This window comes from Streptomyces avicenniae, from assembly GCF_000719135.1.
Lineage (GTDB): Bacteria > Actinomycetota > Actinomycetes > Streptomycetales > Streptomycetaceae > Streptomyces > Streptomyces avicenniae.
In genome coordinates, this window is the sequence record NZ_JOEK01000012.1 from 344,554 (window position 1) to 401,280 (window position 56,727).

Below are 56,727 nucleotides of genomic sequence, written 5' to 3' on the forward strand. Positions count from 1 at the left end.
TCCGCCTCCCTGTACGGGCGTGACGCCCTGGTGCGATCCGGCTCGGTCCCGGTTCGCGGATGGGTGATGTGGTGACCGGGGCGCGCGGGGGTGCCCCGGCCGGGCTGTGATGGGTGATGAGGGTCTCCCCCGGGCCGGCCACCGGTGCGGGCGGCGGGACGGGACGGGCGGGGGCCCGGGCTCAGCCGGTCGCGGCGGGACGGCCGACGGGGGCGGGCGTGTCGCCCGGCCCCGCGGGTGGTCGCTCGCGCTCGCGCAGCTCGGCGATGGCCGTCTCGAAGTCCTCCAGCGTGTCGAACGCGCGGTAGACCGACGCGAACCGCAGGTAGGCGACGACATCGAGCTCACGGAGCGGGCCGAGTATCGCGAGGCCCACGTCATGGGTGGACAGCTCGGCGCTGCCGGTGGCGCGCACGGCCTCCTCGACGCGCTGCCCGAGCTTGGCCAAGGCGTCCTCGGTGACGGGCCGCCCCTGGCACGCCTTTCGCACACCGGCGATGACCTTGTCCCGGCTGAAGGGCTCGGTCACGCCGCTGCGCTTGATCACCATGAGCGACGCCGTCTCGACCGTGGTGAAGCGCCGCGAGCAGGTCGGGCACTGGCGGCGACGGCGGATCGTCGTGCCGTCGTCGGCGGTCCTGCTGTCCACGACACGGCTGTCGGGGTGGCGGCAGAAGGGGCAGTGCACGGCTTCCGTCCCTTCTCTCGCATGACGCGGCGTCGGTTACTCAGCGTGACCCCGCCATGGGCGGGCGGGGTGCTCCACTCACTCCGGCCGGGCGTGTCGCACACCCGCCGGGGTGTCCCCCAGCATAGGCGATCCACGGCGCGGATGACGCGGGGGGACCACAACTTGTGGGGAGTCGCGAGACATCAAACCACTAGATCTAGGGTTAGGCTGCGATCGGCCAGTCGCGCGTGTCGGGAACCGCCGACGCGCCCCGACGAGCCCACCCGGGGGCGGACGGAGCGGGCACCGGACGGGAGGCTACCGTACGCGCGGTTACCGTTAGCACCCGGACCCCGTTACTGTGTGATCGCAATACACCTAGATTCTTGATCAAGTGGACTGATCAGCGATTTTTCACTCGAACGTGTGTTTGGCGCAACCTTTCGATACCAACTACCGTTGTGTGACTAGGGAGTACCAGCCTGAGAAGGGGCCGACATTGACCACCGCAGCAGACGACGCCGTCACCGCCGCTGAGCGCCGCCAGGATCGGCTGGCCGCCCCCGTGGGCAGCTCCGTCGCCGCGCCTCCACGCGCGATGCCCGGCCGCCCCCCCGGCATCAGGGCGGACAGCTCCGGCCTCACGGACCGGCAGCGTCGGGTGATCGAGGTCATCCGCGACTCCGTGCAGCGCCGCGGCTACCCCCCGTCCATGCGGGAGATCGGTCAGGCCGTCGGCCTCTCCAGCACCTCGTCGGTCGCGCACCAGCTGATGGCCCTGGAGCGCAAGGGCTTCCTGCGCCGCGACCCCCACCGCCCCCGCGCGTACGAGGTGCGCGGCGCCGAGACGCCCGTGCCGCAGGCGGCCGACACGGCGGGCAAGCCCGCGGCCTCCTACGTCCCGCTCGTCGGCCGCATCGCCGCCGGGGGGCCGATCCTCGCCGAGGAGTCCGTCGAGGACGTCTTCCCGCTCCCCCGCCAGCTCGTGGGCGACGGCGAGCTGTTCGTCCTGAAGGTCGTCGGCGACTCGATGATCGAGGCCGCGATCTGCGACGGCGACTGGGTCACGGTGCGCCGCCAGCCCGTCGCGGAGAACGGCGACATCGTCGCGGCCATGTTGGACGGCGAGGCGACCGTCAAGCGCTTCAAGCGCGAGGACGGCCAGATCTGGCTGCTGCCGCACAACGGCGCCTACCAGCCGATCCCCGGCGACGAGGCCACCATCCTCGGCAAGGTCGTCGCCGTGATGCGCCGCGTCTGACGGCCGTCGCGCGCCCTCCCTCACGACGCGGTGGCGCTGCGGGCCGCCGCGTCGATCGCGGCCAGCGAGCGGCGGACCTGGTTGCGGTCCGTCGTGTACCAGAAGTCGGGCATCGAGGTCCGCAGGAAACCGCCGTACCTCGCCTTGGCCAGCCGCGGGTCCAGGACGGCGACCACACCACGGTCGTCCGTCGCCCGCACCAGACGCCCGGCCCCCTGCGCCATCAACAGCGCCGCATGCGTCGCCGCGACCGCCATGAAGCCATTGCCGCCCGCCTCCTCCACGGCCTTCTGCCGGGCGGTCATCAGCGGGTCGTCCGGGCGGGGGAACGGAATCCGGTCCATCACCACGAGCTGACAGCTCGCGCCTGGCACGTCCACGCCCTGCCACAGCGACAACGTTCCGAACAGGCAGGTCCGCGCGTCCTCGGCGAACGCCTTGATCAGCTCGCCCAGCGTCTCCTCCCCCTGGAGCAGCACGGGCACGTCCAGCCGTCCGCGGATCTCCTCGGCCGCCGTCTGCGCACCGCGCATCGACGAGAACAGGCCGAGCGTCCGCCCGCCCGCCGCCTCGACCAGCTCCGCCAGTTCGTCGATCATGTCCGGCCGCCCCGGGTCACGTCCCGGCGGGGAGAGATGCTGGGCGACGTAGAGGATGCCCTGCCTGCGGTAGTCGAACGGCGACCCGACGTCGAGCCCCTTCCACTCAGGCGACTCCTCCCCGTGCCGCCCCTCGGGCGCCAGGCCGAGCGAGGCGCCCACCCCGTTGAAATCGCCGCCGAGCTTGAGCGTGGCGGAGGTGAGGACGACCGAACGCTCGGTGAAGAGCTTGTCCCGCAGCAGCCCCGACACGGACAGCGGCGCGACGCGCAGGGACGCCCCGTACCGGTCGTGCCGCTCGCACCACACCACGTCGTACTCGGACTGCTGGACGATCCGCTCCGCGACCGCCTGCACCGTCTCGATCGACGCCAGCGCCTGCTTGCGCACCGCGTCCTCGTCCGAGAGGGAGGCGTCCCGCGTGTTCCCGAGCGCGGTGATGACCGCGCGCGCGGCGTCCCGCAGGGCGGCCAGCGCGTACCCCAGATCCTCCGGCAGCTTCTCCAGGCGGCCGGGCAGCGCCAGTTCCATCAGCCGCTCGAACGTCTCGGAGGCGGTCTGGAGCTGGTCCGCGACCTTCTCGTCCACGATCTTCGCGGCGCGGCGCACCGCCCGGCCGACCGAGCCGGGCGTCAGCTCGCCCGTCGCCACCCCGGTGACCCGGGAGACCAGCTCGTGCGCCTCGTCCACGACCAGCACGTCGTGGCCCGGCAGGACGGGGGCGCCCTCGATGGCGTCGATGGCGAGCAGCGCGTGGTTCGTGACGATGACCTCGGCAAGCTTGGCCTGCTCCCGCGCGGCCTCCGCGAAGCACTCGGCGCCGTAGGCGCACCGGCTCGCGCCCAGGCACTCGCGGGAGGAGACCGACACCTGGGCCCACGCCCGGTCGGAGACGCCGGGGCTCAGCTCGTCACGGTCGCCGCTCTCGGTCTCGTCCGCCCAGTCACGCAGCCGCAGCAGGTCCTTGCCGAGCCGGCTGCTGGGCGGCCCGGCCGCCGCGACCGCCTCGAACTGGTCGAAGAGCCCGTCCTGTTCGTCCTGCGGCACCCCCTCGTGCAGGCGGTGCAGGCACAGGTAGTTCGAGCGGCCCTTGAGCGTGGCGAACTCGGGCCGCCTGCGCAGCAGCGGGTGCAGGGCCTCGACGGTGCGCGGCAGGTCGCGTTCGACGAGCTGCCGCTGGAGCGCCAGGGTGGCCGTGGCGATGACGACGCGGTCGCCCTGCGCGAGGGCGGGGACCAGGTAGCCGAGGGACTTGCCGGTGCCGGTCCCGGCCTGGACGAGCAGATGGGTGTTGCCCTCGATCGCCTCGGCGACGGCCTCGGCCATGGCCACCTGACCTGGCCTTTCCGTACCGCCGACGGCGGCGACCGAGGCGTGCAGGAGATCGTGGAGGCCGGGCTTCCCTGATGTCGCGCTCATAGGGCAGTCACCTTACGCGGCGGCACTGACAGCCGCCGACGCCCGAGCAGTTCCGGCCAACCGGCCGACCCGGGCGCGGCGGCCGGGGTCAGGACGTGTGGAGCGGATTGGCGACGGTGCCGTGCACGGCCGCGTGGGGACGTTCGGCGCGGTCACGGTAGCCGTCGAGGTGGAGCCGGTTGCGGTTGAGGCACAGCCGGGCGATCCGGGGCGTGAGGAGGTCGAACGTCTCGAATCGGTTCTTCAGCTCGGGGAAGCGCGCCTGGTACGCCAGGATTTCCGCCCGGACGAGTGACCAGAACTGGCTTTCCGGCACGCCGAGCTGCTCCTCGCACAGCGGCGCCAGGTAGCGGAACACCCCGACGAACAGCCCGGAGTGCAGGAACTGCGTGAGGGCCGAGGGGGCTTCCCTCAGCAGCACCTCGCGCACGGGCTCCGGCACGTAGTCCAGCTCGGGCAGCGGCACGTCGCCGAGGTTGACGTCGTCCACGAAGTCCTTCACCGCGAGGCGCACCGGCACGTCCCGCTCGTCGAAGACCACGAGGACGTTCTCCCCGTGCGGCGAGAAGACCGTGCCGTACCGGTAGAGGAAGTGCAGCAGCGGCGGCAGCAGCGCGTGGAAGAGCCGGCGCAGCCAGGCGCCGCCCGACAGCCCCGAGCGGGCGACGAGTTCCGCCGTGAGCGCCCGCCCGGCCGCGTCGGTCCACAGGAGCGCGGCCAGTGTACGCGGGCGCTCGCCCGGGGCGAGGAAGGGGCCGATCGGCTCGCGCCAGATGCAGCCGAGCAGTTCGCGGTACTGGTAGGGGACGGTCGGCAGCCGGTCGTACAGCGGGTGTTCGACGGCGACGGAGGCGGTCTCGCCCAGCAGGATCGGCCGCATCTCCTCGGCGAGGTACGGGTCGGCGTCGCGGATGCCGTGCACCCAGGCCGTGACGGCGGGCGCGGCGGCGGTCCGGCGGGTCGGCAGGCCGCGGTAGACGAGCGTGTTGAGGATCGACAGGGGCAGCTTGACCGTACGGGCGTGGGGGCGGCTGACGTTGAGGAACGTGCGGATCGACTGCTGGGGCAGCCGCAGGTCGCCGTCCGTGGGCAGGGGTATCAGCGCGCCGGAGGCGAGCTGCGGCGCGTACAGCGGGGCGATGGTCTCGTCCCACTGCCAGGGGTGCACGGGGAGCCACAGGTAGCTGCCGGGGTCGCGGCCCTCGTCAGCCACGGCCTGGGCGAACGCGGCGCGCGTGGCGCCGGTCAGCTCGTCGGCGTACAGGCGACCTGGCTCGGCGAGGCCGGGCACGCCCTGGTAGCGCGCCAGGTCACGGTGGACGGCGAGCCACGGCAGCGGGCCGGGAACGCGCGCCTCGGGTGCCCAGCGCGCCACGTCGGTGGCCGAGAAGCCGACGCGGCCCTTGCTGGCGACCAGCCAGGGGTGGCCGGTCTGATGGCCTTCGAGGCGTACGTGGTCGAGGCCCGCCAGGGCGGCGGCGGTCGGCGCGTCCGCGGCCAGCCGCACGTCCGCGGCGAGGGTGGCGGTCAGCTCGCGCAGGAAGTGGCCCGTGGTGTCGCCCGTCATGCCGAGGAGGGTGTCGTGGGCGCGTGCGACGAACTCCAGCGGATCGGCGCCTGGTCCGAGGGAGTCGGGATCGATACGCCAGTGCCCGTACGCCCCGCGCCGTGCGCGGAAGCGGTAGGTGAGGTCGTCCGAGACGGGCAGGCGGTACGTTTCTGCGCCCGTCCCGTCGGCCAGCGGCTCGATGATCCCCTCGTACGCGAACTCCGCCAGCGTCTTCGCGAGCAGTGCGCGCGCGGCACGGCGCCACGGGTCCGCCGCGTCGGGCCGGTCGCCCCGCGCTCCGCTCGGCTCGGGTGGACGGGGGGTCGGGTGCGGTGCCATACCGGTTCTCCTCCTCGGTCGGGGACGGGTGAACGGTCAGGGGCGTACGCCGGCGGGCGGCCGGCGTTCCCGGAGCATGAGGGCGGCCCGTTTGCCGGGCAGGGCGATCTCCCCCGCCGCGCGGAACCCGGCGGCGCGGAAGGCGGCGACGGACGGGGCGTTGCGCACGTCGGGCTCGGCGACGACGCGGGGGCAGCGCGGCCGGTGCCGCAGGACGAGTCCGGCCGTGGCGCGCAGCAGCAGCGTCCCGAGTCCTCGGCCGCGATGGTTCGCGGGGCCGATGAGCAGGTGCAGCCCGGTGTCGTGCGGGAGGGCGGGGTAGTGGGCGGCGAGGGGGTCGAGGTCGGCCCGGTAGATCTCCCAGTAGCTCATGGGGACGCCGTCCAGCACGCCGAGGCACGGGACACTGCCGCCGTCGCCGTCGAGCTGGGCCGCAAGGTGCGCGGCGGTCCGTGCGGCCGGGCCCGCCAGCTCCCAGAACGCGTCCACCACCGGGTCGTTCATCCACGCCGTGAGCAGCGGCAGGTCGGCCTCGCGGCGGACGGGCACGAGCCGGAACACCCCGGCCGGGGTGACGGCCGGGGCCCAGTGGGCGATGTCGTGCGGCGGCCGGGGGGCGCCGTCGCCTTCACCTATGGCGGGGAGGGACACGACGGCTCCTTCAGCGGGCGGCGAGGGGGTTGTCCACCGTGACGTAGCGGGACTGCCCGTCCACGGGACCCTCCAGTTCGTCCAGGCCGTGCAGCCGGGTCAGCAGGTTCGCCTTGCAGCGCAGCGTGCGGGAGCCGAGCAGGTGGGTGACCAGCGGTGAGACGGTCCCGGCGCGCGCCTCGTCGGTGAGGAAGCGCCGCAGGGCGGCCAGGAGCAGCGACTCGTCCGCCAGCCGCTCGGCGCCCAGGGCCCCGACGAGCCCGAGGACGTTGTTGATGCCGAGGTAGTACGCGAACCGCTCGTCGGTGACCGCGTCCGTGACGAACGTGTCGGAGCGCTCGCCGAGCCCGGGCAGCCGCCGCTGGAGGGCGTCGCGGTGCGAGGCGCGGAAGTAGTAGCCCTGGTTGTCGCGGAACCGGCCGCCGACGGGCCAGCCGTCGGCGTCGAGGACGACGAGGGTGTTCTGCTGGTGCGCCTCCAGCGCGATCCCGGCGTGCGCGTCGAGCCACAGCAGCGGGCTGACGACGGCGCGCAGGTAGCGCAGCAGCCACTCCGTGGCCACGGCCCGGCGCCCGCGCCCCGTCCGCTCGGCGAGCCCGGCGACGAGGAGCGCGAGCCGGGAGCGCAGCTGCGTCTCGGGGCGGCCGGGCCAGGGCCGGACGGCGGTCAGCGCGGCCAGGCACGCCACGTCGTCCCTCGCGCCGAACGGGTTGTGCCGCACGAGCGTGTCGAGCCCCTGGACGGGCCGCCCGTCCGTGTCGTCCACGGCGAGCCACGCCGGGTCACGCACGATGTCGAAGCCCGCCCCCTCGGGGAAGGCGGCGCGCCACTCCTGGCCGAGACCCGAGCGCAGCAGCCGGTGGACCTCGACGCCCCGGTGCATCTCCTTCCGCAGGTTCTCGCGGCGGGAGTTGGTGATGCGCAGGGCGAGGGACAGCTTGAGCATCGCCGGGCCGCCCGGCCGGTGGACGGTCCGCACGGAGGAGGTGGGGTACCAGTGCGGGCCGCCCTCGCCGAGGTCGTGGAGCAGCCCGGCGGACAGCAACGCGGCGACGGCGGGGCGGTGCACGACCTCGCGCGCCTGCCACGGGTGGAGCGGCAGCGGGACGGCGTCGCCCGGCAGCTCGCCGGTGAAGGCGTCGGCGGCCATCCGCCCTGCCAGGACGTCGGCGGCGACCGGCGCGCCCCGTTCCGTCCAGGCCGAGTCGCTGGCGAGGACGGACCGGTGCGCCGCGAACCAGTGCAGCCGGAACGAGCCGCGCAGCTCGGGCGAGCAGCGGCGCGCGTCGTCCCCGGCCAGGCCCTCGCGGCTCTTGGGCGTCGGGTGGAGCGCGTGGCCGAGGAGCATCGACTGCTCGGCCTCAAGGAAAGGGTCGCCGTGCGCCGCGGGCGCGGGCGCGGCGCGGCGGTCGGCGAGGAAGACGGCGGTGCGGCGTGCCGAGTCGGCGACGCGTCCGACCAGGTCGGTGGCCTCCGCGGTCCGCTCGTCGGGGGCGGAGCGCGCCGCCCCTTCGCGGCCGAGGAGTGCCGCCACGGTCACGGCGTCGGCGGGGGCGGCGCCGGGGGGTGCCGCGTCGAGGGTGGCGGGCCCGAACCGGTGCAGCCCGGTCGCCGACCAGTAGCGGACCGGCACCCGCAGCGCCGTGCCCGAGGCGGCGAGCGGGAGCCGCAGCACGTCGTCGGCCGGGCGGGCGACGCCCGTCTCGCGGATCCAGCAGCGCAGCAGGTTCTCGACGGCCGCCGCGTCGGCGGCGAGGGCCGGGTCGGGATGTTCGAGGGGGTCGGCGCCGGTCGGCCAGGGCCGCGGCGCGGCGACCCCGGCCGCCTGGACGCCGCCCGGCCCCGACTGACGGGGCACCGCGGCCTCCCTGGGCCGGGGCGCCCGGGGATGGACCGGCCCGCGCTCGCGGCCCGGGGCGCCGTCGGGACGGGAGCGAGCGTTCATCCTTGTCACCTTGTCTGTCATGCCGGTCATCTCCGCGGGGTTCCCCCGTCCGTACCAACGAGCGTGCGGCCCGCCGAACACGGTCGGCGCGAAGATCGTTCACGGCACCACGCGGCAACTGGCGTCCCTGCGCCGGGGAACCGGGGACCCGGCTGCGGCCGTCCACATGGGCGACGGCATAGTGGGGGGCGGTCCTGGCCCACGGAGGCCACCGCGCCGGACGCCGGACGGGCACCACGTCGAAATTGCAACTCAGGGGGAGACGACCCATGTCATCCATACGCAGACGGCCGCGCCGCCGCGCGGCCCTCGTGGCCACCTCCCTGGCCGCGTGTCTCGCGCTCACCGCCACGGCCTGCGGCGGTGGGAGCGGCGACGGCGGGCTGCCGCAGCCGTCGGACGGCACGTCGGCGGATGACGGGGAACCGGGCGCCGGCGGGGGGTCGGACGACCCGGTCCAGGACCTGATCGACAACCTGCCCTTCGACTTCGACATCCAGGCGTGGCTCGACGGCGGCTGGGAGGACTGGGACAGCGACAACTGGCTCAGGGACATCGGCGAGTTCGTCAACCCGATCATCGAGGACCTGTGGGACCCCGAGCGCATGGGCGAGGCGCAGGACCCCGACCAGTCCATCGACGAGGGGCAGATCGAGGAGGACCCGACCCCCGAGACCCCCGCGGAGAACGATCCGATGGGTGACCGCGGCATCACCGACCCGGAGCCCCTGCCGGTCGAGGCCGAGGCCGTGCCGACGCCGTACACGGAGAACGGCGCGCCGATCGGCAAGGTGTTCTTCGACGGTCCCGAGGGCCCGCTGGTCTGCTCGGGCACGGTGATCCAGGACCCGGCGCGCCCCGGTCAGTCCAACCTGGTCGCCACCGCGGGCCACTGCGTGCACGCGGGCGCCGGGGGCGGCTGGTACCGCAACATCTCGTTCGTCCCGGCGTACAACGACGGCGGGCACACCGCCGAGGACGCCTACTCGGGCACCGCGCCCTACGAGGAGATCGCCCCGTACGGCGCCTACTGGGCCGAGTACGTCTCCACGACGCAGTACTGGATCGACAACGGCACCGACAGCGGGGGCAACGGCGCGCACGGCGACTTCGCCGTCATGTCCGTCGCGCCGCTTGAGGAGACCGGCCTGTCCCTTGAGGAGACGGTCGGCGCCGCCGTGCCGGTGAACTTCGACGCCCCCGCCGTCTCGGGCCTCGGCGCCGCCACGCTGTACGGCTTCCCCGCCGCCCCGCCCTACGACGGCGCGGCGATGTACCGCTGCACCGGCGAGCCCGGGCGCCTGTCGCTCGACGCGACGATGCCCGTCATGTACTGGGTCGGCTGCACGATGACCGGTGGCGCGTCGGGCGGCCCCTGGCTGCGCACCGGTGACGACGGCCAGCCCGAGCTGATCTCGGTCAACTCCATCGGCCCGCTGGAGAGCACCTGGCTCGCCGGACCACGGCTCGACGCCGAGGCCCAGGGCGTCCTGGAGCACGTGAGCGCCCAGGCGGAGTGACCTTCCGCCGCAACGCCTCGGAGGCCCGGTACCCGCGAGGGGTACCGGGCCTCCGGCGTGTGGACGGGGGGCGGCTCAGGCGCGCGGCACGGCGTACGGGCTGCGCGCGGTCCCGCCGCCCGGCGCGGGCTCGGACGGGTCGTCCCCGAGCCGGACGACGCGGTTCGCCGCGTCCACGTGCACGACCGTGGGCCGCAGGCGCCGTGCCTCGGCGTCCTCGACCTGCGCGTAGCTGATCAGGATGACGAGGTCGCCCGGCGAGACGAGGTGGGCGGCGGCGCCGTTGATGCCGATGACGCCGGAGCCCCGCGCGCCCTCGATGACGTAGGTCTCGAGACGGCTCCCGTTGTCGATGTCCACGATGTGGACCAGCTCGCCCGGCAGCAGGTCGGCGGCGTCCATCAGATCGGCGTCCACCGTCACCGACCCGACGTAGTGCAGGTCCGACTCGGTCACCGTGGCCCGGTGGATCTTGGACTTGAACATGGTGCGCATCACGAGGCACGTCTCCCGGATCTTCGGTGGGGTCGCGCTCGCCTGGGCGATGCGCGCCTGTCCCTCCATGCTAACCAGCCGCTCACGCGTTCCGGCGGGGGGCGGCGTCCGGGGCACGCGAAGGCCCCGCCGCCACGGGCAAGCCGTGGGGGCGGGGCCTTCGAGGCGCCGTGTCGCTCCTGGTCAGCCGCGCGCGGCCGGGGCGTACGGTTCGAGGAGCGCCGCCAGTTCCTCGTGCACCTGGGCCGTGAGCAGGGTGCCCTCGTCCGTGTGCTCCTCGGACAGGATCTCGCCCTCGGCGTGCACCCGGGAGACCAGCGCCCCCTGGGTGTACGGGACGAGCGCCCGCAGTTCGACGGCCGGGCGCGGGAGCCGCTCGTCGATGAGGGCGAGCAGGTCGGCGATGCCGAGGCCGGTGTGCGCGGAGACGGCGATCGCCTCCTTCTCGGCCCGCATCAGCCGCTGGAGCACCAACTCGTCCGCGACGTCCGCCTTGTTGACGACGACGACCTCGGGGATGTCGTGCGCCCCGACCTCGCCGATGACCGAGCGGACGGCGGCGAGCTGCTCCTCGGGGACCGGGTGCGAGCCGTCCACGACGTGCAGGATCAGGTCGGCGTCACCGACCTCCTCCATCGTGGAGCGGAACGCCTCGACCAGGTCGTGCGGCAGGTGCCGGACGAAACCGACGGTGTCGGTCAGGGTGTACGCGCGCCCGCCGGGCGTCTCGGCCCTACGGACGGTCGGGTCCAGCGTGGCGAACAGGGCGTTCTCCACGAGCACCCCGGCGCCCGTCAGCTGGTTGAGCAGCGAGGACTTGCCCGCGTTGGTGTAGCCCGCGATGGCGACGGACGGCACCTTGTTCCGCTTGCGTTCCTGCCGCTTGACGTCACGGCCGGTGCGCATGTCCGCGATCTCCCGGCGCATCTTCGCCATCTTCTCGCGGATACGGCGCCGGTCGGTCTCGATCTTGGTCTCACCGGGGCCGCGGGTCGCCATGCCGCCGCCACCGCTGGACCCGCCGCCGCCCATCTGCCGGGACAGCGACTGACCCCAGCCGCGCAGCCGGGGCAGCATGTACTGCATCTGCGCCAGGGAGACCTGCGCCTTGCCCTCACGGGACTTGGCGTGCTGGGCGAAGATGTCGAGGATCAGGGCGGTGCGATCGACCACCTTGACCTTGACGACGTCCTCCAGGTGGATCAGCTGCCCGGGGCTCAGCTCACCGTCGCACACGACGGTGTCGGCGCCGCTCTCCAGGACGAGGTCCCGCAGTTCGAGCGCCTTGCCCGAGCCGATGTAGGTGGCCGGGTCGGGCTTGTCCCGGCGCTGGATCACGCCGTCGAGCACGAGCGCGCCCGCCGTCTCGGCGAGGGCGGCCAGCTCGGCCAGCGAGTTCTCCGCGTCGCGCGCGGTGCCCGACGTCCAGACGCCGACGAGTACCACGCGCTCCAGGCGCAGCTGCCGGTACTCGACCTCGGTGACGTCCTGCAGTTCGGTGGAGAGACCGGCGACGCGGCGGAGCGCCGCGCGCTCGTCACGGTCGAGCTGGTCGCCGTCCCGCGCCTCGTTCTCACTCCAGGCGACGTCCTCATCCATCAGGGCGTCGGCCCGGCGCTCACTGGTGCGGCGCTGGTGGTCCTGTGGAAGGGAAGAGAAGGTCAATGCGATCCTTAGAGTCGAGGTCCGCCGGTGGGGCTGGCCGCCGCCGCCGGCTTTCTGCGGGGAGAACGCCGGAAGAGCCCGGAAGATTCCCTTCCGTGCGGGCGTCCCGCCCGGCGGGTTCCCGTGGCGAGGCCCCGGAAAACCGGTGTCCATGGTCGCACGGGGCCCCCGCGGCGTCACCCCGATAAGCATGCCGCGTCCCGGTGAGGCGGGCGGGGCGTCAGCGCGCGTGGGCGGCGCGCGACACGTCGTACACGCCGGGTACACGGCGCATCGCGCGCATCAGCCCCGGCAGCCCTGAGGCGTCGGGGAGGCGCAGCGTGTACGTGTGCCGGACGCGCTGCTGGCGCGGCGGCTCGACCTCGGCCTGGAGCACGGCGGCGCCGTGGGACGCCAGGGCCTCCGTGAGGTCGGCGAACAGCTCGGGGCGGCCCAGGGCCTCGGCGCGCAGGGTGACGCGGCAGCCGATCGAGGCGGACGGCCAGGTGACGGGAAGCGGGGGCCGTCCGTCGCGGATCATCCGGGCGGCACCGGGACAGTCGTCCCGGTGGACGGTGACGGCGCCCCCGCGGACCTGGAAGCCGATGGCGCGGTCGGGCGGCACGGGCGTACAGCAGCGGGCGAGGCGGACCGGGGCGCCCGGGGCGCCGGGGACCTCGGCGGCGGGCTCCTCGGCCGTCTCGACGGGCTCGGGCCTGGCGCGCGCGGGCTGGTGGCCCGGCGTCGTGGCGGGCGGGGGCGGGACGGGGTCGCCGTCCGGCCGCCCGGCCAGCCAGCGCTGGATGGCGATGCGGGCGGCCGGGGTGATGGCGTGGTCGAGCCAGTCGGCGGACGGGCCGGACGAGCCGTCGGGGGCCAGCAGCAGCCGTACGGTGTCGCCGTCGGCGAGGACGGTGCGCAGCCGGGCCAGGCGGCCGTTGACGCGGGCGCCGATGCAGGCGTGGGCGTCCTGGCCGTGCCGGGCGTAGGCGGCGTCGAGGCAGGTGGCCCCCGCGGGCAGCTGGAGCGGCCCTTGGTCGGCCGCCTCGGCGAAGACCGTGATCTCGCGGTCGCGGGCCAGTTCGTCGCGCAGCGCGGTCCAGAAGGTGTCGGAGTCCGGTGCCTGCCGCTGCCACTCCAGCAGCCGTGAGAGCCAGCCCGGCCTGGTGGGGTCGGCGCGCTCGCCGTCCTCGGTGACCGGCTCGCCGTCGGCGGTGCGGTGCGGGTCGCCCAGGGCCACGACGCCCGCCTCGGCGACGCGGTGCATGCGGGAGGTGCGCACCAGGACCTCGGCGACGTGTCCCGAGGCGTCGGCAACCGCCGTGTGCAGCGACTGGTACAGGTTGAACTTCGGGGCGGCGATGAAGTCCTTGAACTCCGTGACGAACGGCGTGAAGCAGGTGTGCAGCTCGCCGAGGACGGCGTAGCAGTCGGCGTCCTCCGCGACCAGGATCAGCAGGCGCGCGAAGTCGCTCGGCCCCGGCTCGCCGCCGCGCTTGAGGCGCGCGCGGTGCAGCGAGAAGAGGTGACGCGGCCGGATCTGCACCTCGGCGGCGATGCCCGCCTCCCGCAGCACCAGGCGTACGGCCTCGGCGACGCCGACGAGCGGGTCGGGCCGCGCGGCGTGCGCGCGCAGCGACTCGCGGGCGAGGGCGTGCTCCTCGGGGTGGAGGACGGCGAAGACGAGGTCCTCCAGCTCGGTCTTGAGGGTCTGGACGCCGAGCCGTTCGGCCAGGGGGATGAGGACGTCCCGGGTGACGCGGGCGATCCTGGCCTGCTTCTCCGGCCGCATGACGCCGAGGGTGCGCATGTTGTGCAGCCGGTCGGCGAGTTTGATGGACATCACGCGCACGTCGCTGCCGGTGGCGACGAGCATCTTGCGGAACGTCTCCGACTCGGCCGCCGCGCCGTACTCGACCTTCTCCAGCTTGGTGACGCCGTCCACGAGGTGGCGGACCTCGTCGCCGAACGCGTCGCGGACCTGTTCCAGCGTCACGTCCGTGTCCTCGACGGTGTCGTGGAGCAGGGAGGCCGTCAGGGTCGTGGTCTCGGCGCCCAGCTCGGCCAGGATGAGCGTGACGGCGAGGGGGTGGGTGATGTACGGGTCGCCGCTCTTGCGGTACTGGCCCCGGTGCGCGGCCTCGGCGAGCAGGTAGGCGCGACACAGGATGTCCATGTCGGCGCCCGGATGGTGGCGGCGGTGGGCCTGGGCGACGTGCTCGATGGCGTCGGGCAGGCGGTGCGGGCGGTCCGCCGGGCCGAACACGGCGGCGCGGCCGAGGCGGCGGAGCCCGAGGACGTTCCGGCGGTGGCCCCGGTCACGGGCCATGCCGCCGGGAGTGGTGGCCTCTGCGCTCATCGGATGGGCACCTCCGCGGTCTGTTGACCGGACCGCGACCCGTTCCCCGTGATCCCCGTGACCCGTGATTCCGCAGCGGCGCCGGTGCTTGATGCTACCGAGCCCATCATGTGACACGGTCCCCCACCGCCCTGGATCACCCGTCCGAGTGACTTATGTCCGGGGAAAAGTGGCCGGAAGCAAGGGGTTTGCGGCTGATATCGATGAGGTTCGGTCAGTTCTGTGCGACGCGCCGTCAGGTGGGGGCAGCTCAGGCGAGCAGCGCGGGGTCGAGCACGCCCTCGGCGACGACGACGGCGGGACCGGTGAGCGTCACGGTGCCGTCCGGGTCCTCCGTGACGCGCAGCGTGCCGCCCGGCACCTCGACCACGTAGGTGACGGGCTGTCCGGTCACCGCGGGGTCCATGCCGTCGCGGCGCGCGGCGGCGACCATCACGGCGCAGGCCCCCGTGCCGCAGGAACGGGTCTCGCCCGAGCCGCGCTCGTGCACCCGCAGCGCGACCCGGCCAGGGGCGCGAGCGACGACGAACTCGACGTTCGTGCCGCGCGGGTACGCGGCGGCGGGCGCCACGCCGGGCGCGTCCGTCAGCGGTCCGGCGTCGTCGAGCCGGTCCACGAACGCCACGGCGTGCGGATTGCCCATGTCCACGTGGCGCGCGGGCCACGTCCGCCCGCCCACCGTGACCGTGACGGACGGCCCGGGGCCCGACGGCAGCGCGGCCGGGCCCATGTCCACGGCGATCTCGCCGTCCGGGGCGTCGTCGGCGAACCGGACCTGCTTGACGCCGCCGCGCGTCGCCACGGCCAGTTCGCCGGTCTTGACAAGCCCTGCACGCCGTAGGTAGCGGGCGAAGACGCGGACACCGTTGCCGCACATCTCGGCGACGCTTCCGTCCGCGTTGCGGTAGTCCATGAACCACTCGGCGCGGTCGGCCATCGCCCGCGCGTCGGGATCGGCGGCGGAGCGCACGACCCGCAGCAGCCCGTCCCCGCCGACACCGGCACGGCGGTCGCACAGCCGCGCGACGGCGGCCGGGGTGAGCGTCAGGAGCCCGTCCGGGTCCGGGATGATCACGAAGTCGTTCTCGGTGCCGTGGCCCTTGAGGAACGGGACGCCGTGGGGCGCCTGGTGCGGTGCGGTGCTCACGGGTCGATCGTAACGGGGGGCCGCCGCGTCAGCGCAGCCCGGCCACCCGCCAGACGGCCAGAAACGCGAAGACGCCGAGGCCCACCCCGTACAGCGCGAGGAGCCGCCAGTCCGGGCGGCGGCCAGAGCCGCGCGGGGGCAGCCCCGGCCAGGTGTACCCGGCGCGGCGGGCCGCCATCATGCCCCAGCCCGCGGCGCTGCACCCGATGAGCAGGCCGAGCATCGCGACCACGGCCCCCGCGTCGTCGAAGGCGAAGGCCAGGGGGAACGCGAACATGAGCGAGCCGAGGAGGCTCAGCAGCACGATGGGCGCGAAGAGCGCGAGGCGCAGCCGCCGGGGCGGGCGCAGGTCGGCGTAGGAGACGTCGGTCCCCTCGGGGCCCTCGCCCGGCGGTTCGCCGTCGGCCGGGGCGTCGTCGTAGCTGTCGGCGAGGTCGGGCTCGGGGTCCGGGTCGTCGGGCAGCAGGGGCGGCATCGACGGCAGCTCCGGCAGGGGCGGGGTTCCGCCGACCGGTGCCGGTGCCGTCCCGTCCGTGTGCTCGCGAGGGCCGGCCTCCATCGCCACGTGCCCTCCCTGCTCCGACGGTTCACGCTCTCTCAGCCTTGGTCGATGATGGCACGCGGGGTGGCCGCGACCGGGCGTCCGGAGCGTCCCGATGCCATCACGTGATCAGGATGTGACCGCCCGTTCGAGCAGCTCCCACGCCCGGTCCACGAGCGTCCCCCGGCTCTCGCGCGCCCCGCTCAGCCAGCGCACGCGCGGGTCGCGCCGGAACCAGCTCTCCTGCCTGCGGGCGAAGCGGCGCGTGGCCCGTACGGTCTCCTGGCGCGCGTCGTCCTCGCCGCACTCGCCGGCCAGCGCGGCGAGCACCTGCTGGTAGCCGAGGGCGCGGGAGGCCGTGCGGCCCTCGCGCAGCCCGGCGCGTTCCAGCTCCATGACCTCGGCGACCAGGCCCGCGTCCCACATGCGGTCCACGCGGGTGGTGATCCTGGCGTCGAGCTCGGGGCGTTCGACGGCGAGCCCGATCTGGAGCGTGCGGTAGACGCCGGGGTCGCCGCCGGGGCCGGGGAGCTGGGCGGTGAAGGGCCGTCCGGTGATCTCGATGACTTCGAGGGCGCGCACGACGCGGCGGCCGTTGCTGGCGAGGATCGCGTGGGCGGCGGCCGGGTCGGCGGCGGCGAGCCGCTGGTGGAGCGCGCCGGGGCCGAGGCGGGTCAGCTCGTCCTCCAGCCGGGCGCGGACGCCGGGGTCGGTGCCGGGGAAGTGGAACGCGTCGAGGGCCCCGCGCACGTACAGGCCGGAGCCGCCGACGAGCACGGGCGTGCGGCCCGCCGCGAGCAGGCGGTCGATCTCGGCGCGGGCGAGGCGCTGGTACTCGGCCACGCTCGCGGTGACCGTCACGTCCCACACGTCGAGGAGGTGGTGGGGCACGCCCCGGCGCTCGGCCGGGGTGAGCTTGGCGGTGCCGATGTCCATGCCGCGGTAGAGCTGCATGGAGTCGGCGTTGACCACCTCGCCGCCGAGCCGCAGGGCGAGGTCGGTCCCGAGGTCCGACTTCCCGGCGGCCGTGGGGCCGACGACGGCGATGACCTGCGGGGCGCGGGCTGCGGTGTTCACGCGGGAAGTCTCGCAGACCGGGCACGCGCTGCTCGAACGAGCGACGTTACGCGGCCGGGTGCGGGTCGTTTGCGGTGCGGGGCCATGCCCGGCCCCGGGGGTCGCACCGCGCGGACGGCGCGCGTGGGACGTACGAGACGAATTCGGGCCGGAGGCGGGTCGAATTCACGACGAAGGAGTGGTCCATGAGCATTTTCGGCTGGTTCCGCCGACGGAACGCGGACGGCGCGCAGGTCGAGGGGGCCGGGGAGGCCGCGGGCGGCGCAGGTGACACGGTGCCGGAGCGCGGCGCGGACGAGGCCGTCGGCATCCCGCGGCAGACCGCGGCGGCGGAGGCCGCGGACAGTCAGGACCAGGAGGCGACGAAGTAACCGACGCCGTAGGGCGCCTCGTCGTGGAGGAGCCGCCCGGCGAGGCCGGTGCCCGCGGCGGCACCGGCCAGCAGCTGCCAGCCGCTGCGGCCGGAGGCGCGCAGCTCCTCGGCCACGGCCTGGTCGATGGCGGCGAGCGCGACCGTGTCCGCGGCCCCGAGGGCGCGCGCGGCGTCGGCGTCGAAACCGGCGGCGCGCTCGTCGTACGCCCCCGGCGCCTTGGCGGAGCGGCAGGCGCTCCCGTCTCCCATCACGAGCAGCGCGACGCGCTCGGGGCCCGCCGCCAGGTCGCGGCCCGCGTCGGCGCAGCGGTCCTGGGCGAGCGCCTCGTCGAGGCCGAGGGCCGTGACGGGGGCGGCGTGCCAGCCGGTGCGGGCGAGCAGCCAGGCGGCGAGGGTGAGGGAGGCGGGCAGGGACTGTTCCCCGTCGGCCCCCGGGGCGTCGCCGAGGGTGACCTCGACGTCCACGCCGAAGCCGCGCAGGGAGCCGCGCGTCCCGGCCGGGAACGCGCCCTGCTGCCCGGGGCCCGCGGGTCCTACCACGGCCAGCCGGTCGGGCCTGGCGGCGGCGAGGACGCCGATGGCGTCGGCGCAGGCCGCGCGGGCGGCGTCCATCTCGGGCGCCGCGCCGCCCGCGACCTCGGGCACGAGCAGCGGCGGGCAGGGGCAGACGGCGGCGGCGACAAGCATGCGTCGCAGCCTACTCAGCGGACGGCGCAGCCGCCCGTCTCCGCGGCGGGCTCGGGCGCCGGGGCGCCGACGCGCGGCAGGCCGAGCATGACGCCTTGGCCCGCGGGCGCGGCCGGGGCGGCGGTGCGCAGCTCCCACGCGTCACCGGCGCGCGTGCGCCGCACGGCCTTGACCCGGCCCTCGGCGAGCAGGTGGTGGGGCGCCGCGTAGGTGATCTCCACGGTCGCGGTGTCGCCGGGCCTGACGGGCTCGTCGGGGCGCGTGAAGTGGACGAGCCGGTTGTCGGGGGCGCGGCCGGACAGGCGGCGCGTGGCGTCGTCCTTGCGGCCCTCGCCCTCCGCGACCAGGACCTCGACGGTGCGGCCGAGCTGCTTCTTGTTCTCCGACCAGGAGATGTCCTCCTGGAGCGCGACGAGCCGCTCGTAGCGCTCCTGGACGACCGCCTTCGGCACCTGCCCGTCCATCTCGGCGGCCGGGGTGCCGGGGCGCTTGGAGTACTGGAAGGTGAACGCCTGCGCGAACCGCGCCCCGCGCACGACGTGCAGCGTCTCCTGGAAGTCCTCCTCGGTCTCGCCGGGGAAGCCCACGATGATGTCGGTGGTGATCGCGGCGTCGGGGATGGCGGCGCGGACGCTGTCGATGATCCCGAGGTAGCGCTCCTGCCGGTACGAGCGGCGCATCGCCCGCAGGACCCGGGACGAGCCGGACTGGAGGGGCATGTGCAGCTGCGGCATGACGTTCGGCGTCGCGGCCATGGCCTCGATGACGTCGTCGGTGAAGTCGCGCGGGTGCGGCGACGTGAAGCGGACGCGCTCAAGACCCTCGACGCCGCCGCAGGCGCGCAGCAGCTTGGCGAACGCGCCGCGGTCGCCGATGTCGGAGCCGTACGCGTTGACGTTCTGCCCGAGCAGCGTGATCTCGCTGACGCCCTCGGCGACCAGGGCCTCGATCTCGGCGAGGATGTCGCCCGGCCTGCGGTCCTTCTCCTTGCCGCGCAGCGCGGGGACGATGCAGAAGGTGCAGGTGTTGTTGCAGCCGACGGAGATGGCGACCCAGGCCGCGTACGCGCTCTCGCGGCGGGTGGGCAGCGTGGAGGGGAACGCTTCGAGGGACTCCGCGATCTCCACCTGGGCCTCGCGCTGGACGCGGGCGCGCTCCAGCAGCACGGGGAGGCGGCCGACGTTGTGCGTGCCGAAGACGACATCGACCCACGGCGCGCGGCGGACGATGGTGTCGCGGTCCTTCTGCGCCAGGCAGCCGCCGACGGCGATCTGCATGCCGGGGCTGGTCGCCTTGCGCGGGGCGAGCTGGCCGAGGTTGCCGTACAGGCGGTTGTCGGCGTTCTCGCGGACGGCGCAGGTGTTGAAGACGACGACGTCGGCGGCGTCGGCGCCCGGGGCGGCCGGGACGTATCCGGCGTCCTCCAGCAGACCGGCCATCCGCTCCGAGTCGTGGACGTTCATCTGGCAGCCGAAGGTCCTGACTTCGTACGTGCGCCTGACTTCCGGCATGCGAGAACCCGATCCCTGTCGCTGCGGTGACCAAAAAACTGCCAGTCCCCAAGTCTACGTTCCGCTGGTAGCTTGCTCGGGTGGCTCCCAGCACCTTCGCACGCCGCCCGTCCCTCCCCGCCTTCCTGCGCCGTAGGCCGGTCGCCGTCCTGCTCGGGGTGGTGGTGACGCTGGCGGTGGCGGCCGGGCTGCTGTGGCGCCCGGTGTTCGCGGGCGAGGACTCGCCGCGGGGCCACGTGCGCGTCAGCACGGGCGTCGCCAGCGGCGTCTACGCCCGGTACGGGCAGTTGCTGAGCAGCCAGCTGGAGCGTGACGCCCCCGGTCTCGACCTGGTGCTGCACCCGAGCCAGGGCTCGGTGGAGAACATCGCGCGCCTCGTCTCGGGCGAGGCCGACTTCGCGATCGCCACGGCGGACACCCTCGCCGCGTACATCGCCGGGGACGGCGAGGGCGCGGACCGGCTGCGGGCCTGCGCGCGGCTGTACGACGACTACATCCAGCTCGTCGTGCCCGCCGCGTCCGAGGTGGAGTCGGTGCAGGACCTGCGCGGCCTGCGGGTCGGCGTCGGGCAGGACGAGTCGGGGGTGCAGCCCGCCGCGCGTGAGCTGCTGGCCGCGGGCGGTCTCGACATGGAGACGGACATCGAGGCGGTCCGCGAGGGCATCAACTCGATGCCGCGGATGCTGGAGGCCGGGCGGCTGGACGCGTTCTTCTGGTCGGGCGGCCTGCCCACGTCGGCGATCGAGCGCCTCGCCGACTACGCCGCCATACGGATCGTGCCGCTGGGCGACCTGATGCCCGCGCTGACCGCCGACAACGCGCAGAACGCGTACTACCGCTCCGCCGTCCTACCGCCGGACGCGTACCCGCAGGTGTCGAACGACACGGTCGTGGACACCGTCGCGGTGGCCAACCTCCTCGTCACGACCGACGCCGTGGACGACGCGGTGGTCGAGCAGATGACCCGCTCGGTGATCAACGGCCGCGACCGCATAGGCCAGGAGGTCCACGCCGCGCAGCGCGTTGACCTGCGCACCGCGATCTACACCCAGCCGCTGACCCTCGCCGAGGGAGCGCGCGCCTACTACCGGTCGGCCAAGTCCTGACTCCCCCGCGTCCGCCACGAGGCACGGTCCGCCAACGGGCCGTGCCGCATCGGCATGCGCCGGGGTCCCCCACATCCCACCAGGTCCATCGAGGAGTCCAGCCATGCACGACGACCGCCGTCTCGTCGAGAACCGCCTCCGCCGTGTCCTGGAGGAGCGCGTCAGGCCCGCCGTCCACGGCAGCCCGATACCGCTGGACGTCGAGCGCTGGGACGCGCCGGGCGAGCCCGTGCCGGTCGCCGAGGGCCTGGCCGCCGCCTACCGACCGGCCGCCGTCGGGGAGCCGTGGGGCCCGGCCTGGGGCACGACGTGGTTCCGGCTGACGGGACGGGTGCCGCGGGAGTGGGCGGGGCAGCCCGTCGAGGCGCTGCTCGACCTGGGCTTCGACCGCGTGCAGGCGGGTTTCCAGTGCGAGGGGCTCGTCTACCTGCCGGACGGGCGGGCCGTGAAGGGGCTGCACCCGAAGAACGACTGGGTGCGCGTCGCCGACAGTGCCGCGGGCGGCGAGGACGTCCTGCTGCACGTGGAGGCCGCCGCCAACCCCGTGCTGAACGCGGGCGCGGCCACCGGCCTCGGCGACCGGCTGACGGCGGGCGACGCGCCGCTTTACCGGACCGCCCGCCTCGACCTGGCCGTCTTCCGGCCCGAGGTCTTCGAGCTGGTGCACGACTTCGAGGTGCTCGGCGGGCTCATGACCCAGCTCCCGGAGGACGACGCGCGCCGCTGGACGCTGCTGCGCGCCCTCGACCGCGCGCTCGACGCGATCGACCTGGACGACGTGCCCGGCAGCGCCCCGGCGGCGCGCGCCGAGCTGGCCGGGGTGCTGGCCAGGCCCGCCCACGCCTCCGCGCACCGGCTGAGCGCCGTCGGGCACGCCCACATCGACTCGGCCTGGCTGTGGCCGCTGCGGGAGACCGTGCGGAAGGTCGCCAGGACGTCGGCGAACGTCGTGGCGCTCATGGACGACCACCCCGACTTCGTCTTCGCCATGTCGCAGGCCCAGCAGCTCGCCTGGCTGAAGGAGCACCGGCCCGAGATCTTCGCGCGGGTCAGGGAGAAGGTCGCGGACGGGACGTTCGTGCCCGTGGGCGGCATGTGGGTCGAGTCGGACACCAACATGGTGGGCGGCGAGGCGATGGCGCGGCAGTTCGTCCACGGCAAGCGGTTCTTCCTGGACGAGTTCGGCATCGAGACGCGCGAGGTGTGGCTGCCCGACTCGTTCGGCTACACCGGCGCGCTGCCGCAGCTGGTGAAGCTGTCGGGCTCGCAGTGGTTCCTCACGCAGAAGATCTCATGGAGCCAGGTCAACGCCTTCCCGCACCACACGTTCTGGTGGGAGGGCATCGACGGCACGCGGATCTTCACGCACTTCCCGCCGATCGACACGTACAACGCGGAGCTGACAGGCGACGAACTGGCGCATGCGCAGCGGAACTTCCGCGAGAAGGGCCGCGCCACGCGGTCGCTGGTGCCCTTCGGCTTCGGTGACGGCGGCGGCGGCCCCACCCGCGAGATGCTCGCGCGGGCCCGGCGCGTGCGGGACCTGGAGGGGTCGCCGCGGCTGGAGATCGAGCCGCCGGAGGCGTTCTTCAGGGCGGCGCACGAGGAGTACGGCGCCGAGGCCCCCGTGTGGGTCGGCGAGCTGTACCTGGAGCTGCACCGGGGCACGTACACGTCCCAGGCCAAGACCAAGCAGGGCAACCGGCACAGCGAGTCGCTGCTGCGCGAGGCCGAGCTGTGGGCGGCGACGGCGGCCGTGCGGGTGCCGGGCTACGCGTACCCGTACGAGGATCTCGACCGGATCTGGAAGACGGTGCTGCTGCACCAGTTCCACGACATCCTGCCCGGCTCCTCGATCGCCTGGGTCCACCGCGAGGCGCGCGAGACGTACGCCCGGGTACGGGACGAGCTGCTGGCGCTCGTGGACACGGCCCAGCGCGCGCTGGCGGGCGAGGGCACGGACACCGTCGTCTTCAACGCGGCGCCGCACGCGCGGGGCGGCGTCGAGGGCGGCGGCGCGGCCGTCCGCGAGGGGACGGGGGACGCGCCGACGGTCGCCGCGCCGCGCGAGGGCGGCGGCTTCACGCTGGACAACGGGCTGCTGCGCGTCACCGTGGACGGGCGCGGCCTCGTCGTCTCGGCGGTGGACCTGGCGGCCGGGCGTGACGCGATCGCCCCGGGCACGGCGGGCAACCTGCTCCAGCTCCACCCCGACCTGCCGAACCTGTGGGACGCCTGGGACGTGGACGAGTTCTACCGGCACCGGGTCACGGACCTGGTGGACGTCGCGTCGCTCACCCTGGCCGCGCCGGACACGGTCGAGGTGACGCGCGCGTTCGGCTCCTCCCGTGTGGTGCAGCGGCTGACGCTGCGCCCCGGTGCGCGGGCGCTGGAGATCGAGGCGGACATCGACTGGCGGGAGCGCGAGAAGATCCTCAAGGCGGCGTTCCCGCTGGACGTGAAGGCCGACGTGTCGGCGGCCGAGACGCAGTTCGGGCACGTGGAGCGGGCCACCCACACGAACACGACGTGGGAGGCCGCCAAGTTCGAGATCTGCGCGCACCGCTGGCTGCGCGTGGGCGAGCCGGGCTGGGGCGCGGCGCTGGTCAACGACTCGACGTACGGCCACGACGTGACGCGCGACGTGCGTGCGGACGGCGGGCAGACGACGACGGTGCGGCTCTCGCTCCTGCGCGCCCCGCGCTACCCGGACCCGGAGACCGACCAGGGCACGCACCGCCTGCGGTACGCGCTGGTGCCGGGCGCGACCGTCGCGGACGCCGTGCGGGAGGGCCACTGGATCAACCTGCCGGAGCGCGCCGTCACGGGCGCCCGCGCCGTCGCGCCGCTGGCGGGGGTGGAGAGCGCCTCGGGGGACATCGTGCTGGAGACGGTGAAGCTGGCGGACGACGGCAGCGGCGACGTCGTGCTGCGGCTCTACGAGGCGTCGGGCGGCCGGGCCGCCGGGACGCTGCGCGCGGGCCTGCCGCTGGCGTCGGTGACGGCCACCGACCTGCTGGAGCGCCCGCTCGGCGGCGACGCGGACGCCCCGGCGTACGAGGCGGGCCCCGGCGGGGACGTGGCGCTGGCGCTGCGGCCGTTCGAGATCCTCACCCTGCGCCTGTCGCCTGCCGGGGACCGCTGACGACGGCGGCGGGGCCTGAGCGCTCGGGCCGGTTCCTCGGCACGTCCACGGTGACCTTGAGGCCGCGCGGCTCCGCGTGCGCGTAGCTGATGCGGGCGCTCCCCGCGGCCAGCAGGGCGCCGACGATGGACAGGCCGAGGCCGGAGCCGCCGACGTTCTGGTGCCGCCCGCTGCGCCAGAAGCGGCGGCCGATCCGCTCCAGCTCCCCGTCGTCGAGGCCGGGGCCCGTGTCGGTGGTCTCTATGCGCACGTGGTCGGCGGACGAGGACACCATGACGGTGACCTCGCCGCCCGGCGGCGTGAACTTGAGGGCGTTGTCCACCACGGCGTCGAGGGCGCTGGACAGGCCGACGGGGTCGGCCCAGCCGGTGACCGCGACCGGCCCGCCGAGCATCAGGTCCACGTCCTTCTGGTCGGCGACCGGGCGCCAGGAGGCGACGCGCTCGGCGACCAGCGCGGCCACGTCGGTCAGCCGCAGGTCGGCGGCGCTGTGCTCGGCGAGCGCGAGGTCGAGCAGCCCGTCGAGGACCTTGGCGAGCCGCTTGCCCTCGGTCTTGACCGAGGCGATCTCCTCGTTGCCCTCGGGCAGTTCGAGCCCGAGCAGGTCGATCCGCAGGAGCAGGGCGGCCAGGGGGTTGCGCAGCTGGTGGGAGGCGTCGGCGACGAAGGCGCGCTGCTGTTCCATGACCTCCTCGACGTTGTCGGCCATCTCGTTGAACGAGTGGGCGAGCCGACGCAGCTCCGGCGGCCCCCCGGCGGCGGCGACCCGGGCCGTGAGGCGCCCGGTGGCGATCTGGTGGGTGGCCCTGTCCAGCACGCGCACGGGCCGCAGCACCCAGCTGGTCAGCCGGACGGCGGCGAGCACGGCGAGGAGCATCGCGGCGGCCTCGCCGACGGCGATGGGCAGCCAGCTCGCCAGGATGCGCGAGCGCAGCGGCCCGGTCGGCGACTCCGTGACGACGACGGCGATCACGTCGCCGTCGCGTATCACCGGCGAGGCGACGACGAGCGTGCGGTCGGTGTCCCAGGGCCACACCTGGCTCGGGCCCTGGCTGCGGCGCCCGGCGAGGGCCTCGGTGAACTCCTCGCCCAGCGTCCCGCCGGGCGGCTCCCAGTCCCCCGGGGCGACGGCCAGCGGCTGCCCGTCGCGCTGGAAGACACCGGCCTTGATGCCGTACACGTCGTGGTAGATGGCCAGGTCCTCCTCCAGCGCGGTCTGCGGCGGACGGCCCGCGGGGGGCACGTCCGTGGCGCTCTGGGCGAGGGAGGCGAAGCGGGCGGTGTCGTCGATCCGATCGACGACGACGCGCTGCTGCTCGTCCCTGGCCTGGCTCGCGGCCAGCGGGATGCCGAGGGCGAGCATGACACCGGCCATCAGGACGATGAGCAGGGGGAGAAGGCGTGAGCGCATGAAGTGGGGGCCCGGGGTCAGGCGGCGGGAACGGCCAGGCGGTAGCCGACGCCGCGTACGGTCTCGACGAGCTCGGGCCGCCGCAGCTTCGACCGCAGCGAGGCGATGTGCACCTCAAGGGTACGGCCGGTGCCCTTCCAGTTCGTCTGCCAGACGTCGCTGATGATCTGCTCACGGCGGAAGACGACCCCGGGGCGCTGGGCGAGCAGGGCGAGCAGGTCGAACTCCTTGCGGGTGAGCGCGATCTGCTGCCCGTCCACGGACACCTGGCGGGTGGCCAGCTCGACGGTGATGGGTCCGAGTGAGAGTACGCCCTCCCGCCCGTCGGGCGCGGCGGTCTCCTCCTCGGGGCCGGTGCGGCGGGCGACGGCGTGGATGCGGGCGAGCAGCTCCCCGGTGTCGTAGGGCTTCACGACGTAGTCGTCGGCGCCGAGGTTAAGACCGTGGATGCGGGAGCGGATGTCGGCACGCGCGGTGACCATGATGATGGGGACGGCGGTGATGCGGCGGATGCGTCCGCACACCTCGAAACCGTCCACGTCGGGCAGGCCGAGGTCGAGCAGGACGACGCCGAAGGTGCGGGTGCGGAGGTGGGCGATGGCCTCCTCGCCGCCGCGGGCGCGCGTCACGTCGAAACCGTGCCGCGTCAGTACGGCGACCAGGGCGGCGGCGACATGCTCGTCGTCCTCGACCAGCAGCAGTCTCATGCCCCGTGCCCTCCTCTTCGCTGGTACACGGCTCCCTGTAAGACGCATCCACGCGGATGTTCACCACCCGCGTCAAGGGGGGTAGGAGGAGGGGAACGCTTCCGTTACGCGACGCTCACCTGCGGTCCGGCGATGATCACTTTCCGCTACGAGACCGCGATCACATCGTGATGCTCAAGTTCCGCTCAGATCTGCTGACGCTGTGTCGGCGCGCTGGCTAGTGTCCCGTCCCAACCGACGAGGACGGAGCAACGCACGATGAGCGACGCGGCGCTGATCAAGAAACCGCAGGATGTCGCACCCCTGGCGGAAGACCTGGTCGTCCTGAGCGATGTGAACAAGCACTACGGTGCACTGCACGTGCTCCAGGACATCAACCTGACCATCAAGCGCGGCGAGGTCGTCGTCGTGATCGGTCCTTCCGGTTCCGGCAAATCGACTCTCTGCAGGACCATCAACCGGCTGGAGACGATCGACTCCGGCACGATCACCATCGACGAGAAGCCGCTGCCGGAGGAGGGCCGTCAGCTGGCCCGCCTGCGCGCGGAGGTCGGGATGGTGTTCCAGTCCTTCAACCTGTTCGCACACAAGACGGTTCTCGAGAACGTCATGCTGGGCCCGATCAAGGTCCGGCGGGAGAACAAGACCGAGGTCGAGGCGCGGGCGCGTGACCTGCTCACGCGGGTCGGCGTCGGCAACCAGTGCGACAAGTACCCCGCACAGCTCTCCGGCGGCCAGCAGCAGCGTGTGGCGATCGCCCGCGCGCTGGCGATGAAGCCGAAGGTGATGCTCTTCGACGAGCCCACCTCCGCGCTGGACCCGGAGATGATCAACGAGGTCCTCGAAGTCATGCGGACGCTGGCCGAAGAGGGCATGACCATGGTTGTCGTCACCCATGAGATGGGCTTCGCCCGGTCCGCGGCCAACCGCGTGGTCTTCATGGCTGACGGGCGGATCGTCGAAGAGGCCGACCCCCACCAGTTCTTCGACAACCCGCAGAGTGACCGGGCCCGGGACTTCCTCTCGAAGATCCTCGCCCACTAGGGCCGGGACCCCGGCACCTTTCTTTCGCACGATCATTCAGACACAGAAGGACACAGAGCACTCATGAACTTCCGTAAGGCAAGCGCGCTGGCCGCTTCGATCCTCGCCCTCTCCCTGACCGCGACCGCCTGCGGTGGCGGCGGTGACGACGAGGACGGCGACGGTGGGGGCAGCGGCGGTGGCGGCGGCGAGAGCATCACCATCGGCATCAAGTTCGACCAGCCGGGCCTCGGCCTGAAGACCCCGGACGGGGACTTCGCGGGCTTCGACGTGGACGTGGCCACGTACGTCGCCGGTGTGCTGGGCTACGAGCCCGAGAACATCGAGTTCGTCGAGGCGCCCAGCGCCGAGCGCGAGAACCTGCTCAGCCGCGGCGACGTGGACTTCATCGTCGCCAGCTACTCGATCACGCCCGAGCGCGAGGAGAGCGTCTCCTTCGCCGGTCCGTACTTCCTGGCCCACCAGGACCTGCTGATGCGTTCCGGCGAGGCCGTCTCCTCCGTGGAGGAGATCAACGACCTCACCCTGTGTTCGGTCACCGGCTCCACCTCGGCGCAGAACGTGCAGAACGACTTCGCGCCGGACGCCGACCTCTTCGAGCGGGGCACCTACTCGGAGTGCCTGACCGGTCTGGAGAACGGCCAGGTGGACGCCCTGACCACGGACGACTCGATCCTCGCCGGTTACGCGGCGCAGGAGCAGAACGTGGGCAAGTTCGAGCTGGCCGGTCTTGAGCTGAGCGACGAGAACTACGGCATCGGCATCCCGAAGGACGACACCGAGCTGCAGACGCAGATCAACGACGCGATCCAGCAGATGGTGGACGACGGTTCCTGGCAGCAGGCGATCGACGAGAACTTCGGCCCCGCGAACTACGAGACCGAGCCGGCCCCGGCCATCGCCGCGACCAGCTGATCCCCTCCAGGTCACCCGGTGGCGCGCCGCCCGCGCGGCGGCGCGCCACACCCCCCGTACCTTCTAGTCGAGACTGAGAGATTCCGTGTTCGACTTCCTCGATCTTGAGCGGTATGACCTCTTCGGGGTGTTCTGGACGACGATCCAGCTGACCGTCTACTCGGCGATCGGTTCGCTCATCTGGGGCACGATCCTGGCCGGCATGCGCGTCAGCCCCGTGCCGATCATGCGGGGCTTCGCCACCGTGTACGTGAACCTGCTCCGTAACACCCCCCTGACCCTGATCATCGTCTTCTGCTCGCTGGGCCTGAACCAGACGCTGGGTGTGACGATGTTCACCGACGGCGACCCGGAGCCGACCAACTTCCGGCTCGCGGTCCTCGGCTTCATCGTCTACACCGCCACCTTCGTCTGCGAGGCCATCCGCTCCGGCATCAACACGGTGCCGGTCGGGCAGGCCGAGGCGGCCCGTGCCATCGGCCTCCCCTTCACCCAGGTGCTCGGCACGATCGTGCTGCCGCAGGCGTTCCGCGCCGTGATCGCGCCCCTGGCCAACGTCCTCATCGCCCTCACCAAGAACACGACGGTCGCCGCGGCCATCGGCGTGGCCGAGGCGTCGCTCCTCATGAAGGAGATGATCGAGAACGAGGCCCAGACCATCCCGATCGCCCTGGTGTTCGCCTTCGGGTTCATCATCCTCACCCTGCCGATGGGGCTGTTCCTCGGCTGGGTGGCCAATCGCATGGCGGTGAAGCGATGACCAACCTGTCCGTCCTCTACGACGCCCCGGGCCCTCGCGCGAAGCGCCGTAACGCGGCGCTGGCCGTCCTGTTCATCGTCGTGCTCGGCCTGCTGCTGTGGGTGACGATCAACGCCCTCAACGACAAGAACCAGCTCGACGCCGAGAAGTGGGACCCCTTCGTCACCGACTCGCGCGTCTGGTCCACGTACCTGTGGCCCGGCCTCCAGGAGACCCTGAAGGCGGCCTTCCTCTCGCTCGTGATCGCGCTCCCCCTCGGCGCGATCCTGGGCATCGGCCGGCTGTCGGACCACTGGTGGATCAGGCGCCCGTGCGACGTGGTCGTCGAGTTCTTCCGCGCCCTCCCGGTGCTGCTGCTCATGCTGTTCGCCAACGAGGCGTACTTCCAGTGGTCGGACGTGGACCGCGAGGTCAGGCCGCTGTACGCCGTCGTCACCGCCCTGGTGCTCTACAACGCCTCGGTGCTGGCGGAGATCGTCCGCGCGGGTGTCAAGTCGCTCCCCAGCGGCCAGCAGGACGCCTCCCGTGCGATCGGCATGCGCAAGGGCCAGACAATGGTGACCATCCTGCTGCCGCAGGCCGTCACCGTGATGCTCCCGGCGATCGTGAGCCAGCTCGTCGTCATCGTGAAGGACACGACGCTCGGCGGTGTCATGCTGGGCTTCGGCGAGCTGCTGAGCAACGCCCGCCTGGTCTCGACGAACTACTCGAACACCATCGCGGCGTACGCCGTCGCGGCGGCGATCTTCATCGTGCTGAACTTCCTGCTCACCTCCTTCGCCTCCTGGCTGGAGAAGAAGATCAGGCGGGGCAAGCGCAACCCGGGCGCCTCGGTGACGGGCGAGCCCAGCGGCCTGGAGCCCACGGCGCCGTCCTCCATGACGGTGACGGCCTCCGCGGGATCGGCCGCCTGACACGCGGGACAGGACGGCTCCACGTTGTCTCCTGATCGACTTGACGCGTGATCACCGACTGGGTTGCACTACGTCCGTGCAGCCCGTGATCATCGCCGGCGCGGGCCCCACCGGGCTCGCGCTGGCGCATGCCCTGGCCGGGTACGGCGTCCCGTCCGTCGTCCTCGACGGGACGGGGACGCCGCCGGCCAAGCGCCTCGCCCGCACCTGTGTCCTGGGCGAGGACACCCTCGGCTGGACGGCACTCCCCGGTGTCGGGCGGGAGGCCGCCCCGTGGACCGCCTGGCGGACCACCTCTCGCGGACGTCCGCTGGCCGAGGAGGAGTTCACCCCGGACGGCGCCCCGCGCCATCTGCCCCAGCACGTGCTGGAGGGCGCGCTGCGCGCGGCCGTCGCCGACCGGGACCTGGTCAGGATCGTCCCCGACCACCGGCTGACCGGCTACGAGCAGCGCGGGAACGGCGTCGTCGCGCACACCGTGCGCCGCGCGCCGGAGGGGATGCGCGCGCAGGCGGGCTCGTTCCACGGCAGCCATCTCGTCGGCTGCGACGGGGCACGCTCCACCGTCCGCAAGCTGATGAACGTGCCCTTCCCCGGCCGGACCGGGGTGGAGCGGTACGCGGTGGCCGCGCTCAGGGCCGAGCTGCCCAGGCCGGGCGAGGCCGGGCTGCACCGGGGCCTGCCCGCGGGCGAGGTGACGGTACGCCCGCTCTCCGACGGGCGCTGGCGGCTCGACTGGCCGCTCCCCGACGACGGCGCACTCGTCACCCCCGAGACGATCCTCGACCGGCTCCACAGCACGCTGGCGGCCTGGCACGACGGTGACGTCCCGCCGTACGACCTGCTCGACACGGGCGTCCACCTCTGCCACCAGCGGCTGGCCCGCCGCTGGCGGGACGGCCGGGTCCTCCTCGCAGGTGACGCCGCCCATCTGCTCGGCGCCCTCGGCACCCAGCAGGTCGCCGAAGGGCTGCGGGACGCCGCCAATCTCGCCTGGAAGCTGGCCGTCGCGGCGCACGAGGGGTACGCCGAGTCGCTGCTGGACAGCTACGAGACCGAGCGCCGCACGACCGTCGCGGCGCGGCTGCGGGCCGTGGACCAGGCGCTTCCCCTCGTGCGCGGCGGCGGGCTCTCGGCGCGCCTCACCGGCCGGGGCCGTAACCGGCTGACGCTGCTCGCCGACGCCCACCTCGGCCAGGGCGCCCTGGGCGGTCCGCCGGTCCACAGCGGGTCCCCGCTCACCTGCTCGCCGCTGCGGACCATGGAGACGGCCACCCGTCCCGGCGCGTACGCCGCCGACGTCCCGGTGATAGCGCTCGACGGGACCCGCGCGCGGCTCCGGCAGCGGCTGGGCGGGCCGCTCCTGCTGCTCCTGACGGCCCCGGGCGCGGGCGTATGGGAGGCCAAGCACTGGCTGCGGGCCGGTCTCATGCCGGAACTAGCCACGGCGGCGCGGGCACTTCCGCTCCCGGCCGAGCTGCTCGTGACCGAGAACTACCCGGGGACGGGCCCGCACACGCTCCTGCTGATCCGTCCCGACGGCCACCTCGCCGCCGCCGTACCGGCCGGGGACCACGAGTCCCTGGAGGCGTGCGCACGCACCCTGCGCGGCACCACCGCGCCCGACGTCTCCGGCGCGCCCGGAGGATCGGGCAGCCGGCCCCCGCGCCACGTCTGAGGCCCGTCCCGAGGTCCGCCCCCGGGGCGTGACGGCCCGCGCGGACCGGGAAGGACGGGCACCGGCGCCCCGCTCCCCCGCACGGCCCCCGAGCGGCTCACACCTCGTCCGCGAAGTATCCCTCGGCCAGGTCGGCGTCCTCGCCCTCCTCCTCCAGCGCGCGCCGCACCACGCGGAGGGCGAGGCCCTGGGAGTAGCCCTTGCGGGCCAGCATCCCGACCAGGCGGCGCATCCGCTTGTCGCGGTCGAGCCCGCGCGTGGCCCGCAGCTTCCGCTCGACCAGCCCCCGGGCCGTCTCCTCCTCCCGCTCACTGTCGAGTTGTCCCACGGCCTCCTCGATGACGGCCGGTGCCACGCCCTTGGTCCGCAGTTCCTGGGCGAGCGCCCTGCGGGCGAGGCCCCGCCCGTGGTGGCGGGACTCGACCCAGGCGTCCGCGAACGCCGCGTCGTCGATGAGCCCGACCTCCTCGAAACGGTCGAGCACCACCGCGACGACGTCCTCCGGGACGTCCTTCGCCCGTAGCGCGTCGGCGAGCTGCCGCCGGGTGCGCGGTGAGCCCGTCAGCAGCCGCAGGCAGAGGGCGCGCGCCCGTTCCACCGGGTCACGCGGCGCCGGAGGCTCCCCCGTCCCGTCCCGGTCCGTCCCCCGGGGCCCGGCCTGAGCCGTTCCCCGGGACGGAGCCCCGGACGGCGCGGCGGCCGGGCGGGAACCGGCACCGTGCGCCGCGTGCTCCGGCCATTCGCTGCGCCGGGTCACGGATCAGCTCTTGGCCGCCGCCACGGGCTTGGCCGCCCGGGGCGTCTTGGCGGCCGTGGCGGGCGCGGGCACCTCGACCGGTGCCGTGGCGGCGGCGGTGCCGTCCGCCGCGTCCTTGCCCGGCTCCTCCTGGGGCGTCTCGGCCTTCGGCCCGATGCCGAGCTTGTCCTTGATCTTCCTCTCGATCTCGTCGGCGAGGTCGGGGTTGTCCCGCAGGAAGTTGCGGGCGTTCTCCTTGCCCTGGCCGAGCTGGTCGCCCTCGTAGGTGTACCAGGCGCCCGACTTGCGGATGAAGCCGTGCTCCACGCCCATGTCGATCAGGCCGCCCTCACGGCTGATGCCGATGCCGTAGAGGATGTCGAACTCGGCCTGCTTGAAGGGCGGGGCCACCTTGTTCTTCACGACCTTGACGCGGGTGCGGTTGCCGACCGCGTCGGTGCCGTCCTTCAGCGTCTCGATGCGCCGGATGTCCAGCCGCACCGAGGCGTAGAACTTGAGCGCCCGGCCGCCCGTCGTCGTCTCGGGCGAGCCGAACATGACGCCGACCTTCTCCCGGAGCTGGTTGATGAAGACCGCGGTGGTCTTCGACTGGTTGAGCGCGCCGGTGATCTTCCGCAGGGCCTGGCTCATCAGCCGCGCCTGGAGGCCGACATGGGAGTCACCCATCTCGCCCTCGATCTCCGCGCGCGGCACGAGGGCGGCGACGGAGTCGATGACGATGAGGTCGAGGGCGCCGGAGCGGATGAGCATGTCGGTGATCTCCAGCGCCTGCTCGCCGTTGTCCGGCTGGGAGAGGATCAGCTGGTCCACGTCCACGCCGAGGCGCTTGGCGTACTCGGGGTCGAGCGCGTGCTCGGCGTCCACGAAGGCGACCGTGCCCCCGGCGCGCTGGGCGTTCGCCACCGCGTGCAGGGTGAGGGTCGTCTTGCCGGAGGACTCAGGGCCGAAAACCTCGACCACCCGGCCGCGCGGCAGCCCGCCGACCCCCAGGGCGACGTCGAGGGCCGTGGAGCCGGTCGGGATGATCTCGATCGGCTCGTTCGGCCGCTCGCCCAGGCGCATCACGGCGCCCTTGCCGAATTGTCGTTCAATCTGTGCGAGAGCGGCGTCGAGCGCCTTCTCGCGGTCCGTACCTGCCATCGGTGCCACCCGGTCCGTCTGATTCGATCGCTTCACATCCACGGACGCTAGCGCCTGGCACTGACAACCGCGGTACGCACACCGCCAGGCACGGGCCCGCACCCCCATGAGAATGGCTGTTCGATTTTCGTGTCAAGCGGACCCCTTTTCCTGTGGATAACCGGAAAAGCCCAGGTCAGAGACGTCATCGCAGGCGAGGAGGCACATCCATCGCCGCGCAGACGACCCGCCAGACGTCTTTCGCGTCCCAGCCCGCGTCGAGTGCCTCACACACGGTCCGGCCGCCGAGCCCGGACATCACGTGGTCCCGGGCGAAGGAGTCCGCGTACGCCTCCCCGAAGTGTTCCGTCATCCGCTGCCAGAAGTCCGTCAACCGCATGCCCCCAGTATCCCGCCCCGCTATCCGCCCACCGCCCGCACACCCGCCGTGACGGCCACCGCCACGGCCACCACCAGCAGGAACGGCGCCCGCAGCAGCAACGCCCCACCGGCCGCCGCGACCCCGGCGGCCCGCGCGTCCACGGTCAGGCCGCCCGTGCCGTCGTCCACAGTCTGGAGAACCGTCAGCGCCGCGAGCAGCGCCACCGGGATCAGCGGGGCGAGCCGCCGGACGGCCGGACGCTCCAGCGCCCCGGCGGGTACCGAGAGGCCGAGCAGCTTCACCAGGTAACAGCCGACCGCCGTCGCGATGATCGCGCTCCACACCGCCATCACACGGCCTCCGGTCCCGGCACCGTGCCCGCGCCGTCCCCGTCGCGGCGCCCGGCGACCAGCAGCGCCAGCGGGGCCGCGAGCCCGGCCACCAGCACGGGCAGACCGGCCGGTAGCAGCGGAAGCCCGGCGAGCGCCAGGAGCACGGCACCGGCCGCCGCGGTCCGCTCCACCGTGCCGCGCAGCATGGGCGCGAGAAGCGCGAGGAAGACGGCGGGCCCGGCGGCGTCGAGCCCCCAGGCCGCCGGGTCGCCGAGGGCTCCGGCGCCGAGCGCGCCCCCCAGGGTCGTCAGGTTCCAGAAGAGGTACAGCGTCACGCCGGTGACCGCGAAGCCCCGCCTGGCGGACGCGCGGTTCCGCTGCGCGAGGGCGACGACGGTGGTCTCGTCGATCACCCAGTGGGCGGCGAGCGGGTGGAGCCACCGGGGCAGCCGCAGCAGCGTGGACAGCCGCAGGCCGTAGAGGCAGTTGCGCAGGCCGAGGACGAGCGCCCCGGCCGCCGCCGTGGCCGGTGCGCTGCCCGACGCAAGCGCGCTGACCAGGGCGAACTGCGAGGCGCCGGTGAAGACGAACAGGCTGAGCGCGCACGCCTGCGGCACGCTCAGCCCGCTGGAGACGGCCATCACCCCGAAGGCGAATCCGGACAGCCCCACGGCGATGCCGACACCGGACGCGTCACGCGTCACCTGTTTCCCCGGATCAGCCGGGAGCGCCCGGTCCTGTCCGCTGTCCACCGGATACTCGATCATGGGCGAACGATAAAGGTCTCTTCAGCGACACATCTTGCACGTTTTTGCCTCGCTCACCGGCACGCCGACGGCGCGCGGGCCGTGATCTCCCGCCGCTGGCCCACGGGAGGTACGGGCGGTGGTGCCGGTGGCGATGTCAGTGGCCGGGTGCACGATGGGCTCATGCACGCATCGGCGACACCGGACCCGGAATCGGCGCTCGCGGGGTTCACCGCCCCGACCAGGGCCTGGTTCACGCGCGCCTTCCACGCGCCCACGGCCGCCCAGGAGGGCGCCTGGCGGGCCATCGCCGAGGACTCCGACGCCCTGGTCGTCGCCCCCACCGGATCGGGCAAGACCCTGGCCGCCTTCCTCGCCTCCCTCGACCGGCTCGCCGCCACCCCGCCGCCCGCCGACCCGCACAAGCGCTGCCGCGTGCTGTACATCTCCCCCCTCAAGGCGCTGGCCGTCGATGTGGAGCGCAACCTGCGCAGCCCCCTGACCGGCATCCGGCAGGAGTCGGTCAGGCTCGGGCTGCCCGAGCCCGACGTCCGCGTCGGCACCAGGACGGGCGACACCCCGGCCGCGGACCGCCGGGCACTCGTCAGGAGACCGCCCGACATCCTGATCACCACGCCCGAGTCCCTGTTCCTGATGCTGACCTCGGCCGCCAGGGAGGCGCTGACCGGGATCGAGACGGTGGTGCTGGACGAGGTGCACGCCGTCGCGGGGACCAAGCGCGGCGCGCACCTCGCTCTCTCCCTCGAACGGCTCGACCTCCTGCTCCCCCGCCCCGCCCGGCGCATCGGGCTGTCCGCCACCGTGCGCCCGGTGGACGAGGTGGCCCGGTTCCTGTCACCACGGCGCAAGGCCAGGATCGTCCAGCCGCCGTCGGGGAAGATCTTCGACCTGTCCGTGGTCGTGCCGGTGCCCGACATGGGCGAGCTGGGCGGCTCACCGGTACCCGACACACCGGGCAGCGGCGAGCAGCCGTCGATCTGGCCCTCCGTCGAGGAACGCGTCGTGGACCTGGTGCAGGCCCACCGCTCGACGATCGTCTTCGCCAACTCACGGCGGCTCGCGGAACGCCTGTGCAACAGGATGAACGAGATCGCCGTCCAGCGCGCCTCGGGCGAACCCCTCCCCGAGACGCACGCGCCCGCCGCGCTGATGGGCGGCTCAGGCGCGGCCAAGGGAGCGCCCGCCGTCCTGGCACGGGCGCACCACGGCTCCGTCTCGAAGGAGCAGCGCTCCCTCATCGAGGAGGACCTGAAGGCAGGGCGGCTCCCCGCCGTCGTCGCCACCTCCAGCCTGGAGCTGGGCATCGACATGGGCGCAGTCGATCTCGTCGTGCAGGTCGAGTCGCCGCCCTCGGTGGCCTCCGGCCTCCAGCGCGTGGGCCGCGCCGGGCACCAGGTCGGGGCCGTCTCGTCCGGCGTGGTCTTCCCCAAGTACCGGGGCGACCTCGTGCAGTCGGCGGTGGTCACCGAGCGGATGCGCGGCGGGCAGATCGAGCAGCTGCGCGTCCCCGCCAATCCGCTGGACGTCCTCGCGCAGCAGCTCGTCGCCATGACGGCCATGGACAGCTGGGACGTGGACGAGCTGCTGACCGTCGTGCGAGGCGCGGCGCCGTTCGCCGCCCTGCCCGAGTCGGCCTTCCACGCCGTGCTCGACATGCTCGCCGGGCGCTACCCGTCCGACGCCTTCGCCGAGCTGCGCCCCCGCCTCGTGTGGGACAGGGTGGCCCACACGGTCACGGGCAGACCGGGCGCGCAGCGGCTGGCCGTCACCTCGGGCGGCACGATCCCGGACCGCGGCCTGTTCGGCGTCTTCCTCGCCGGGGCCGACCCGCGCCGGGGCGGCGGCCGGGTCGGCGAGCTGGACGAGGAGATGGTCTACGAGTCCCGCGTCGGGGACGTCTTCACCCTCGGCACGACGTCCTGGCGCATCGAGGACATCACCCGCGACCGCGTGCTCGTCTCGCCCGCCCCCGGCGTCCCGGGCAGGCTGCCCTTCTGGAAGGGCGACCAACTGGGCCGCCCCTTGGAGTTGGGCCGGGCCCTCGGCGCGTTCGTGCGCGAGGTCGGCGCCCTCCCGGCGGAGGCCGCGCGGGAGCGGCTGGGCATGGCCGGTCTGGACACCTGGGCCGTGGACAACGTCCTCGCCTACCTGGACGAGCAGCGCGAGGCGTGCGGGCACCTGCCCGACGACCGCACCGTCGTCGTCGAGCGCTTCCGTGACGAGCTGGGCGACTGGCGCGTCGTCATCCACTCGCCGTTCGGCGCGCAGGTGCACGCCCCCTGGGCCCTCGCCCTGGGGGCGCGGCTCATGGAACGGTTCGGCCTCGACGCCCAGGTGGCGCACGCCGACGACGGCATCGTCCTGCGCCTCCCCGACACGGACGCGTTCGCCGCCGACCCCGATCCCACCGACGGCGGCACGGGCGTAGGCAACGCGGCGTACGACGACGGCCACGCCCCGGTCGGCACGGCCGACGTCCTGTTCGACCGGGGCGACGTCGAACGGATCGTCACCGAACAGGTCGGCGGCTCGGCCCTGTTCGCCGCCCGCTTCCGGGAGTGCGCGGCGCGCGCCCTGCTGCTCCCCCGCCGCAGCCCCGGCAAGCGCAGCCCGCTGTGGCAGCAGCGGCAGCGCGCCGCGCAGCTCTTGTCGGTGGCCAGCGAGTTCGGCTCGTTCCCGATCGTGCTGGAGACCGTCCGCGAATGCCTCCAGGACGTCTTCGACGTCCCGGGGCTCGTCCAGCTGATGGGGGACATCGAGGCCCGCCGGGTGCGGCTGGTCGAGGTGACCACGCCCGAGCCCTCGCCGTTCGCCCGCTCCCTGCTCTTCGGCTACGTGGCGCAGTACCTGTACGAGGGCGACTCGCCGCTCGCGGAGCGCCGCGCCGCCGCCCTCTCCCTCGACTCCCGCCTGCTGGCCGAGCTGCTGGGCCAGGCGGAGCTGCGCGAACTGCTCGACCCGCAGGTGCTCGCCGAGCTGGAACGGGAGCTGGCCTGGCTGACGGACGAGCGGCGCGTCAGGGACGCCGAGGGCGTCGCCGACCTGCTGCGCGTCCTCGGACCGCTCACCGACGCCGAGCTGACCGAACGCGGCGCCGACACCGTCTGGGCCGCCGAGCTGGCCGCGGCGCGGCGCGTGATCCGCGTCAGGATCGCCGGGGCGGAGCACTGGGCGGCCGTCGAGGACGCGGGACGCCTCAGGGACGCCCTCGGTACGGCCCTGCCCGTCGGGGTGCCCGAGGCGTTCACGGAGCCGGTGCGGGACCCGCTCGGCGACCTGCTCGCCCGCTACGCCCGCACGCACGGCCCGTTCACCTCGGCGCGCGCCGCCGAACGGTTCGGCCTCGGCACGGCGGTGGTGGACGGCGCCCTGGGCAGTCTCGGGTCTGAAGGCCGCCTGGTGCGGGGCGAGTTCCGGCCGGACGGCGCGGGTCACGAGTGGTGCGACGCCACCGTGCTGCGGCGTCTGAAACGCCGTTCGCTGGCCGCGCTGCGGCAGGAGGTCGAGCCCGTGCCACCGGCCGCGCTCGCCGCGTTCCTGCCCCGGTGGCAGCACGTCACCGGCCCCGGCGGACGCGGCGGGCTGCGCGGCATCGACGGACTCCTGCGCGCCGTCGAGCAGTTGCAGGGCGCCCCCGTGCCCGCGTCCGCGCTGGAGCGGCTGGTGCTGCCCTCGCGCGTGACCGGCTACGCACCGGCGATGCTCGACGAGCTGACGGCGTCGGGCGAGGTCGTGTGGGCGGGCGCGGGCGCGCTGCCGGGCAAGGACGGATGGGTCTCGCTGCACCCGGCGGACAGCGCGCCCCTGTTGCTGCCACCGCCGCACCCGCTGGAGCTGACTCCCGTGCACACGAGGATCCTTGACGCCCTGTCCGGTGGATACGGGCTGTTCTTCCGCCAGATCGCCGACCGCGCCACCGCCCCCGGCGAGCCGGTGTCCGACGCCGCGCTCGCCGAGGCCCTCTGGGACCTCGCCTGGTCGGGGCGGCTGACGAACGACACCCTCGGCCCCCTGCGCGCCCTCCTCGGCTCAGGACGGACCGCCGGGTCCACGGCGCACCGCGCCCGCCGCGCCACCCCGCGCGGGCGGTACGGCACCTTCGCCGTCGGCACCGGCGGCGCCCGCCGCCCCGCCACCGGACGCAGCGGCCCGCCCACCGTCGGCGGACGCTGGTCGCTGCTGCCCGAGCGCGAGCCGGAGACCACCCTGCGCGCCCACGCGCTCGCCCGCACGCTGCTGGACCGGCACGGGGTCGTCACCCGGGGCGCCGTGGCCGCCGAGGGCGTCCAGGGCGGCTTCTCGGCCGCCTACCGGGTGCTCGCCGCCTTCGAGGAGAACGGCCAGGCACGGCGCGGCTACGTGGTGGAAGGTCTGGGCGCCGCCCAGTTCGCGATGGAAGGGGCGGTGGACCGGCTGCGCGCCACGGCCACGGCCGCCGACCACTCCCGTCCCGACGCGTCCGCGCGGTCCGTGCTGCTGGCCGCCGCCGACCCTGCGAACGCCTACGGCGCCGCCCTCCCCTGGCCGGAGGCGCCCGAGGGCGCCGGGCACAAGCCGGGACGCAAGGCGGGGGCGCTGGTGGTGCTGGTCGCGGGCGAGCTCGTCCTCTACGTGGAGCGCGGCGGCAGGACGCTGCTCGCCTGGCCCCAGGGGGACGGCACGGAGGCGCGGGAGGAGAGTCTGCGCACGGCGGCGGAGGAGCTGGTGCGGGCAGCCGGGGCGGGCGCCCTGGGCACGCTCACGGTGGAGCGGGTGAACGGCGCTCCGGTACTCGGCGACCCGTTCTGGGTCCGGCTGCTGGAGGCCGCGGGCTTTCACGCCACGCCTCGGGGGCTCCGGCTCCGGGCCTGAGAGGGGCCTGGGCGGCCGGGCCGCGTGCGGGCGCCGCGCGCGTCGGGGCGGGTGCGGGAATCAGGCGGCGACGACGTCCACGGCCTCGGCCGGAGCCTTGATCGTGACGTGGTCGTCGGCGCGGTGGGTGACGGAGGACACACGCGGCACGCGGACCGGGTTGAGCATCGGACGCTCGCCGAGCCCCCGTCCGGCGCCGAGGGACGGCACCGCGTCACTCGCGGCCGACTGGGCCAGTTCGGCGAGGGCCAGCTCGTCGCTCACCTCGCGCAGCAGCTCCGACATCCGCATGTCGAGCGCGTCACAGATGGCGGCGAGCAGCTCGGACGAGGCTTCCTTCTGCCCCCGTTCCACCTCGGAGAGGTAGCCGAGGGAGACCCGGGCCGACGAGGACACTTCGCGCAGCGTGCGGCCCTGACGTTGGCGCTGCCGACGCAGCACGTCACCCAGCAGGCGACGGAGCAGGATCATCGGTGGCTCCCTCCTCGGACCGTTGGCCTCGCTTGCTTCATGCCCCACCGTACCGCCTCGGACTCCCCCCGCGCGGGGAGCGATGTCTTGTTCACTCAGGGCTGCAAACATCCATCTCCTCCGTCCTGTTCCGTATCCTGCCCCTCCCCCGCACCACGATCCTCCCGGCGCCCCGGGAGGATCAGCTCGTTGCGCAGCAGGGTGAGAACCGCTCGTACGCTGCCGATCCTGATGGCGGCACGGTCACCGTGGAGGCTGAGCCGCTGAGCCACGACTTTCCCCGATGCCGGTCCCGAAACCGCGACGTAGACCGTTCCGACGGGCTTCCCGTCCTGCTGTTCCGGCCCCGCGACCCCCGTCGTGGCCAGTCCCCAGTCCGCGCGCAGCAGGGCGCGTACGCCGGTGGCGAGCTGCCTGGCGACCTCGGCGTCCACGGGGCCCCGCTCGGCCAGGAGACCGCCGTCCACGCCGAGCACGGTCCGCTTGACCTCGGTCGCGTAGGCGGTCACGGCGCCGCGGAACGTCCGGGAGGCCCCTGGCACGTCCGTGAGGGTCGCGGCGACCAGGCCGCCCGTCAGCGACTCGGCCACGGCCACCGTCTGCCCGCGGTCGGCCAGCAGCCCCAGCACCTGCCGGGCCGTGAGCGAGCCGCAACCCTCCGTGCTACCGCGCGTTCCCATCGGCCTCCGCCCGTTCCCTGGCCAGTCCCGCGCGGCGCAGCACGAGGGCCTGCCGCACGTAGTCGAGACCGGTCGCCACCGTCAACACGACGGCGGCCCCCATCACCCACCAGCGCAGTGACGCGAGCGGCCCGGTCAGTGACAGGATGTACATCCCGACGGCGATGCCCTGCGTGAGCGTCTTGAGCTTGCCGCCGCGCCCTGCCGCCATGACGCCGTGCCTGATCACCCAGAAACGCATCGCCGTGATGCCCAATTCCCTCGCGAGGATGACGACCGTCACCCACCACGGCACGGCGGACAGCAGGGAGAGGCAGATCAGGGCCGATCCCATGATCGCCTTGTCGGCGATGGGGTCGGCGATCTTGCCGAAGTCGGTGACGAGGTTGCGCCGCCTGGCCAGCTCCCCGTCGAAGAGGTCCGTGATCATGGCGACGGTGAACGCGGCCCAGGCCAGCGACCGCCAGGCCGGGTCGTGCCCGTCATCGGCGAACATCAGGAGCACGAAGACCGGGACGAGCGCCAGCCGGACCATCGTGAGGACGTTGGCGATGTTCCACAGTCCAGGGGTGACGGCCGTCCGCGCGTCCGCCGCCCGGCCTCGTCCGGCGGCGGAGGCCGGCATTCCCGTCATCTGGCGGCCCCGGCGGGGCCGGGCCGCAGGACGGCGACCAGGTCCACGCCCCGCGTGGCGACGACCTCGGCGTCCACGAACCGCCCCACGGCGGGTTTGGCCGCGTCCGCCGCTCCGACGAGCATGACGTGGCCGTCCGTCTCCGGCGCCTGGTGCGCGGCGCGCCCGACCGCGAGGACCTGGCCGGACAGCCCGTCGGCGCCCAGCGGGCCGCCGTACGGATCCTCGCCCTCGACGTCGTCCCCGTCCAGGGACTCGACGAGGACGCGCACGGGCTCGCCGACGCGGTCCTCCGCGCGCTGGGCGATCAGGCCGTCGGCCAGCTGGGACACGCGGGCGAGACGCTCGGCGACCTCCTCGGGGGCGTGCTTGCCGTCGTACCCGGCGGCCTCGGTCCCCTCCTCGTCCGAGTAGCCGAAGACGCCGATGGCGTCGAGGCGCGCGGCGGTGAGGAAGCGCTCCAGCTCGGCGACGTCGGCCTCGGTCTCGCCGGGGAAGCCGACGATGAAGTTGGAACGGACCCCGGCCAGCGGCGCCTTGCCTCTGATGGTCTCCAGCAGGCCGAGGAAACGCTCGGTGTCCCCGAAGCGGCGCATCGCGCGCAGCACGGACGGCGCCGAGTGCTGGAAGGAGAGGTCGAAGTAGGGCGCGACCTTGTCCGTGCCGGTGAGCACGTCGATGAGCCCCGGGCGCATCTCGGCGGGCTGGAGGTAGCTGACGCGGATGCGCTCCAGGCCGTCCACGGCGGCCAGTTCGGTCAGCAGGGTCTCCAACAGGCGGATGTCGCCGAGGTCCTTGCCGTAGGAGGTGTTGTTCTCCGAGACGAGCATGATCTCGCGGACGCCCTGCTCCGCCAGCCAGCGCGCCTCACCGAGCACGTCGGAGGGGCGGCGGGAGATGAAGGAGCCGCGGAACGACGGGATCGCGCAGAAGGTGCAGCGCCGGTCGCAGCCCGAGGCCAGCTTCACGGACGCGACGGGGCTGTCGTCCAGGCGGCGGCGCAGCGGGGCGCGGGGCCCCGACGCGGGGGCGAGGCCGGCGGGGAGATCGGTTATGGCGTCCGCGGACGCCACGGGCGCGGCGCCGTGGCCCGGCAGCGCGACGTCGGCGCCCTGCCGCTCGGCGGGGCTGATCGGCAGGAGCTTCCTGCGGTCGCGGGGCACGTGCGAGGTGTGGACGCCGCCCGCCAGGATGGTGCGCAGCCGCTCGGAGATGTCGGCGTAGTCGTCGAAGCCGAGGACGGCGTCCGCCTCGGGCAGCACCTCCGCCAGGTCCTTGCCGTACCGTTCCGCCATGCAGCCGACGGCGACGACGGCGCGGGTACGTCCGCCCTCCGCGGCGCCCGACTTCAGCTGCCCGGCCTCCAGGAGCGCGTCCACCGAGTCCTTCTTGGCCGCCTCGACGAAGCCGCAGGTGTTGACGACGGCCACCTCGGCGTCGGCCGCGTCGTCCACGAGGTCCCAGCCGTCCGCGGCGAGACGCCCCGCCAGCTCTTCTGAATCCACCTCATTACGGGCGCAACCAAGCGTGACCAGGGCGACGGTACGGCGTTCGGACATGGACTCAGCCTACTTCGTCCGCGGGCAGCCGCCTCCCCCGCCCGGTGGCGCTCACCCCTCCTCGGGGTCGCCCGGCGTGTAGGTCAGCCGCTGCACCTGGCCGGTCTCGAAATCACTCTCGATCTCCTTGCCGTTGACGTGCAGCTGGACGGCGCCCGCGTTGCCGAGGACGAGATCGATGCGGTCGTCGTCCGTGAAGGTCTGGGAGTCGCCCTCCCTGAGCACCTCCTCGAAGAGGACGCGGCCGGTGCTGTCGCGGACGGAGATCCAGCTGTCGCCACCCTCCATCGTGAGCCGGACGGTGACCTTGTCGGTCGGCGCCGCGGCGACGGCGCTCTCGGACGGCTCGGGCTCCTGCGGCCGGGTGGGCGGCGCGTCCGAGGGGGCGCCCTCCTCCGGCTCGCCGCCCGCGACACCGCCGGGGCGGCCGGGCACCGGGGAGCCCTCGGCGGACGCGCCCGGGGTGTTCTCGTCCCCGCCGCTGAAGAAGGTGAAGCCGACGAAACCGACGACGGCGACGATGGCCGCGACCATGGCGGCCGTCCAGTTGGGGCGCCGTGGCTCCGGCCGGATGCGCTCCGCGTCGAACAGAGGTCCGGAAGAGAGGCGCAGGGGTTCGGGGTCCCGCTGCTCGTCGTGAAGGGCGATCAGCTCCGCCGGGTCGAGGCCCACCGCGCGCGCGAGCGAACGGATGTGCCCCCGGGCGTAGACGTCCCCGCCACAGCGACTGAAATCGTCCTGCTCGATCGCCTGAACGATCGGAATACGCACCCGGGTGGACGAACTGACGTCGTTTACGGTCAGCCCTGCTGCGATACGCGCCTGCTGAAGGAGCCGGCCGACGGAAGGCCGGTCCTCGGCTGCGGAGTTGCCTTGGGACACGGGGGCGCCTTTCGAGCGGGAAGCCGCGTGCTGTGCTTATAAGTCTAGGGGCGGTGGAGAACGATCGGGCAACCGGGCCGAGCCCATTTGTCCGCCAACCGGATGGCCGTACCGCGGGCCGGGCCCCTGTGGAGACAGGCCCCGGGACGTGCCCTAGGGCGCGTCTTCACGGGGGCGTCCGGCCGCTCGCGGCGTCCGGTGCGTGCGAGCGCAAGGCGCCGGATCGTCCTCGTACAGGTCGTACCAGGGCGATGCGGCAACGCAGCGAGCGTGCGTGCCGGACGCCGCGAGCAGGACGACCCCTGTGAAGACGGGCCCTAGCCCTCCGTCTGCCCCCGGATGACCGCGAGCACGCCGTCCAGCTCGTCCGGCTTCACCAGCACGTCCCGCGCCTTCGACCCCTCGCTCGGGCCGACGACGCCACGCGACTCCATCAGGTCCATCAGCCGCCCCGCCTTGGCGAACCCCACCCGCAGCTTGCGCTGGAGCATCGACGTCGAGCCGAACTGCGTGGACACCACCAGCTCGGCCGCCTGGCACAACAGGTCCAGATCGTCGCCGATCTCCTCGTCGATCTCCTTCTTCGCGCCCGACGAGACCGTCACGTCGTCACGGAAGACCGGCTTCATCTGCTCCTTGCAGTGCGCGACGACGGCGGCGACCTCCTCCTCCGTGACGTACGCCCCCTGCATCCGCACCGGCTTGTTCGCGCCCATCGGCAGGAACAGCCCGTCGCCCTTGCCGATCAGCTTCTCGGCGCCCGCCTGGTCCAGGATCACGCGGCTGTCCGCCAGCGACGAGGTCGCGAACGCCAGCCGCGAGGGCACGTTCGCCTTGATGAGCCCGGTCACGACGTCCACGCTCGGCCGCTGCGTCGCGAGCACCAGATGGATACCGGCGGCGCGGGCCAGCTGGGTGATCCGCACGATGGAGTCCTCGACGTCCCGCGGCGCGACCATCATCAGGTCGGCCAGCTCGTCCACGATGACGAGGAGGTACGGGTACGGCGCCAGCTCGCGTCCGCTGCCGTCCGGCGGGCTGACCTTGCCCGCGCGCACGGCCGCGTTGAAGTCGTCGATGTGCCGGAAGCCGTACGCCGCCAGGTCGTCGTAGCGCAGGTCCATCTCGCGCACGACCCACTGGAGCGCCTCGGCGGCACGCTTCGGGTTCGTGATGATCGGCGTGATGAGGTGCGGGATGCCCTCGTACGCCGTCAGCTCGACCCGCTTCGGATCCACCAGCACCAGCCGCACGTCCTCCGGCGTCGAGCGCATCATGACCGAGGTGATCAGGCAGTTGATGCACGACGACTTGCCGGAGCCGGTGGCACCCGCGACCAGCAGGTGCGGCATCTTCGCCAGGTCGGCCATCTGGTAGCCGCCCTCGACGTCCTTGCCGATCCCGACGAGCAGCGGATCGCTCTCACCGGCGGCGTCCGCGGTCCGCAGCACGTCCCCGAGGTTGACCATCTCCCGGTCGCTGTTCGGGATCTCGATACCCACCGCCGACTTGCCCGGGATCGGGCTGATGATGCGCACGTCGGGGCTCGCGACGGCGTACGCGATGTTCTTCGTCAGCGCGGTGATCTTCTCGACCTTCACGGCCGGGCCCAGCTCGACCTCGTACCGCGTCACCGTCGGACCGCGCGTGAAGCCGGTGACCCGGGCGTCCACCCTGAACTCGGAGAACACCGTGGTCAGCGAATCCACCACCGCGTCGTTCGCCGCGCTGCGCGTACGCCCCGGGCCGCCGCGCACCAGGAGGTCGAGGGACGGGAGCGCGTACGTGACGTCGCCCGCGAGCTGGAGCTGCTCGGCGCGCGGCGGCAGCGGGCCCGAGGGCTCGGGGGCACTCTTCGTCAGGTCGGGCACGCCGCCGGACGGCGCCGCGCCGACCGCGACGTGCTCGGCCTCGTCCGTCCCTGCGTCGGCCCCGGCGCCCCGGCCGCGCTTCCCGTTCCGGCCGGTGGAGACCCGGCTGCTGAGTTCGGCGACCAGCGGCGACGGCTGCACGCCGTGCAGGAGCGCTCCGTCGAGCGAGGCCGCCGCGGCGGCGGCGACGTCCACCGGGTCCAGGCTCTCGCGCCCCCCGCGCGCGCCGCCCCTGCGGCGCTGCGGGGCGACGACGGCGTCCTCGCCGTCCGGCTCGGGAAGCCGCTGGGGGCGCGGCGCGCGCCGGGTCACGGGGGTGTCGAAGTCGTCGTACGCGTCGTACGCGTCGTGGTCCCCGTACCCGTCCTCGGGCGCGGCCTCCGTGCCGGTGCCGAACGCGGACCCGCCCGGCGTGCGCTCCTCCAGCAGCCCCAGCCGTACGGCGCCCTCCCGCAGGCGGCGCGGGATCGCGTTGACCGGCGTGGCCGTGACGACGAGCAGCCCGAAGACGGTCAGCAGCACGAGCAGCGCCATGGCCAGCGGCTCGCCGACGGCCAGGATCAGCGGCCTGGACGCCGCCCAGCCGAGATGCCCCCCGGTGTCCCGCAGCGCCTGCGCGCCCTCGCTGCGCCCCGGCGCCCCCGTGAAGATGTGCACGAGCCCGAGGACGCCGACGAGCAGCGCGCTCAGCCCGATGACGATGCGGCCGTTCGCCTCCTGCTTCTCCGGGTGCCGGATCAGCCGGACCGCGAGGAAGCCGAGGACGACGGGGAAGACAAGGTCGAGACGGCCCAGGGCGCCGGTCACCAGCATGGTCACCAGCTCACCGACCGGGCCGCGCAGGTTGGACCAGGTGCCCGCCGCCACCACGAGGGCCAGGGCCAGCAGCAGCAGCGCGAGACCGTCCTTGCGGTGCGCGGGGTCGAGGCCCTTCGCGCCCCGCCCCACACCGCGCAGCACCGCGCCCACCGGGTGCGCGATCCCCAGCCACAGACCGCGGCCGACGCGGACGACGAGCGGGCGCTTCGGAGGAGGCGGTGGCGGTGGCGGCGCCTTGCGGGGCGCCGCCTTCTTGGCCGCCGGCCTCCGGGCCGCGGCCTTCTTCGCCTGAGCCTTCTTCGCGGGGGCCGCCTTCCCGGCCGCCCCCGCGTCACCGCGCCCGTTCCGAGGACCCTTGCCGGGCGTACGTGAGGCCATGGGGGTGAGGTTACCGGGGTCTCACTCCCGAGGCACGGAGCACACCCCTTGACGGGACGTCAGCGGGACTCGACCGACTTCTGCTGCCCGGCCCCCGGCTGCAAGGCGTCGAGCGCCCTGCGCAGCCCGGCAAGCTTCCGTTCCAGATGGGCCGCCGTGGAGACCGCGGCGCTGCCGCCGGACTCCGACAGCTCCTTGGACAGCACCTCGGCCTGCTCCTCGACGGCCGCCAGCCGCGCCGACAGCTCGGGCAGCAGCCCGCCCGCGCGCTCGGAGTCGGCCGCCGTGTGCCCGCCGTCCAGCTCACGGCGCAGCAGGACCGCCTGCTCGCGCAACTGCACGTTCTTCATGTGCAGATCGACGAACACCGAGACCTTGGCGCGCAGCACCCACGGGTCGAACGGCTTGGAGATGTAGTCCACCGCGCCCGCGGCGTAGCCACGGAACGTGTGGTGGGGACCGTGGTTGATCGCGGTCAGGAAGATGATCGGGATGTCACGCGTACGCTCGCGCCGCTTGATGTGCGCCGCCGTCTCGAAACCGTCCATGCCCGGCATCTGGACGTCCAGCAGGATGACCGCGAAGTCCTCCGTGAGCAGCGCCTTGAGCGCTTCCTCCCCTGACGATGCCCGGACCAGTGTCTGATCGAGCGCCGAGAGGATGGCCTCCAGCGCCAGCAGATTCTCGGGCCGGTCATCGACCAGGAGGATCTTGGCCTTCTGCACCATGGCCCGTCCTCCTCGCCCCTGCGGCGCGGTCACGCGCCGCCGTTGTGGACGGCGCTGTCCCGCCGCCCGCTCCTGTGCCGGACATGGTGACATCCTCCCCGGCACCGATGCCAGCGAGCATGCTCGGCCATGCGCCGGTGCACTCCGCCTCCGGGGCTCCCGCGCCCTTGCGGGAGACCGACATCACTCCGGCCCGACCCTCGGCACCACCGGCGAATCACCCTGCCCACTCGCCTGAACGGAAAGGAACGCAAGGCGCCCGGTGATCAGCACATCGCGCTGCGTCACGATACCACGGGCACCCCAGCCCGGCGAACCACGCCGTCCGTACGGAAGAACGCCCGGGAGGCGCCCGTGGTTCCGCTCCCACGCCTCCCGGCCCGGCTCACGCCCGGCTGCGCATCCACTGCCCCATGACGGCCAACAGCTGTTCCGTGTCAACGGGTTTGGTCACGTAGTCGGACGCGCCCGACTCGATCGTCTTCTCCCGGTCGCCCTTCATCGCCTTCGCCGTCAGCGCGATGATCGGCAGCCCGGAGAACTGCGGCATGCGCCGGATCGCGGACGTCGTCGCGTACCCGTCCATCTCCGGCATCATGATGTCCATCAGCACCAGGACGACGTCCTCGTTGGACTCCAGCACCTCGATGCCCTCGCGCCCGTTCTCCGCGTACAGCACGCGCAGGCCGTGCTGTTCGAGGACGCTGGTCAGCGCGAACACGTTCCGCACGTCGTCGTCCACGATCAGCACCTTGCGCCCCCTGAACTCGCGGTGCAGCTGACGCAGCCGCTCCTCGTCGCCCGACGACTCGGCGGCGCGCCCGCCCGACTCGCCCTGCCCGGCGGCGCCCGGGCCCGGGTCGGTGAACCGCTCCCGGTGGCGGCGGGTCAGCGACTCGGCGGCGCGCTCGGCCGCGATCGACGCGCGGCGGCTCTCCCGGTCACGGTCCGGCGCGGCCTCCACGACACGCGCGTCGCCGTTGACCGGCGGCTGGGGCTGCGGCTCCACCACGGCCGCCGCCGAAGGACCGGGCTCCAGGGCCAGATCGGCCCGCCGCGCCTCGATCGACGGCGTCCCGCCCGCGAGCTGGCCGTAGCCGGGCGGCGGCAACTCGGTGGGCTGGAGCGGCAGGTACAGCGTGAACGTCGAGCCACGCCCCGGCTCGCTCGCCGCGTGGATCTCCCCGCCGAGCAGCCGGGCGATCTCCCGGCTGATCGACAGGCCGAGGCCGGTGCCGCCGTACTTGCGGCTGGTCGTCCCGTCCGCCTGCTTGAACGCCTCGAAGATCACCCGCATCTTGCTCGCCGCGATCCCGATGCCCGTGTCGGACACCGCGAACGCCACCAGCGGCGCGTCCGGCGCGAGCCCGGCGCCGTTCTCCAGCAACTGGTCACGGATCTCGGTGGGCACCTCGGCCGAGACCGGCCGGATCACCAGCTCGACGGACCCCGTGTCGGTGAACTTCACCGCGTTGGACAGCAGGTTGCGCAGCACCTGGAGGAGCCGCTGCTCGTCCGTGTGCAGCGTCGCGGGCAGCTCGGGCGAGACGCGCACCGAGAACTCCAGGCTCTTCTCGGCCGTCAGCGGCCGGAACGACGCCTCGATGTAGTCCACCAGCTGCACCAGCGCGATCCGCGTCGGGCTGACGTCCATCTTCCCCGCCTCGACCTTCGACAGGTCCAGGATGTCGTTGATCAGCTGGAGGAGGTCGGAGCCCGCGCCGTGGATCGTCTCGGCGAACTCGACCTGCTTCGGCGACAGGTTGCCCTCGGCGTTGTCGGCCAGCAGCTTGGCGAGGATCAGCAGCGAGTTGAGCGGCGTCCGCAGCTCGTGCGACATGTTCGCCAGGAACTCCGACTTGTACCGCATCGACACGGCGAGCTGCTCGGCACGCTCCTGGAGGCCGCGCCGCGCCTCCTCGATCTCGGAGTTCTTCACCTCGATCCGGCGGTTGGTCTGCGCCAGCAGGTCCGCCTTCTCGCGCAGCTCCGAGTTGGACGCCTCAAGCGCCACGCGCTGCTTCTCCAGCTCGTCGGTCTGCTCCTGGAGCTGGTTGGCCAGCTCCTGCGAACCGGCGAGCAGCAGCTCGGTGCGGGTGTTCACGCTGATCGTGTTGACGGTCGTGGCGATCATCTCCGCCATCTGGCCGAGGAAGTCCTGCTCGATCTGCGTGAACGGCTTGAACGACGCCAGCTCCAGCACGCCGAGCACCTGGTCCTCGAACAGCACCGGCAGCGCGACGCCGAACACCGGCGGCGCCTCGCCGAGCCCCGACGAGATCTTCAGATAGCCCTCCGGCGTCGGCCCGAAGGCGATCATGCGCCGCTCGTCGGCCGCCGTCCCCACCAACGACTCACGCGGCCGGAACGACATCGCCTGCAGCCCGGACGCGAACCCGTACGACCCGAGCATCCGCAGCTCGTACCCGTCGCTGCTCCCGCTCCCGACCATGTCGCCGTCCGTCTCCACGGCCAGGAAGAACGCGCCGTGCTGCGCCGTGACGGCCGGGACCAGCTCGCTCATCACCAGGCTCGCGACGTCCTTCAGCTCGCGCCTGCCCTGCAACAGCCCCGAGATCCGGGCCAGGTTGCTCTTGAGCCAGTCCGTCTCCTTGTTGGCGAGCGTCGTTTCGCGCAGATTGATGATCATCTTGTTGACGCTCTCCTGGACGACCAGGATCTCGCCCGCCGCGTCGGTGTCGATCCGCACGTTGTGGTCGCCCCGGTCCACGAACTCGGCGACCCGCGCGATGCCGCGGACCTGGCGGGTCAGGTTCGCCGCCATCTCGTTCATGGAGTCCGTCAGGTCCTTCCAGGTGCCCGCCACCCCCGGCACCCGCGCCTGACCGCCCAGCTGGCCGTCCGTACCCACCTCGCGGGCGACCTTCGTCACCTGGTCGGCGAAGAGCGACAGCCGGTCCACCATCGTGTTGAGGGTCTGCTTCAGCTCGAAGATCTCGCCCCGCGCGTCGATGTCCATCTTCTTCGTCAGGTCGCCCTGCGCGATGGCCGTGGTGACCATCCGGATGTTCCGCACCTGCCCGGTGAGGTTGGACGCCATCCGGTTCACGGACTCCGTCAGGTCACGCCACGTCCCCGAGACGCCCGGGACCTTCGCCTGGCCGCCGAGCCGCCCCTCCGTACCCACCTCACGCGCCACGCGCGTCACCTCGGCGGCGAACGACGACAGGGTCGTCACCATCCGGTTGACGGTGTCGGCGAGCTGCGCGACCTCGCCACTGGCCTCGACGGTGACCTTCTTGGACAGGTCGCCGTTGGCCACCGCCGTCGCGACCTCCGAGATGTTCCGCACCTGGGTCGTGAGGTTGCGCGCCATGAGGTTGACGTTGTCGGTGAGCGCCTTCCAGGTGCCGGACACGCCCCGCACCTGCGCCTGCCCGCCCAGCTGCCCCTCGGTGCCCACCTCACGGGCGACCCGGGTGACCTGCTCGGCGAAGGAGGACAGCTGGTCCACCATCGTGTTCACCGTCGTGACGAGCACGAGGATCTCGCCGCGCGCGTCCACCGTGATCTTCTTCGTCAGGTCGCCCCGCGCCACGGCGGTCGTGACCTCGGCGATGTTCCGGACCTGGAGCGTCAGGTTGTTGGCCATGCTGTTGACCGACTGCGTGAGGTCCTTCCACGTACCGGCCACGCCCTCGACCTGCGCCTGCCCGCCGAGCCGCCCGTCCGTGCCCACCTCGCGGGCCACCCGCGTGACCTGCTCGGCGAACGACGACAGCTGATCGACCATCGTGTTGAGCGTGTCCTTCAGTTCGAGGATCTCGCCCTTGGCGTCCACGGTGATCCGCTGCGTCAGGTCACCGCGCGCGACCGCCATGGCGACCTGCGAGATGTTCCTGACCTGCCCGGTCAGGTTGGACGCCATGCCGTTGACGGAGTCCGTCAGGTCACGCCAGGTACCGGCGACGCCGGAGACCTGCGCCTGCCCGCCGAGACGGCCCTCCGTGCCCACCTCACGCGCCACCCGCGTGACCTGCTCCGCGAACGACGACAGCTGATCGACCATCGTGTTCACGGTGCTCTTGAGTTCGAGGATCTCGCCCCGCGCGTCCACCGCGATCTTCTGGGTGAGGTCGCCGTTGGCGACCGCCGTCGTCACCTGCGCGATGTTCCGCACCTGGTCCGTGAGGTTGGACGCCATCCGGTTCACGGAGTCGGTCAGCGCCTTCCAGGTGCCGCTCGCGCCCTCCACCTGCGCCTGGCCCCCGAGGCGGCCCTCGATGCCCACCTCGGTCGCGACCCGTGTCACCTGCTCGGCGAAGGACGACAGCTGGTCCACCATCCGGTTGACCGTGCTCTTCAGCTCCAGCATCTCGCCGGAGACGTCCACCGTCACCTTCTGCGACAGATCGCCGTTGGCGACCGCCGTCGTCACCTGCGCGATGTTCCGCACCTGCCCGGTGAGGTTGCGGAACGCCGTGTTCACCGAGTCGGTGAGGTCCTTCCAGGCACCCGCCACCCCGAGCACGGACGCCTGCCCGCCCAGCGCACCCTCGTCGCCGATCTCCCGCGCCACCCGCGTGACCTCGGACTGGAACGACGACAGCTGGTCCACCATCCGGTTGACCGTGCTCTTCAGCTCCAGCATCTCGCCGGAGACGTCCACCGTCACCTTCTGCGAGAGGTCACCGTTCGCCACCGCCGTCGTCACCTGCGCGATGTCACGGACCTGCGCGGTCAGGTTGCGGAACGCCGTGTTGACGGAGTCCGTCAGTTCCTTCCACACCCCGGCCACGCCCTGGACGCGCGCCTGCCCGCCGAGGGCGCCCTCCGTACCGATCTCGGTGGCCGTCCTGGTCACCTCGTCGGCGAACGACTGGAGCGTCAGCGTCATGTCGTTGATCGTGTCCGCGAGCTGCGCGACCTCGCCGCGCGCGCTGACCGTGATCTTCTGCGACAGGTCGCCGTTCGCGACGGCCGTGGTGACCTGCGCGATCTCCCGCACCTGTTTGGTCAGATTCCCCGCCATCGTGTTGACGGAGTCGGTGAGGTCCTTCCACACACCCGCGACGTTCTTGACCTGTGCCTGCCCGCCGAGCACGCCCTCGGTCCCCACCTCGCGCGCGACGCGGGTCACCTCGGACTGGAACGAGGAGAGCTGGTCCACCATGGTGTTCACGGTGTCCTTCAGCTCCAGCATCTCGCCCGCCACGTGCACGGTGACCTTCCGCGACAGGTCGCCCTCGTTCACCGCCTTGGTCACGGTCGAGATGTCCCGCACCTGCGCCGTCAGCCGGGCCGCCATCGTGTTGACCGAGTCGGTCAGGCCCTTCCACGAGCCCGACATGCCCCGGACCTTCGCCTGACCGCCGAGCTTGCCCTCCGTGCCCACCTCGCGGGCGACACGCGTCACCTCGTCCGTGAACTGCGAGAGGTGATCGACGAGCCCGTTGACCGTACGGCCCACGCGCAGGAACTCGCCCTTCAGCGGCCGTCCCGTCCCGTCCCTGGCCTCGACCCGCAGCTCCATCCGCTGCTCCAGGTCACCCTCGGCCACGGCCGTCAGCACGCGGCCCACCTCGGACACCGGCCTGACCAGGTCGTCCACGAGATCGTTGGCGTCGTCGATGGCCTTGCCCCAGGCGCCCTCGCAGACCCCGGTCTCCATCCGCTCGGTGAGCTTCCCCTCGCGGCCCACCAGCCGCCGTACGCCCGCGAGCTGGCCGGTCAGGTGCAGCCCGCGGTCGGCCACCTGGTTGTAGACGGCCGCGATCTCCGCCATGGGCCCCCCGCCGACGACGGTGAGGCGCTTGCGCATGTTGCCGTCGCGCATGGCCTCCAGAGCGGAGAGCAGCCGGTCGAGGGCGGCGGCGTCCACTTCGACGGTGCCGCCGGCCCTCGGCCTCCTCGTTCGCGCACGCGTGCCGGCGCGCACATCCGCTCCGTCAGACACCACTGTGTCCCTCCCGCCGATCGACCCTTGCGCCCGGGGCTCGCACGCCGGACCCTCCCAGTGTTTCACCCTCGACCGACCGGGCGATAACAGTTCGGCAGCATCGACCACCACTGATCCCGGTTGGGGGGAATTCGGCGGATGCGCCGTTCGCTGCACACGGCGACGTCAGTAACCTGGCATCCGGCACAACGACAGACCTCTGGGGGAGTACGTGATCACCGCGCGAGCTGCGGCCACCTTCGAGCCGGTGGGCCGTTCGGTCGCGACCGCGCGCGGCTTCGTACGGGACACCCTCCAGGGCTGGGGCCTCACCGACCTCACCGAGGACGCGGTGGTCCTCACCAGCGAGCTGGTCACCAACGCCGTCGTCCACGCGGGCACGGCGGCCGACGTCCGCTGCCTGCGCGACAAGCAGGGCGTCCGCATCGAGGTCGTGGACCACCACCCGGAGCGGGAGCTGCCGCTCGGCGAGCTGGGCCGCAACCGTCTCGACCTCAACAGCGAGGGGGGCCGCGGGCTGCTGCTGTGCGCCGCGCTCGCGTCGCACTGGGGGGTGGACTACACGGCGTCGGAGAAGCGCGTGTGGTTCCGCCTCGACCAGGCCGCCGTACCCGTCGGCACGCGCTCGGCAGGACCGGTCATCCCGGACGCCGCGCTCCCCGTCACGGACGAACGTGTGCGCGTCGCCGTCGTCCAGGTGGACAGCACCGACGCCGTCACGGCGTGGAACGACGACGCCCACCTGCTCTTCGGCTACCGGCCTGAACAGGTCCTGGGCAAGCCCCTCAGCGACCTCGCCGCTTGGCCGCAGACGCCCGGCACGGGCACCGGCATCGCCGAGGCCCTGTCGCTGTCCCGCTGGGAGGGCACCTACGGGCTGCGTGACGCGCAGGGCAGGACCGTGCCGGTGTACGCGTGCCACCTGCGGGTCCGTGACAGCCACGGCGAGCCGTCCACGGTCTGCCTGATCGTGCGCGACGACGAGCGGGCCGTCCTCCAGAGCCCGGTCCGCCTGCCGCTGCACTCGGGCGGCGAGGCCGTGGATCGGACAGGCGACCCGCTGGACGGGCTGGTGGGAGGCCCGCCGCCCGACGACCTCGACGGCCTCCTCCAGCGCACGGTGGAGCGGGCCCGCGACATGCTCGACGGCGACGCCGCGTTCCTCCTCCTCGCCACGGACGACGAGACGGAGCTTGAGGTACGGGCGACGACCGGCCTCCCGTCGGCACGCCAGCGCTTCGCCCGCGTCCCCGTGGAGACCGGCAGCGGCCGGTACGGTTCCGCGCGCATGCCCGCCGTGCACGAGGACCTGGCCACCGCCCCGGGCGCCGTGCCGCTGCTGTCCGGCACCGGGATGCACGCCGTCGTGATCGTGCCGCTGAAGGTGGAGGGGCGGCTGACCGGTTCGCTCGGCGTCGCCTCGGAGACCCCTGGCCGGTACAGCAACGAGGAGGCGCTGCGCCTCCAGTTCGCGGCCGACCGCATCGCGCTGGCCGTCGAGTCGGCCAGGCTGACCGAGCTGGAACGGCTGCGGCGCGGGTCGCTGGCCTTCCTCGTGGAGGCGTCGGAGCTGCTGGCGGGCACCCTGGACCACAACCAGACGCTCGCGCTCATGGCCCAGATGACCGTCCCGACGCTCGCGACCTGGTGCGCCGTCTACACGATCTCCGACTTCGGCGACCCGGTGCTCTCCTACGTGCTGCACGAGGACGAGGACCGGATCGACGGCATCAAGGCCCTGCTGAAGCGTGTCGAGCCGCCGGACCCGGACATCGCGCTGGGCGTACGGCGCTGGCACGCGCCCGCGGACGCGGCGCACAACACCGCGCTCCGCAGCTCGCTGCGGAACCTGGCCCTCGGCCAGGCGCCCTCCGCGTCGGCCGGGCCGGGCGCCAGCCTGTCCACGGCGTCGGCCGTGGGGGGCGAGACGGTGGTGCTGCCGCTGGTCGCCCGCAACCGTGTGATCGGCCTGCTCGCACTGGGCAAGCCCACCGAGGAGCGGTTCCGCCAGGACATCATGGAGCTGGCGGAGGACCTGTCGCGCCGGGCCGCGCTGGCGCTCGACAACGCCAGGCTCTACAGCGAGCGCACGGCCATCAGCCAGTCGTTGCAGCGCAGTCTGCTGCCGCCGAAGATGCCGACGATCGCCGGTGTCGAGGTGGAGGTCATCTACCGCGCCGCGGGCGAGGGCAACGAGGTGGGCGGCGACTTCTACGACGTCTTCCCCATCCGTGAGGGGGCGTACGGCTTCGCCATCGGCGACGTGTGCGGCACGGGACCCGAGGCCGCTGCGGTGACCGGCCTCGCCCGGCACGCCCTGCGTCTCCTAGCCCGGGAGGGCCTGGGGGGCCCGGCCGTCCTGGAACGGCTGAACGCCGCGATCCTCGAAGAGGGCGACCGCGCGCGTTTCCTGACGCTGCTCTACGGCGAGTTGTGGCCGCAGGCGGACGGCGGCGCGCTGCTGAAGATGGTGTGCGCCGGGCATCCCCTCCCGCTGCGGCTGACTCCGGACGGGACGGTCGAGGCGGCGGCGGGAGCCCAGCCGCTGCTGGGTGTCATCGAGGACCTGGAGCTGCACGAGCAGATGGGTCGGCTCGACCCGGGGGACGTTCTCCTGTGCGTCACGGACGGCGTGACCGAACGGCGCGAGGGCTCCCGGATGTTGGGCGACGACGGCCTGGCGGACGTGCTGTCGTCCTGCACGGGGATGACCGCGGGCGCGGTGGCCGCGCGGGTGCTCCGCGCCGTCGAACGCTTCGCGCCTGACCCGCCGTCGGACGACATGGCGATCCTGACGCTGCGGATGCCGGAAGCCTGATCACCCGTCGGGCCGGAGAGGCGCGTCGAGTGGGACATCTCCGGCCCGGACCACGGGAGAACGGCAAGAAAAAAGGCCCCCACCCGAAGGTGAGAGCCTTATGTTCTTCCATTGGAGAGCCCCAAAACGGAATCGAACCGTTGACCTTCTCCTTACCATGGAGACGCTCTGCCGACTGAGCTATTGGGGCAATATTGTCCGGCGGTGTCCTACTCTCCCACACGGTCCCCCATGCAGTACCATCGGCGCTGGAGAGCTTAGCTTCCGGGTTCGGAATGTTACCGGGCGTTTC

Annotated in this window: 40 protein-coding genes, 1 tRNA gene and 1 rRNA gene; 12 read left to right on the top strand and 30 right to left on the bottom strand. The window is 73.2% G+C overall.

The window, feature by feature from the left end; genetic code table 11:
• Nucleotides 1–181: 181 nt before the first annotated feature.
• Complete coding sequence (gene nrdR / locus IF27_RS21830; RefSeq protein ID WP_052851383.1) at nt 182–688, bottom strand: transcriptional regulator NrdR; 507 nt, start codon at nt 686–688, stop codon at nt 182–184.
• Nucleotides 689–1,169: 481 nt separating this feature from the next.
• Here nrdR and lexA point away from each other — a divergent pair, with 481 nt between their 5' ends.
• A complete protein-coding gene (lexA, locus tag IF27_RS21835) occupies nt 1,170–1,931 on the top strand; it encodes a transcriptional repressor LexA (RefSeq protein WP_052851384.1) in 762 nt (253 codons plus the stop codon).
• A 20-nt stretch (nt 1,932–1,951) separates the two neighbouring features.
• Here lexA and IF27_RS21840 read toward each other — a convergent pair whose 3' ends face one another.
• From IF27_RS21840 to IF27_RS21855, 4 genes are all read right to left on the bottom strand, one after another.
• Entirely contained in the window at nt 1,952–3,949 is a 1,998-nt protein-coding gene (locus IF27_RS21840; RefSeq protein WP_052851385.1) for an ATP-dependent DNA helicase, read from the bottom strand.
• Between the two features lie 88 nt (nt 3,950–4,037).
• Entirely contained in the window at nt 4,038–5,837 is a 1,800-nt protein-coding gene (locus tag IF27_RS21845; protein WP_110946124.1) for an IucA/IucC family protein, read from the bottom strand.
• Between the two features lie 36 nt (nt 5,838–5,873).
• Nucleotides 5,874–6,473: a GNAT family N-acetyltransferase gene (locus tag IF27_RS21850; RefSeq protein ID WP_223291156.1), complete on the bottom strand. Its 600-nt coding sequence runs from the start codon at nt 6,471–6,473 to the stop codon at nt 5,874–5,876.
• Between the two features lie 25 nt (nt 6,474–6,498).
• Complete coding sequence (locus IF27_RS21855) at nt 6,499–8,433, bottom strand: IucA/IucC family protein (RefSeq protein WP_420822037.1); 1,935 nt, start codon at nt 8,431–8,433, stop codon at nt 6,499–6,501.
• Nucleotides 8,434–8,702: 269 nt separating this feature from the next.
• Here IF27_RS21855 and IF27_RS21860 point away from each other — a divergent pair, with 269 nt between their 5' ends.
• Nucleotides 8,703–9,953, top strand: coding sequence for a trypsin-like serine peptidase (locus tag IF27_RS21860; protein ID WP_052851387.1), 1,251 nt, complete (start codon nt 8,703–8,705; stop codon nt 9,951–9,953).
• 75 nt (nt 9,954–10,028) lie between these two features.
• Here IF27_RS21860 and panD read toward each other — a convergent pair whose 3' ends face one another.
• From panD to miaA, 6 genes are all read right to left on the bottom strand, one after another.
• A complete protein-coding gene (gene panD / locus IF27_RS21865) occupies nt 10,029–10,451 on the bottom strand; it encodes an aspartate 1-decarboxylase (protein ID WP_052851448.1) in 423 nt (140 codons plus the stop codon).
• Nucleotides 10,452–10,631: 180 nt separating this feature from the next.
• Nucleotides 10,632–12,113: a GTPase HflX gene (gene hflX, locus IF27_RS21870; RefSeq protein WP_052851388.1), complete on the bottom strand. Its 1,482-nt coding sequence runs from the start codon at nt 12,111–12,113 to the stop codon at nt 10,632–10,634.
• A gap of 220 nt (nt 12,114–12,333) precedes the next feature.
• Nucleotides 12,334–14,451 (bottom strand): RelA/SpoT family protein, encoded by a 2,118-nt coding sequence (locus IF27_RS21875; protein ID WP_052851389.1) that lies wholly within the window; start codon nt 14,449–14,451, stop codon nt 12,334–12,336.
• A 250-nt stretch (nt 14,452–14,701) separates the two neighbouring features.
• A complete protein-coding gene (gene dapF, locus IF27_RS21880) occupies nt 14,702–15,598 on the bottom strand; it encodes a diaminopimelate epimerase (RefSeq protein ID WP_052851390.1) in 897 nt (298 codons plus the stop codon).
• 28 nt (nt 15,599–15,626) lie between these two features.
• Complete coding sequence (locus IF27_RS21885) at nt 15,627–16,157, bottom strand: hypothetical protein (RefSeq protein ID WP_052851391.1); 531 nt, start codon at nt 16,155–16,157, stop codon at nt 15,627–15,629.
• A gap of 111 nt (nt 16,158–16,268) precedes the next feature.
• A complete protein-coding gene (gene miaA / locus IF27_RS21890) occupies nt 16,269–17,216 on the bottom strand; it encodes a tRNA (adenosine(37)-N6)-dimethylallyltransferase MiaA (protein ID WP_052851392.1) in 948 nt (315 codons plus the stop codon).
• A 185-nt stretch (nt 17,217–17,401) separates the two neighbouring features.
• Here miaA and IF27_RS21895 point away from each other — a divergent pair, with 185 nt between their 5' ends.
• A complete protein-coding gene (locus IF27_RS21895) occupies nt 17,402–17,587 on the top strand; it encodes a hypothetical protein (RefSeq protein WP_052851393.1) in 186 nt (61 codons plus the stop codon).
• Here the strand turns inward: IF27_RS21895 and IF27_RS21900 are convergent.
• Nucleotides 17,563–18,276, bottom strand: coding sequence for a class III extradiol ring-cleavage dioxygenase family protein (locus IF27_RS21900; protein ID WP_052851394.1), 714 nt, complete (start codon nt 18,274–18,276; stop codon nt 17,563–17,565). The genes IF27_RS21895 and IF27_RS21900 overlap by 25 nt on opposite strands.
• A 14-nt stretch (nt 18,277–18,290) precedes the next feature.
• Complete coding sequence (gene miaB, locus IF27_RS21905) at nt 18,291–19,787, bottom strand: tRNA (N6-isopentenyl adenosine(37)-C2)-methylthiotransferase MiaB (protein WP_052851395.1); 1,497 nt, start codon at nt 19,785–19,787, stop codon at nt 18,291–18,293.
• 80 nt (nt 19,788–19,867) lie between these two features.
• Here miaB and IF27_RS21910 point away from each other — a divergent pair, with 80 nt between their 5' ends.
• Entirely contained in the window at nt 19,868–20,893 is a 1,026-nt protein-coding gene (locus IF27_RS21910; RefSeq protein WP_052851396.1) for a TAXI family TRAP transporter solute-binding subunit, read from the top strand.
• 103 nt (nt 20,894–20,996) lie between these two features.
• Nucleotides 20,997–24,038 (top strand): alpha-mannosidase, encoded by a 3,042-nt coding sequence (locus tag IF27_RS21915; RefSeq protein WP_052851397.1) that lies wholly within the window; start codon nt 20,997–20,999, stop codon nt 24,036–24,038.
• Here IF27_RS21915 and IF27_RS21920 read toward each other — a convergent pair.
• The gene (locus tag IF27_RS21920; protein ID WP_052851398.1) at nt 24,004–25,449 is read right to left on the bottom strand and encodes a sensor histidine kinase; all 1,446 of its coding nucleotides are present in this window, start codon (nt 25,447–25,449) and stop codon (nt 24,004–24,006) included. The genes IF27_RS21915 and IF27_RS21920 overlap by 35 nt on opposite strands.
• A gap of 17 nt (nt 25,450–25,466) precedes the next feature.
• Nucleotides 25,467–26,156: a response regulator transcription factor gene (locus IF27_RS21925; RefSeq protein ID WP_052851399.1), complete on the bottom strand. Its 690-nt coding sequence runs from the start codon at nt 26,154–26,156 to the stop codon at nt 25,467–25,469.
• A 315-nt stretch (nt 26,157–26,471) separates the two neighbouring features.
• Between IF27_RS21925 and IF27_RS21930 the strand changes: the two genes are divergently transcribed.
• From IF27_RS21930 to IF27_RS21950, 5 genes are all read left to right on the top strand, one after another.
• Complete coding sequence (locus IF27_RS21930) at nt 26,472–27,200, top strand: amino acid ABC transporter ATP-binding protein (protein ID WP_223291157.1); 729 nt, start codon at nt 26,472–26,474, stop codon at nt 27,198–27,200.
• 63 nt (nt 27,201–27,263) lie between these two features.
• Nucleotides 27,264–28,115: a glutamate ABC transporter substrate-binding protein gene (locus tag IF27_RS21935; protein WP_052851401.1), complete on the top strand. Its 852-nt coding sequence runs from the start codon at nt 27,264–27,266 to the stop codon at nt 28,113–28,115.
• A gap of 85 nt (nt 28,116–28,200) precedes the next feature.
• Nucleotides 28,201–28,875, top strand: a complete 675-nt coding sequence (locus IF27_RS21940) for an amino acid ABC transporter permease (protein ID WP_052851402.1) — start codon at nt 28,201–28,203, stop codon at nt 28,873–28,875.
• Nucleotides 28,872–29,789, top strand: coding sequence for an amino acid ABC transporter permease (locus IF27_RS21945; protein WP_052851403.1), 918 nt, complete (start codon nt 28,872–28,874; stop codon nt 29,787–29,789). The genes IF27_RS21940 and IF27_RS21945 overlap by 4 nt, the downstream gene beginning before the upstream one ends.
• Nucleotides 29,790–29,865: 76 nt before the next feature.
• Nucleotides 29,866–31,467 (top strand): FAD-dependent monooxygenase, encoded by a 1,602-nt coding sequence (locus IF27_RS21950; protein WP_052851404.1) that lies wholly within the window; start codon nt 29,866–29,868, stop codon nt 31,465–31,467.
• 97 nt (nt 31,468–31,564) lie between these two features.
• On the opposite strand, the gene recX is transcribed toward IF27_RS21950, so the two are convergent.
• The 5 genes from recX to IF27_RS21975 form a co-directional block, all read right to left on the bottom strand.
• Entirely contained in the window at nt 31,565–32,224 is a 660-nt protein-coding gene (gene recX / locus IF27_RS21955) for a recombination regulator RecX (protein ID WP_110946127.1), read from the bottom strand.
• A 3-nt stretch (nt 32,225–32,227) separates the two neighbouring features.
• Nucleotides 32,228–33,364 (bottom strand): recombinase RecA, encoded by a 1,137-nt coding sequence (gene recA / locus IF27_RS21960; RefSeq protein ID WP_052851406.1) that lies wholly within the window; start codon nt 33,362–33,364, stop codon nt 32,228–32,230.
• A gap of 184 nt (nt 33,365–33,548) precedes the next feature.
• Nucleotides 33,549–33,743, bottom strand: coding sequence for a DUF3046 domain-containing protein (locus IF27_RS21965; protein WP_052851407.1), 195 nt, complete (start codon nt 33,741–33,743; stop codon nt 33,549–33,551).
• Between the two features lie 20 nt (nt 33,744–33,763).
• Nucleotides 33,764–34,075, bottom strand: a complete 312-nt coding sequence (locus IF27_RS21970; protein ID WP_052851408.1) for an AzlD domain-containing protein — start codon at nt 34,073–34,075, stop codon at nt 33,764–33,766.
• Nucleotides 34,075–34,824, bottom strand: a complete 750-nt coding sequence (locus tag IF27_RS21975; RefSeq protein ID WP_110946128.1) for an AzlC family ABC transporter permease — start codon at nt 34,822–34,824, stop codon at nt 34,075–34,077. The genes IF27_RS21970 and IF27_RS21975 overlap by 1 nt, the downstream gene beginning before the upstream one ends.
• A gap of 162 nt (nt 34,825–34,986) precedes the next feature.
• On the opposite strand from IF27_RS21975, the gene IF27_RS21980 reads away from it, so the two are divergent.
• A complete protein-coding gene (locus tag IF27_RS21980; protein ID WP_052851409.1) occupies nt 34,987–39,675 on the top strand; it encodes an ATP-dependent helicase in 4,689 nt (1,562 codons plus the stop codon).
• Between the two features lie 60 nt (nt 39,676–39,735).
• Here the strand turns inward: IF27_RS21980 and IF27_RS21985 are convergent, their stop codons facing one another.
• From IF27_RS21985 to IF27_RS22020, 8 genes are all read right to left on the bottom strand, one after another.
• Nucleotides 39,736–40,146, bottom strand: a complete 411-nt coding sequence (locus tag IF27_RS21985) for a helix-turn-helix domain-containing protein (protein WP_052851410.1) — start codon at nt 40,144–40,146, stop codon at nt 39,736–39,738.
• A gap of 95 nt (nt 40,147–40,241) precedes the next feature.
• Nucleotides 40,242–40,826, bottom strand: a complete 585-nt coding sequence (locus IF27_RS21990) for a CinA family protein (protein ID WP_052851411.1) — start codon at nt 40,824–40,826, stop codon at nt 40,242–40,244.
• Complete coding sequence (gene pgsA / locus IF27_RS21995; RefSeq protein WP_052851412.1) at nt 40,810–41,460, bottom strand: CDP-diacylglycerol--glycerol-3-phosphate 3-phosphatidyltransferase; 651 nt, start codon at nt 41,458–41,460, stop codon at nt 40,810–40,812. Before pgsA ends, IF27_RS21990 begins: the two co-directional genes overlap by 17 nt.
• Nucleotides 41,457–43,019, bottom strand: a complete 1,563-nt coding sequence (locus tag IF27_RS22000) for a MiaB/RimO family radical SAM methylthiotransferase (RefSeq protein WP_110946129.1) — start codon at nt 43,017–43,019, stop codon at nt 41,457–41,459. Before IF27_RS22000 ends, pgsA begins: the two co-directional genes overlap by 4 nt.
• A 51-nt stretch (nt 43,020–43,070) precedes the next feature.
• Nucleotides 43,071–43,901, bottom strand: a complete 831-nt coding sequence (locus tag IF27_RS22005) for a helix-turn-helix domain-containing protein (protein WP_052851414.1) — start codon at nt 43,899–43,901, stop codon at nt 43,071–43,073.
• A 317-nt stretch (nt 43,902–44,218) separates the two neighbouring features.
• Complete coding sequence (locus tag IF27_RS22010; RefSeq protein WP_052851415.1) at nt 44,219–46,969, bottom strand: DNA translocase FtsK; 2,751 nt, start codon at nt 46,967–46,969, stop codon at nt 44,219–44,221.
• A 59-nt stretch (nt 46,970–47,028) separates the two neighbouring features.
• Entirely contained in the window at nt 47,029–47,697 is a 669-nt protein-coding gene (locus tag IF27_RS22015; RefSeq protein ID WP_052851416.1) for a response regulator, read from the bottom strand.
• Nucleotides 47,698–48,082: 385 nt separating this feature from the next.
• A complete protein-coding gene (locus IF27_RS22020) occupies nt 48,083–53,539 on the bottom strand; it encodes a HAMP domain-containing protein (RefSeq protein ID WP_052851417.1) in 5,457 nt (1,818 codons plus the stop codon).
• A 289-nt stretch (nt 53,540–53,828) separates the two neighbouring features.
• Between IF27_RS22020 and IF27_RS22025 the strand changes: the two genes are divergently transcribed.
• Nucleotides 53,829–56,435: a SpoIIE family protein phosphatase gene (locus tag IF27_RS22025; protein WP_052851418.1), complete on the top strand. Its 2,607-nt coding sequence runs from the start codon at nt 53,829–53,831 to the stop codon at nt 56,433–56,435.
• 117 nt (nt 56,436–56,552) lie between these two features.
• Here IF27_RS22025 and IF27_RS22030 read toward each other — a convergent pair.
• Nucleotides 56,553–56,625 (bottom strand) — tRNA-Thr (locus IF27_RS22030).
• A gap of 6 nt (nt 56,626–56,631) precedes the next feature.
• Nucleotides 56,632–56,727, bottom strand: a 5S ribosomal RNA gene (gene rrf / locus IF27_RS22035); the annotation flags it as partial.

Excerpts from the sequence above, each read along its gene's own strand:
- IF27_RS21840 (WP_052851385.1), bottom strand. The coding sequence starts at position 3,949 with ATGAGCGCGACATCAGGGAAGCCCGGCCTCCACGATCTCCTGCACGCC.
- IF27_RS21845 (WP_110946124.1), bottom strand. The coding sequence starts at position 5,837 with ATGGCACCGCACCCGACCCCCCGTCCACCCGAGCCGAGCGGAGCGCGG.
- IF27_RS21855 (WP_420822037.1), bottom strand. The coding sequence starts at position 8,433 with ATGAACGCTCGCTCCCGTCCCGACGGCGCCCCGGGCCGCGAGCGCGGG.
- IF27_RS21860 (WP_052851387.1), top strand. The coding sequence starts at position 8,703 with ATGTCATCCATACGCAGACGGCCGCGCCGCCGCGCGGCCCTCGTGGCC.
- IF27_RS21875 (WP_052851389.1), bottom strand. The coding sequence starts at position 14,451 with ATGAGCGCAGAGGCCACCACTCCCGGCGGCATGGCCCGTGACCGGGGC.
- IF27_RS21885 (WP_052851391.1), bottom strand. The coding sequence starts at position 16,157 with ATGGAGGCCGGCCCTCGCGAGCACACGGACGGGACGGCACCGGCACCG.
- IF27_RS21895 (WP_052851393.1), top strand. The coding sequence starts at position 17,402 with ATGAGCATTTTCGGCTGGTTCCGCCGACGGAACGCGGACGGCGCGCAG.
- IF27_RS21900 (WP_052851394.1), bottom strand. The coding sequence starts at position 18,276 with ATGCTTGTCGCCGCCGCCGTCTGCCCCTGCCCGCCGCTGCTCGTGCCC.
- miaB (WP_052851395.1), bottom strand. The coding sequence starts at position 19,787 with ATGCCGGAAGTCAGGCGCACGTACGAAGTCAGGACCTTCGGCTGCCAG.
- IF27_RS21915 (WP_052851397.1), top strand. The coding sequence starts at position 20,997 with ATGCACGACGACCGCCGTCTCGTCGAGAACCGCCTCCGCCGTGTCCTG.
- IF27_RS21920 (WP_052851398.1), bottom strand. The coding sequence starts at position 25,449 with ATGCGCTCACGCCTTCTCCCCCTGCTCATCGTCCTGATGGCCGGTGTC.
- IF27_RS21925 (WP_052851399.1), bottom strand. The coding sequence starts at position 26,156 with ATGAGACTGCTGCTGGTCGAGGACGACGAGCATGTCGCCGCCGCCCTG.
- IF27_RS21935 (WP_052851401.1), top strand. The coding sequence starts at position 27,264 with ATGAACTTCCGTAAGGCAAGCGCGCTGGCCGCTTCGATCCTCGCCCTC.
- IF27_RS21945 (WP_052851403.1), top strand. The coding sequence starts at position 28,872 with ATGACCAACCTGTCCGTCCTCTACGACGCCCCGGGCCCTCGCGCGAAG.
- recA (WP_052851406.1), bottom strand. The coding sequence starts at position 33,364 with ATGGCAGGTACGGACCGCGAGAAGGCGCTCGACGCCGCTCTCGCACAG.
- IF27_RS21965 (WP_052851407.1), bottom strand. The coding sequence starts at position 33,743 with ATGCGGTTGACGGACTTCTGGCAGCGGATGACGGAACACTTCGGGGAG.
- IF27_RS21970 (WP_052851408.1), bottom strand. The coding sequence starts at position 34,075 with ATGGCGGTGTGGAGCGCGATCATCGCGACGGCGGTCGGCTGTTACCTG.
- IF27_RS21975 (WP_110946128.1), bottom strand. The coding sequence starts at position 34,824 with ATGATCGAGTATCCGGTGGACAGCGGACAGGACCGGGCGCTCCCGGCT.
- IF27_RS21980 (WP_052851409.1), top strand. The coding sequence starts at position 34,987 with ATGCACGCATCGGCGACACCGGACCCGGAATCGGCGCTCGCGGGGTTC.
- IF27_RS21985 (WP_052851410.1), bottom strand. The coding sequence starts at position 40,146 with ATGATCCTGCTCCGTCGCCTGCTGGGTGACGTGCTGCGTCGGCAGCGC.
- IF27_RS21990 (WP_052851411.1), bottom strand. The coding sequence starts at position 40,826 with ATGGGAACGCGCGGTAGCACGGAGGGTTGCGGCTCGCTCACGGCCCGG.
- pgsA (WP_052851412.1), bottom strand. The coding sequence starts at position 41,460 with ATGACGGGAATGCCGGCCTCCGCCGCCGGACGAGGCCGGGCGGCGGAC.
- IF27_RS22000 (WP_110946129.1), bottom strand. The coding sequence starts at position 43,019 with ATGTCCGAACGCCGTACCGTCGCCCTGGTCACGCTTGGTTGCGCCCGT.
- IF27_RS22010 (WP_052851415.1), bottom strand. The coding sequence starts at position 46,969 with ATGGCCTCACGTACGCCCGGCAAGGGTCCTCGGAACGGGCGCGGTGAC.
- IF27_RS22015 (WP_052851416.1), bottom strand. The coding sequence starts at position 47,697 with ATGGTGCAGAAGGCCAAGATCCTCCTGGTCGATGACCGGCCCGAGAAT.